The sequence below is a fragment of the Psychroserpens sp. genome (assembly GCF_034670085.1).
GTDB lineage: Bacteria > Bacteroidota > Bacteroidia > Flavobacteriales > Flavobacteriaceae > Psychroserpens.
This window is the reverse complement of the sequence record NZ_JAXMOD010000008.1, coordinates 173,014-230,684: the sequence shown is the minus strand read 5'-3', so window position 1 is coordinate 230,684 and position 57,671 is coordinate 173,014. Positions and strand designations below refer to the sequence as shown.

At 32.6% G+C, this 57,671-nt stretch carries 55 protein-coding genes and 1 other RNA gene (1 of these 56 running past the window's edge); 27 read left to right on the top strand and 29 right to left on the bottom strand.

Translation table 11 applies throughout. The annotated features are described in order from the left end of the window. Positions 1-56: 56 nt before the first annotated feature. The 4 genes from cmk to lon are packed head-to-tail and all read right to left on the bottom strand — an operon-like array spanning position 57 to position 5,059. Complete coding sequence (gene cmk, locus VOI25_RS14180) at positions 57-752, bottom strand: (d)CMP kinase (protein WP_323789740.1); 696 nt, start codon at positions 750-752, stop codon at positions 57-59. Continuing rightward, the gene (gene porQ, locus VOI25_RS14175) at positions 752-1,771 is read right to left on the bottom strand and encodes a type IX secretion system protein PorQ (protein ID WP_323789739.1); all 1,020 of its coding nucleotides are present in this window, start codon (positions 1,769-1,771) and stop codon (positions 752-754) included. Before porQ ends, cmk begins: the two co-directional genes overlap by 1 nt. Before the next feature lie 50 nt (positions 1,772-1,821). Then, complete coding sequence (locus VOI25_RS14170; protein ID WP_323789738.1) at positions 1,822-2,622, bottom strand: LysM peptidoglycan-binding domain-containing protein; 801 nt, start codon at positions 2,620-2,622, stop codon at positions 1,822-1,824. Further along, positions 2,606-5,059: an endopeptidase La gene (lon, locus tag VOI25_RS14165; RefSeq protein ID WP_323789737.1), complete on the bottom strand. Its 2,454-nt coding sequence runs from the start codon at positions 5,057-5,059 to the stop codon at positions 2,606-2,608. The genes VOI25_RS14170 and lon overlap by 17 nt, the downstream gene beginning before the upstream one ends. Positions 5,060-5,289: 230 nt before the next feature. Here lon and VOI25_RS14160 point away from each other — a divergent pair, with 230 nt between their 5' ends. From VOI25_RS14160 to VOI25_RS14145, 4 genes are all read left to right on the top strand, one after another. Then, positions 5,290-5,847 carry an RNA polymerase sigma factor gene (locus tag VOI25_RS14160; RefSeq protein ID WP_323789736.1) on the top strand — a complete coding sequence of 186 codons (558 nt, stop codon included), beginning with the start codon at positions 5,290-5,292 and terminating at the stop codon, positions 5,845-5,847. Positions 5,848-5,857: 10 nt separating this feature from the next. Then, positions 5,858-6,421 carry a hypothetical protein gene (locus VOI25_RS14155; protein ID WP_323789735.1) on the top strand — a complete coding sequence of 188 codons (564 nt, stop codon included), beginning with the start codon at positions 5,858-5,860 and terminating at the stop codon, positions 6,419-6,421. 68 nt (positions 6,422-6,489) lie between these two features. Beyond that, positions 6,490-7,584: a hypothetical protein gene (locus VOI25_RS14150; protein WP_323789734.1), complete on the top strand. Its 1,095-nt coding sequence runs from the start codon at positions 6,490-6,492 to the stop codon at positions 7,582-7,584. 19 nt (positions 7,585-7,603) lie between these two features. Next, positions 7,604-8,320: a head GIN domain-containing protein gene (locus VOI25_RS14145; protein WP_323789733.1), complete on the top strand. Its 717-nt coding sequence runs from the start codon at positions 7,604-7,606 to the stop codon at positions 8,318-8,320. Between the two features lie 77 nt (positions 8,321-8,397). Here the strand turns inward: VOI25_RS14145 and VOI25_RS14140 are convergent, their stop codons facing one another. From VOI25_RS14140 to glgA, 9 genes are all read right to left on the bottom strand, one after another. Then, positions 8,398-9,237 (bottom strand): hypothetical protein, encoded by an 840-nt coding sequence (locus VOI25_RS14140; protein WP_323789732.1) that lies wholly within the window; start codon positions 9,235-9,237, stop codon positions 8,398-8,400. A 34-nt stretch (positions 9,238-9,271) separates the two neighbouring features. Continuing rightward, entirely contained in the window at positions 9,272-10,582 is a 1,311-nt protein-coding gene (locus tag VOI25_RS14135) for an MFS transporter (protein WP_323789731.1), read from the bottom strand. Positions 10,583-10,643: 61 nt separating this feature from the next. Continuing rightward, entirely contained in the window at positions 10,644-11,474 is an 831-nt protein-coding gene (locus tag VOI25_RS14130; protein WP_323789730.1) for a M48 family metallopeptidase, read from the bottom strand. A gap of 97 nt (positions 11,475-11,571) precedes the next feature. Next, positions 11,572-13,977: a glycoside hydrolase family 31 protein gene (locus tag VOI25_RS14125; protein WP_323789729.1), complete on the bottom strand. Its 2,406-nt coding sequence runs from the start codon at positions 13,975-13,977 to the stop codon at positions 11,572-11,574. 169 nt (positions 13,978-14,146) lie between these two features. Then, positions 14,147-16,057 (bottom strand): 1,4-alpha-glucan branching protein GlgB, encoded by a 1,911-nt coding sequence (gene glgB, locus VOI25_RS14120; protein ID WP_323789728.1) that lies wholly within the window; start codon positions 16,055-16,057, stop codon positions 14,147-14,149. A 3-nt stretch (positions 16,058-16,060) separates the two neighbouring features. Next, positions 16,061-17,692: a maltokinase N-terminal cap-like domain-containing protein gene (locus tag VOI25_RS14115; protein WP_323789727.1), complete on the bottom strand. Its 1,632-nt coding sequence runs from the start codon at positions 17,690-17,692 to the stop codon at positions 16,061-16,063. A gap of 3 nt (positions 17,693-17,695) precedes the next feature. Next, positions 17,696-19,633: an alpha-1,4-glucan--maltose-1-phosphate maltosyltransferase gene (locus VOI25_RS14110; protein WP_323789726.1), complete on the bottom strand. Its 1,938-nt coding sequence runs from the start codon at positions 19,631-19,633 to the stop codon at positions 17,696-17,698. A 129-nt stretch (positions 19,634-19,762) separates the two neighbouring features. Beyond that, positions 19,763-21,028 carry a glucose-1-phosphate adenylyltransferase gene (locus VOI25_RS14105; RefSeq protein ID WP_323789725.1) on the bottom strand — a complete coding sequence of 422 codons (1,266 nt, stop codon included), beginning with the start codon at positions 21,026-21,028 and terminating at the stop codon, positions 19,763-19,765. A 2-nt stretch (positions 21,029-21,030) separates the two neighbouring features. Then, a complete protein-coding gene (gene glgA, locus VOI25_RS14100) occupies positions 21,031-22,236 on the bottom strand; it encodes a glycogen synthase (RefSeq protein ID WP_323789724.1) in 1,206 nt (401 codons plus the stop codon). 197 nt (positions 22,237-22,433) lie between these two features. On the opposite strand from glgA, the gene msrB reads away from it, so the two are divergent. The 3 genes from msrB (at position 22,434) to lpdA (ending at position 25,007) form a co-directional block, all read left to right on the top strand. Beyond that, positions 22,434-22,916, top strand: coding sequence for a peptide-methionine (R)-S-oxide reductase MsrB (gene msrB, locus VOI25_RS14095; RefSeq protein WP_323789723.1), 483 nt, complete (start codon positions 22,434-22,436; stop codon positions 22,914-22,916). 103 nt (positions 22,917-23,019) lie between these two features. Continuing rightward, on the top strand, positions 23,020-23,574 hold the full coding sequence (locus VOI25_RS14090) for a DUF1572 family protein (RefSeq protein WP_323789722.1): 555 nt from the start codon (positions 23,020-23,022) through the stop codon (positions 23,572-23,574). A gap of 56 nt (positions 23,575-23,630) precedes the next feature. After that, positions 23,631-25,007: a dihydrolipoyl dehydrogenase gene (gene lpdA / locus VOI25_RS14085; RefSeq protein ID WP_323789721.1), complete on the top strand. Its 1,377-nt coding sequence runs from the start codon at positions 23,631-23,633 to the stop codon at positions 25,005-25,007. A gap of 76 nt (positions 25,008-25,083) precedes the next feature. Here lpdA and aroQ read toward each other — a convergent pair whose 3' ends face one another. The 4 genes from aroQ to VOI25_RS14065 all read right to left on the bottom strand — a co-directional run bounded on the left by aroQ (position 25,084) and on the right by VOI25_RS14065 (position 27,921). Further along, positions 25,084-25,500, bottom strand: a complete 417-nt coding sequence (gene aroQ, locus VOI25_RS14080) for a type II 3-dehydroquinate dehydratase (protein ID WP_323789720.1) — start codon at positions 25,498-25,500, stop codon at positions 25,084-25,086. Between the two features lie 77 nt (positions 25,501-25,577). After that, positions 25,578-26,258, bottom strand: a complete 681-nt coding sequence (locus VOI25_RS14075) for a porin family protein (RefSeq protein ID WP_323789719.1) — start codon at positions 26,256-26,258, stop codon at positions 25,578-25,580. A gap of 167 nt (positions 26,259-26,425) precedes the next feature. Then, positions 26,426-27,127 carry an outer membrane beta-barrel protein gene (locus VOI25_RS14070; RefSeq protein WP_323789718.1) on the bottom strand — a complete coding sequence of 234 codons (702 nt, stop codon included), beginning with the start codon at positions 27,125-27,127 and terminating at the stop codon, positions 26,426-26,428. Between the two features lie 140 nt (positions 27,128-27,267). Further along, on the bottom strand, positions 27,268-27,921 hold the full coding sequence (locus VOI25_RS14065; RefSeq protein WP_323789717.1) for an outer membrane beta-barrel protein: 654 nt from the start codon (positions 27,919-27,921) through the stop codon (positions 27,268-27,270). A gap of 250 nt (positions 27,922-28,171) precedes the next feature. Here VOI25_RS14065 and xerA point away from each other — a divergent pair, with 250 nt between their 5' ends. After that, positions 28,172-29,080, top strand: coding sequence for a site-specific tyrosine recombinase/integron integrase (gene xerA, locus VOI25_RS14060; protein ID WP_323789716.1), 909 nt, complete (start codon positions 28,172-28,174; stop codon positions 29,078-29,080). A gap of 61 nt (positions 29,081-29,141) precedes the next feature. Then, a complete protein-coding gene (locus tag VOI25_RS14055) occupies positions 29,142-30,329 on the top strand; it encodes a PAS domain-containing sensor histidine kinase (protein ID WP_323789715.1) in 1,188 nt (395 codons plus the stop codon). 32 nt (positions 30,330-30,361) lie between these two features. Here the strand turns inward: VOI25_RS14055 and rny are convergent, their stop codons facing one another. The 4 genes from rny to VOI25_RS14035 form a co-directional block, all read right to left on the bottom strand. After that, positions 30,362-31,939: a ribonuclease Y gene (rny, locus tag VOI25_RS14050; RefSeq protein WP_323789714.1), complete on the bottom strand. Its 1,578-nt coding sequence runs from the start codon at positions 31,937-31,939 to the stop codon at positions 30,362-30,364. Between the two features lie 104 nt (positions 31,940-32,043). Next, positions 32,044-32,173: non-coding RNA, 6S RNA (ssrS, locus tag VOI25_RS14045), on the bottom strand. 58 nt (positions 32,174-32,231) lie between these two features. Further along, complete coding sequence (locus VOI25_RS14040) at positions 32,232-32,525, bottom strand: cell division protein ZapA (RefSeq protein ID WP_040250558.1); 294 nt, start codon at positions 32,523-32,525, stop codon at positions 32,232-32,234. Between the two features lie 15 nt (positions 32,526-32,540). Then, positions 32,541-32,831, bottom strand: a complete 291-nt coding sequence (locus VOI25_RS14035; RefSeq protein WP_323789713.1) for a hypothetical protein — start codon at positions 32,829-32,831, stop codon at positions 32,541-32,543. 277 nt (positions 32,832-33,108) lie between these two features. Here VOI25_RS14035 and VOI25_RS14030 point away from each other — a divergent pair, with 277 nt between their 5' ends. Both VOI25_RS14030 and VOI25_RS14025 read left to right on the top strand, forming a co-directional pair. Then, positions 33,109-34,794, top strand: coding sequence for a M23 family metallopeptidase (locus tag VOI25_RS14030; protein WP_323789712.1), 1,686 nt, complete (start codon positions 33,109-33,111; stop codon positions 34,792-34,794). Between the two features lie 11 nt (positions 34,795-34,805). Continuing rightward, positions 34,806-37,283 (top strand): TonB-dependent receptor, encoded by a 2,478-nt coding sequence (locus tag VOI25_RS14025; RefSeq protein ID WP_323789711.1) that lies wholly within the window; start codon positions 34,806-34,808, stop codon positions 37,281-37,283. Here VOI25_RS14025 and VOI25_RS14020 read toward each other — a convergent pair. Continuing rightward, positions 37,280-38,419: a cysteine desulfurase family protein gene (locus VOI25_RS14020; protein ID WP_323789710.1), complete on the bottom strand. Its 1,140-nt coding sequence runs from the start codon at positions 38,417-38,419 to the stop codon at positions 37,280-37,282. The genes VOI25_RS14025 and VOI25_RS14020 overlap by 4 nt on opposite strands. 136 nt (positions 38,420-38,555) lie before the next feature. Between VOI25_RS14020 and VOI25_RS14015 the strand changes: the two genes are divergently transcribed. Then, positions 38,556-39,491: a hypothetical protein gene (locus VOI25_RS14015; protein ID WP_323789709.1), complete on the top strand. Its 936-nt coding sequence runs from the start codon at positions 38,556-38,558 to the stop codon at positions 39,489-39,491. On the opposite strand, the gene VOI25_RS14010 is transcribed toward VOI25_RS14015, so the two are convergent. Beyond that, on the bottom strand, positions 39,481-40,032 hold the full coding sequence (locus VOI25_RS14010; RefSeq protein WP_323789708.1) for a Smr/MutS family protein: 552 nt from the start codon (positions 40,030-40,032) through the stop codon (positions 39,481-39,483). The two genes, VOI25_RS14015 and VOI25_RS14010, sit on opposite strands and share 11 nt — an antisense overlap. Next, a complete protein-coding gene (locus tag VOI25_RS14005; RefSeq protein ID WP_323789707.1) occupies positions 40,032-40,232 on the bottom strand; it encodes a hypothetical protein in 201 nt (66 codons plus the stop codon). The genes VOI25_RS14010 and VOI25_RS14005 overlap by 1 nt, the downstream gene beginning before the upstream one ends. Positions 40,233-40,334: 102 nt before the next feature. On the opposite strand from VOI25_RS14005, the gene VOI25_RS14000 reads away from it, so the two are divergent. The 4 genes from VOI25_RS14000 (at position 40,335) to VOI25_RS13985 (ending at position 44,254) form a co-directional block, all read left to right on the top strand. Next, positions 40,335-41,240 (top strand): hypothetical protein, encoded by a 906-nt coding sequence (locus VOI25_RS14000; RefSeq protein ID WP_323789706.1) that lies wholly within the window; start codon positions 40,335-40,337, stop codon positions 41,238-41,240. A 441-nt stretch (positions 41,241-41,681) separates the two neighbouring features. Further along, on the top strand, positions 41,682-43,553 hold the full coding sequence (locus VOI25_RS13995; RefSeq protein WP_323789705.1) for a hypothetical protein: 1,872 nt from the start codon (positions 41,682-41,684) through the stop codon (positions 43,551-43,553). A gap of 57 nt (positions 43,554-43,610) precedes the next feature. Further along, entirely contained in the window at positions 43,611-43,898 is a 288-nt protein-coding gene (locus VOI25_RS13990) for a DUF2752 domain-containing protein (protein ID WP_323789704.1), read from the top strand. Between the two features lie 11 nt (positions 43,899-43,909). Continuing rightward, positions 43,910-44,254 (top strand): CCC motif membrane protein, encoded by a 345-nt coding sequence (locus tag VOI25_RS13985; RefSeq protein ID WP_323789703.1) that lies wholly within the window; start codon positions 43,910-43,912, stop codon positions 44,252-44,254. A gap of 60 nt (positions 44,255-44,314) precedes the next feature. On the opposite strand, the gene rocD is transcribed toward VOI25_RS13985, so the two are convergent. The 4 genes from rocD to VOI25_RS13965 all read right to left on the bottom strand — a co-directional run bounded on the left by rocD (position 44,315) and on the right by VOI25_RS13965 (position 47,228). Continuing rightward, positions 44,315-45,595: an ornithine--oxo-acid transaminase gene (gene rocD, locus VOI25_RS13980; protein WP_323789702.1), complete on the bottom strand. Its 1,281-nt coding sequence runs from the start codon at positions 45,593-45,595 to the stop codon at positions 44,315-44,317. A 122-nt stretch (positions 45,596-45,717) separates the two neighbouring features. After that, positions 45,718-46,104: a DUF6768 family protein gene (locus VOI25_RS13975; protein ID WP_323789701.1), complete on the bottom strand. Its 387-nt coding sequence runs from the start codon at positions 46,102-46,104 to the stop codon at positions 45,718-45,720. 65 nt (positions 46,105-46,169) lie between these two features. After that, positions 46,170-46,721 carry an RNA polymerase sigma factor gene (locus VOI25_RS13970; protein WP_323789700.1) on the bottom strand — a complete coding sequence of 184 codons (552 nt, stop codon included), beginning with the start codon at positions 46,719-46,721 and terminating at the stop codon, positions 46,170-46,172. Then, a complete protein-coding gene (locus tag VOI25_RS13965) occupies positions 46,722-47,228 on the bottom strand; it encodes a hypothetical protein (protein ID WP_323789699.1) in 507 nt (168 codons plus the stop codon). 107 nt (positions 47,229-47,335) lie between these two features. Between VOI25_RS13965 and rlmD the strand changes: the two genes are divergently transcribed. From rlmD to VOI25_RS13945, 4 genes are all read left to right on the top strand, one after another. Then, on the top strand, positions 47,336-48,751 hold the full coding sequence (gene rlmD, locus VOI25_RS13960; protein WP_323789698.1) for a 23S rRNA (uracil(1939)-C(5))-methyltransferase RlmD: 1,416 nt from the start codon (positions 47,336-47,338) through the stop codon (positions 48,749-48,751). A 27-nt stretch (positions 48,752-48,778) separates the two neighbouring features. Beyond that, positions 48,779-49,330, top strand: a complete 552-nt coding sequence (locus VOI25_RS13955; protein WP_323789697.1) for a DUF6452 family protein — start codon at positions 48,779-48,781, stop codon at positions 49,328-49,330. After that, positions 49,296-50,045, top strand: a complete 750-nt coding sequence (locus VOI25_RS13950; protein WP_323789696.1) for a DUF6048 family protein — start codon at positions 49,296-49,298, stop codon at positions 50,043-50,045. The genes VOI25_RS13955 and VOI25_RS13950 overlap by 35 nt, the downstream gene beginning before the upstream one ends. A 97-nt stretch (positions 50,046-50,142) precedes the next feature. Continuing rightward, entirely contained in the window at positions 50,143-50,667 is a 525-nt protein-coding gene (locus tag VOI25_RS13945; RefSeq protein ID WP_323789695.1) for a DinB family protein, read from the top strand. 23 nt (positions 50,668-50,690) lie between these two features. Here VOI25_RS13945 and VOI25_RS13940 read toward each other — a convergent pair whose 3' ends face one another. Continuing rightward, on the bottom strand, positions 50,691-51,851 hold the full coding sequence (locus VOI25_RS13940; RefSeq protein WP_323789694.1) for a class I SAM-dependent RNA methyltransferase: 1,161 nt from the start codon (positions 51,849-51,851) through the stop codon (positions 50,691-50,693). Between the two features lie 88 nt (positions 51,852-51,939). Between VOI25_RS13940 and VOI25_RS13935 the strand changes: the two genes are divergently transcribed. From VOI25_RS13935 to VOI25_RS13905, 7 genes are all read left to right on the top strand, one after another. Next, positions 51,940-52,671: a class I SAM-dependent methyltransferase gene (locus VOI25_RS13935; protein ID WP_323789693.1), complete on the top strand. Its 732-nt coding sequence runs from the start codon at positions 51,940-51,942 to the stop codon at positions 52,669-52,671. A gap of 35 nt (positions 52,672-52,706) precedes the next feature. Further along, the gene (locus tag VOI25_RS13930; RefSeq protein WP_323789692.1) at positions 52,707-53,381 is read left to right on the top strand and encodes a ZIP family metal transporter; all 675 of its coding nucleotides are present in this window, start codon (positions 52,707-52,709) and stop codon (positions 53,379-53,381) included. Positions 53,382-53,383: 2 nt separating this feature from the next. Then, complete coding sequence (locus VOI25_RS13925; RefSeq protein WP_323789691.1) at positions 53,384-53,812, top strand: DUF4268 domain-containing protein; 429 nt, start codon at positions 53,384-53,386, stop codon at positions 53,810-53,812. 119 nt (positions 53,813-53,931) lie between these two features. Then, positions 53,932-55,002, top strand: a complete 1,071-nt coding sequence (gene gcvT, locus VOI25_RS13920) for a glycine cleavage system aminomethyltransferase GcvT (RefSeq protein ID WP_323789690.1) — start codon at positions 53,932-53,934, stop codon at positions 55,000-55,002. Positions 55,003-55,023: 21 nt separating this feature from the next. Then, positions 55,024-55,857, top strand: a complete 834-nt coding sequence (locus tag VOI25_RS13915) for a sugar nucleotide-binding protein (protein ID WP_323789689.1) — start codon at positions 55,024-55,026, stop codon at positions 55,855-55,857. 114 nt (positions 55,858-55,971) lie between these two features. Continuing rightward, positions 55,972-56,262: a 4a-hydroxytetrahydrobiopterin dehydratase gene (locus VOI25_RS13910; protein WP_323789688.1), complete on the top strand. Its 291-nt coding sequence runs from the start codon at positions 55,972-55,974 to the stop codon at positions 56,260-56,262. Between the two features lie 30 nt (positions 56,263-56,292). After that, positions 56,293-57,671, top strand: the 5' portion of a protein-coding gene (locus VOI25_RS13905) for a S41 family peptidase (RefSeq protein ID WP_323789687.1). It continues 679 nt past the right edge of the window; only the first 1,379 of its 2,058 coding nucleotides appear in the window; it begins with the start codon at positions 56,293-56,295; its stop codon lies beyond the right edge, outside the window.

The following is a 57,671-nucleotide window of genomic DNA, read 5'->3' as shown; positions in this document are numbered from 1 at the left end:
TGAGTAAAATAAAAAGCGACCAATGGTCGCTTTTTATTTTTATATATCCTATCGGTCTAATTACATTCATTAATTTTGTTTAACGCCAACTTATAAATTAATTCAAATTGTTCGTCTAAGGTTAAATTAGAATTATCAACCTTAATAGCATCCTTAGCCATAGATAATGGCGAATCCTCTCTTGTAGAATCTATATGATCTCTAGTTTGAACATTTGTTAAAACATCTTCATAACTCACATCGTCACCTCTTTCTAATAACTCGTCATAGCGACGAAGTGCTCTTTTCTCTGCGGAAGCTGTCATAAATAATTTCAATTCGGCATCAGGAAAAACGACAGTTCCAATATCACGACCGTCCATAACGACACCCTTATGTTTTCCAAAGTTTTGTTGCTGAAGAACTAGCTGCTCTCTAACCTCAGAAACTGTAGCCACTTGACTCACAAATTGTGATACTTGAAGTGTTCTTATATTTTTTTCAACATTTTCACCATTGAGATATACTTCAGCAAAACCCAAATCGTCATTAAATTTAAAGTTTATTTGAATATTATCAAGTTGTTCAATAAGTTGTTCTTTATCAAAACAATTAGTTTCAATCAAACCATTTTGCATAGCATAGAAGGTGACAGCACGATACATTGCACCAGAGTCAACATAAACATAGCCTAGAGCTTTAGCTAATCGCTTTGCTACTGTACTTTTTCCAGTAGAAGAAAATCCGTCTATTGCTATGGTAATTTTATGCATTATCTTAAATCAATTTGTAGTCCAAAGAAACTCGTATTAGATGCGCTTGTAAATCTAGCATGTGTATAGCTAAATCGCATTTTATTCAATTTTATTCCCATTCCAAAAGACAATCCTGAAAAATTACGTTGTTCTTCAATGCGCAATTCTTCTGCTCTTCTAAAGTTATAACCTAATCTTAAACTAAATCCACGATCAGGAAATAATTCTGCTCCAATTACTGTATGACGCATGACTTCACCTAAAAAACCTATTTCCTCTTGAGTTTGATTGCCATCTAAATCTGTGACAGCTCGTGCAGGATTTGCAAAAGACAATGGCCATTTCTGTAAATTTTCAAAGGTTAAGTGCCAACGTAAAGGTACATGCTCTAATGTTTGAGATAAACCTAATGAAATTTCTAGAGGCAACTTTTCATTTAATCCGGCATAAGTTACTATTTGAGTTCCTAAATTTCTAACGCTTAAAGCGGCATGAAAATCTAATTTTTCATCAATATACATCGCTCCAAAATCGGCAGCAATACCAATTGAATTATATTGTTCTAGTTTAGAGGTGATCATTTTGAGGTTGGCTCCTAAATAAAAATCACTAAATGGTATTTGATAAGCATAGCCAGCAGAAAGTGCTGCTTCATTACCTGTAAAAGTTCCTGTAGATACGCCATTTTGATCATATCCATCAAATTCTCCGTAATTGATATAAGTCATACCTATATGCAAAGTTTGCACGTGTCTATCCCAAGTATAAGCATAAGCGGCAGTTCCGTAACTAATACCTCCTAAATAACTCGAATAATTTACAGCTAGTTGATTATCCATTTCCGGGTTTATGCTTGCTGGATTAAACAAACCGCTTGTAACATCATAATCATAATTGGTAATTACCTTTCCGCCAAGTGCAGCTTGCCGAGGAGATGAAACTAAATTTAAAAATTGAAATGTAGACTCACCACCAACTTGAGCATAAAATGCAGAGGTCGTCAAAAGACAAATAAACGTGGTAATTTTCTTTAGCATATAAGTTTGCAAAGTAAATAATTCTATCTTAAAACGACTAGTTGTGCTTTTTATTTTTTTGTAATTGCTGAATTCTGATTTACCTGAAGTTTTTGTCCGATTTTTATTAAATTATTTGACAATGCATTAAGGTCTTTTATCTCTTCAACTGTAGTGTTATTTCGCTTTGCAATATTATATAAGGTATCTCCTTTTGAAACTATCCAGAGCGAATCAGTTGCTTCGACAGACTCAAAGTTTCTTACTCTTAACGTCTCTCCCTCTTTAATAAGTGTAGTTTCCAAGTTGTTTGCTATTTTTAGTTGCCCTAAGCTGGTTTCATATCGTTGTGCTAATTGATATAACGTTTCACCTTTTTTAACCATATGAAAGTCATATGGATTGTTTTTAGCATGCTCTTCTCGATTGGTTTTGGATGGATTAGATACTACTGTTTCATTCGTTAATAAAGTCATTGTAGTCTTATAATCATTAGCTTCTGTAGGGTTTTCAGTAAGCTCAGGTGTTTTAGAATCTGTATCTATTTCAGTATCATCAACGACAGGTTCAATAGCATCTGTAATTACAACATGTTGTGTTGCATTAGAAGTTGCAGACATATCTTTAAGTAGATTTGTCTTAATTTCTGTTCGATTATCTAAAACTGAATCCTTGATTTTTCTAGCTGCTCGAGATTTAGCAATCTCTCCATTAGTGAATGTTATTTCTCCAGTCACTAAATTTAACTTTGCTGGTTTGCCATCTAGAAGGACATCCTTATAATTATCGGTTTCATTGATTTGCGCAATAGTTTCAAAACTAGAAGCCGCAAAAACCAAAACCATAGCTATTAATCTAAAGTTTTTTAGCATTCTTTACTTTTTGATTGGTTAATGCCAATCTCAAAACGTCACTCATATCTTTGACATAATGAAATTTTAATCCTTTCAAATATAAGGGATTTATTTCTTCTATGTCTCTTTTGTTATCTTCACAAAGTAAAATTTCCTTTATTCTAGCGCGTTTTGCTGCCAAAATTTTCTCTTTTATTCCTCCTACTGGCAATACTTTTCCTCTTAAAGTGATCTCACCTGTCATAGCCAAACTATTTTTCACTTTACGTTGGGTAAATAAGGAAACTAAAGACGTTAACATGGTTACACCTGCACTCGGACCGTCTTTTGGAGTAGCACCTTCGGGAACATGAATATGGACATTGTATTTCTCAAAAACATCTGGATTTATTCCAAATTCATCAGCATTTGATTTAATATATTCCATAGCAATGGTAGCAGACTCTTTCATTACTTTACCTAAGTTACCAGTAATAGTGAGATTACCTTTTCCTTTTGATAAAATGGATTCAATAAATAAAATATCACCTCCTACTCTAGTCCAAGCTAAACCAGTAACCACTCCAGCAACATTATTATTTTCATACTTATCACGTTCTAATCTAGGAGCTCCTAATACTTCAATGATGTCATCATTAGTCACTTTAAGATTATATGTCTCTTCCATAGCTATATTTTTGGCAGCATGACGCACCATTTTTGCTATTTGTTTTTCCAAACCACGAACTCCAGACTCTCTAGTGTAACCTTCAACAATTTTTTCTAACTGAGGTTTCGCAATCTTTAAATGTTTGTCTGTAAGGCCGTGTTCTTTTAATTGCTTCGGAAGTAAATGACGCTTACCTATTTCAACTTTTTCTTCAATAGTATAACCAGATACATTAATAATCTCCATACGATCTAACAATGCAGGTTGAATTGTATTTAAACTATTTGATGTAGCAATAAACATTACTTTAGACAAATCGAATCCCATTTCAAGGAAATTGTCATGAAACTCGTTATTTTGTTCTGGATCCAAAACTTCTAACAACGCAGAAGACGGATCGCCTTGATGAGAATTGGTAAGTTTATCAATTTCATCTAAAACAAACACAGGATTTGATGTACCTGCTTTTTTCAAACTCTGAATAATTCGACCTGGCATTGCACCAATATACGTTTTACGATGACCTCGAATTTCGGCTTCATCACGTAAACCGCCTAAGGACATCCGAACATACTCACGACCTAAAGCTTCAGCAATTGACTTTCCTAAAGACGTTTTACCAACACCAGGAGGTCCATATAAACAAAGAATAGGAGATTTCATATCGTTACGCAATTTTAAAACTGCGAGATACTCGATAATTCGTTTTTTAACATCATCCAAACCATAATGATCACGATCTAAAATTTTCATGGCTCGTTTTAAATCGAATTTATCTGTACTAAACTCATCCCATGGCAAGTCTAAGAATAAATCTAGGTAATTGCGTTGAATAGAATACTCAGCTACTTGCGGATTCATACGTTGCATTTTTGACAATTCTTTATCAAAATGCTCAGCAACCGTTTCGTTCCATTTCTTTGTTTTAGCACGTTGACGCATCTCTTCTATCTCTTCACCAGATGATACACCACCTCCAAGTTCTTCCTGAATGGTTTTCATTTGCTGATGTAAGAAATACTCTCGTTGTTGCTGATTCATATCACTTTGAACCTTAGACTGGATATCATTTTTAAGTTCCAGTTTTTGAAATTCAATATTCATGAATTTCAAGGTCGCTAGTGCACGTTGCTTCAAATCATTAATCTCTAATAACTCTTGCTTTTCTTTTACAGAAAGATTCATATTAGAAGACACAAAGTTTACTAAAAACGAATTACTTTCTATATTCTTGATTGCAAAAGAAGCTTCCGTTGGAATATTTGGACTGTCTTTTATTATTTGAAGCGACAATTCTTTAATAGATTCGATAATTGCAGAAAACTCTTCATTATCAACTGCTGGTTTTGCTTCCGGAACATCTTTTACTGTAGCCGTTAAATAAGGGTCTTCAGAAATGATATCTTGAATTTCAAAACGCTTTTTTCCTTGTATGATTATGGTTGTATTACCATCTGGCATTTTGAGTACTTTCAATATGCGAGCAACAGTTCCTTTTTTGAAGACATCTTTTCCGGTAGGATCTTCAATAGTCTCATCCTTTTGAGAAACAACTCCAATAACCTTACTGCCTTTATTGGCATCATTAATTAGTTTGATAGATTTATCTCTACCTGCCGTAATAGGAATTACAACTCCAGGAAACAAAACTGTATTACGCAATGGTAATATTGGTAATGACTCTGGAAGGGTTTCATTATTTATTTCTGCTTCATCTTCTGGAGTCATTAAAGGAATTAATTCTGAATTTTCATCAAAATCCTGAAATGACAAACTGTCAAGCTTTAAGAAATTAGACTTCGCCATATTATTTTTTTAGTCAATCTGTCATTAAAATAACAGAAGTTATAGGTTTATAATTTTTATAATAATCACTCTAAAGCTTGTTTATCAAACGATTACAAAGTAAAAGTAATTATCTACCTTTATGTAATTCCAATAGTTATGCCATTACGCTACATAATATTAAAAACTTTTTTTATTAAAAGTGTAACAATTGGTTTACCCTTTCATCTCTATAATAAAGCAATTGTTTTTTGACACTAACCAATCAAAATATAGAGCAGTTATTGCAGCTTTGTAAATCTGGAGACCAGCATGCACAAATGGAAGTCTACAACAGGTACTACAAAGCGATGTATAACACCGCAATCAGAATTGTAAAAGACAGTTTTGAGGCTGAAGACATCATGCAAGATTCGTTTTTAACTGCATTCACAAAGTTAGATAATCTTAAAGAGATTAAAACTTTTGGATCTTGGTTAAAGCGGATCGTTATCAACAATAGTATTTATCATTATAAAAAGAATACTAAATATAATGATGTATCAATTGATGATGTGCTTTATAAAGTTGAAGATCATTCTGGAATAGTTGAAAATGATGAGTTTACTAGTTTGAAAGCGAATCAAATTTTAGACACGATGAAATCGTTAAAAGATAATTACAGAATGGGATTGACATTACACTTGATAGAGGGTTATGATTATGAAGAAATTTGTGAAATCATGGACATAACGAATGCCAACTGTAGAACATTAATATCTCGAGCTAAAGAAAGCTTGAGGAAAAAATTAGCGCCTTTGGCCTCTTAATACAACGAACATGGAAAAAGATAATATGGATAACCTTTTTGGACGACTTGAAAATGAGTTTGATGTTGATATGCCAAACTCTGGTCATCAAAATCGATTTTTAGAAAAGTTAAAACAGCAGAATACTATTGCTGAGAATACCATTCAACAAAAATCAAATTACTGGAAGCCTTTCTTAGCTGTAGCTGCATCAATAGTATTATGTTTTAGCATTTTTACGTTTATGCAACAACAAGAACCTGAGATAAACGATTTGGCAAGTGTGTCTCCAGAATTATCTCGAACTCAAGACTTTTTTACGTTGGCAATTCAAAATGAATTAGCTACTCTTGAAACTGAACGGTCTCCAGAAACCGAAGAGTTAATCAATGACGCTTTAAAACAATTAATAGTTTTAGAAACTGATTATGAAAAATTAAAAAAAGATTTAACCCAATCTGGAGATGACCAACGTGTTGTTTATGCGATGATTTCAAACTTTCAAAACAGAATTGACGTACTAGAGCATGTCATGAAAAATATTGAAGAGGTTAAACAATTTAAAGCTGACGAATTAAATCAAAATACTTTATAACAATTAAATCAACAAAAAACGTTCCAACACAGTTAAATACTCACATTGGGATATAAATCACAATCATTATGAAAACAAAATTACTATACAGAATACTGTTTGCATTTATTCTAGTGCCTACTATTGCATTGGCAGGCAACACAACAAATTGGTCTGGAAAACACACCAAAGAGAAAACTATAAAAAAAGAATTTCCTGTGTCTAGTGACGCTACATTAAAAGTAAATAATAGCTACGGAAACATTGATATTGTTACTTATGAAGGATCAACAATTAGCATTGAAGTTAAAATTAAAACCAATGGTGATGATCTAGAAAAAGTACAAGAAAAGATTAATGATATCGATGTTGAATTTAGTGCAACATCTAAATCTGTTATGGCGAAAACAATTTTTAGCAAAGAGAAATCTAAGTCTTGGTGGAATTGGGGCAAAAACAATAATGTAAATATGTCTATTAATTATATCATCAAATTACCAATTACGAATAATGTAGACTTAAGCAACGATTACGGAAGCATAACCCTTGATAAGCTAGAAGGTCGTGCAGAACTTAATTGCGATTATGGTAAAATAACCACAAAAGAATTGATGGCAGATAATAATGATATCAAATTTGACTATACAAACAATTCTTATTTTGAATATATAAAAAGCGGAAGTATAAATGCCGATTATAGTGGATTCACAATAGGCAGCGCAAAATCCCTGGACATCAATGCAGATTATACAAAGTCAGAAATTGAGTTAGCAGAAGACATCTCATACAATTGTGATTATGGATCATTAAAAATCAATAATGCAAATAACGTTGAAGGCAATGGCGATTATTTAACGCTTAGAATGGGAACGATCTATAAAAATGTAAATGTAAAAGCCGACTATGGTTCTATAAAAATTGAAAAGATGGCTGCCAATGCTGGTAATATTGAAATAGAATCAGATTATTGCGGCATTACAATTGGCTACGATTCTGCTTATGCATTCAACTTTGATATCGAATTAGAGTATGCCTCTTTGAGAGATGCTGATAACTTTGAGTATACAAAAAAGCGCATTGAATCCTCAGACAAATACTACCTAGGATATTATGGCAATTCAAATAGCAGAAATATGATTAGAATAAAAACTGAATATGGAAGCGTAACATTCAAAAAACATTAATTAATTAAAAAACTTTAAAATGAAAAAATCAATCTTACTTACTGCCCTTTTATTTTGCATCTCATTTAGTTATGCTGGTGGCAAAAAAATTAAAGGCAACGGAAAAATGACAACTACAACAAGATCTACTTCAGATTATGACGGCATAGCATGTGCTGGTTCTTTTGATTATATTTTAGTTGCAGGTACTGAAGGAAAAATAACCATTGAAGGTGAAGAAAATTTATTAGAGTACGTTATAACAGAGGTTAAGGAGAATAAATTAGTTATAAAGACAAAAAAGAATATCAACCTAAACCCTAGTAATAATAAAACCATAAAAATCACCATTCCATTTAAAGATATAAGTTATGTATCATTGTCTGGTTCAGGTGACTTATGGAATGAAGATGTAATTACGTCCTCAGATTTACAGATTGCATTATCAGGATCTGGTGATGTTGTTTTAAATATTGAAGCTTCAAATACTATAGGGAAGTTAGCAGGTTCTGGTGATTTAACTATAAAAGGAAACACTAATAAACTTGAAGCTAAAGTAGCTGGCTCTGGTGATTTTCACGGCTTTGATTTGCAATCCAATCACACTGTAGTTTCTGTAGCAGGATCTGGAGATGCAGAAGTTGTAAGTAATGAAAGCTTAAAAGCAAGGGTTGCTGGTTCTGGAGATATTGAATACAGAGGGAATCCTAAAACTGAAGACACTAAGGTTGCTGGTTCAGGAAGCATTAGTAATTAACTTTAATTCATCAATCAAAACAAAAAAGCCACTCTGTTCAGAGTGGCTTTTTTAGCATTTATACTTCGTTTATTATTTTAATATTCCAAATCTACAATTCCTTGGGCTAAATTTAAATCTGCGCCATCAGTTCTTGTAACTATACCTCCAAAAGTTCCTTGAATTACTCCTCCAGAATTCACGGTAATATTATTCGTGAAATCATCAAACCCATCAGTATTTGGGAAAAATTCACCATCATTTAAGGTTAGTTTAAAGTTTTGCATAACATCTACACCAGTAGTACCTTCAGGTACTTGAAACTCTATAAAATAATTAGCTCCTTGCTCAGTATTACTTCCGTTAACAATTACCATACCTGATTCTAAAACTGCACTATTTGTAATGAACTGAATGTTTAATGTTCCAGCAGTTACACTTAAAGTACCAGAAGACATATTTGTTATTGTACAATCTCCTAACTCATCAATAATTATTTGAAGGCTTCCATCAGTATCACCACAAATAGCTATTTGAGTTTGCAATGCTGCTTTATAAGCACTACATAAGGTCAAATTTGATGTGTCTGCATTATATGCAGTTGCAGCTTGTGCAGAAGCCGCAGTGGCATCATCACAAGGATCTGTATTGGTTTCTCCACAATCTCCTATACTATCAATTTGAGTTTGCAATGATCCATCAGGATCTCCACAAAATTGTATTTGCACTTGTAATGCATTTCTATAAGCGATACACAATTGAGCATAGGTTTCAACAGTTACATCTAAAAATGCTAATGCAGCATTCTGAGTGTTTTGTGTTGCAATATCACAAGACAACTCTGTATCTGAAACAAAATCACCTTCTAGAGGTTCGTTTTCACAAGTAAACGCCGTTAATAATATAAATAAGGAAAAAAGTAAACTTAGCTTTTTCATAATACAATTAATTTATTTTCAGCAAACATACTAATTAATTTGCATTTGGATTTTCTTTTGGAACTCTAAATAGCAAAATTATACCAACTAAAAAGAAGATGAATAAGAATAGAATTGCATTACGCATACTTCCAGTAATTTGATCTATAGTCGCGAAAATAACCATTCCAATTACGATTCCTATTTTTTCAGCAACATCATAAAAACTAAAATAAGAGGTTGTGTCTTCAGTATCATCTGGTAAAAATTTTGAGTAAGTCGATCTTGCTAATGACTGTATGCCACCCATTACTAACCCAACTAACGATGCTGCAGTATAAAACTCTATAGGTGTTTCCATAAAATATGCGTAAACACATAATGACATCCAAATAAAATTAATTACGATTAGTGTTGGTATATTTCCAAACTTTGAAGATGCACGAGAGGTCAAAAAAGCTCCAAGAATGGCTACCAACTGAATTACTAATATACTTACAATTAAACCTTGTGTTTTTGCATCAGAATTACCCCAAGCAATTTCTTCTTCGCCAAAATACACAGCCACTAGCATGATGGTTTGAACTGCCATACTAAACACAAAAAATGCAATGAGATAACGCTTAAGTCTTAAGTTTTGTTTGAGTTGAAGCCAAACGAGTTTTAATTCCTTTAAGCCATTAAACACAACCGCCTTGGTAACCTTATGTCCATTTGAAACACCTTTAGGAAGGATATAAAATGTATATTGACTGAAAATTATCCACCATAACCCAACAGTCACAAAAGAGTAACGCATCATTTGCATTTTCTCTGCTCCTGTTTCTTGGCTCATGACCATAAATAGATTAAGCACTAAAAGTAGGACACTTCCTATATAACCCATACTAAATCCTTTTGCACTGATACTATCTTGTTGCTCAGGAAATGCAATATCTGGTAAGTATGAATTATAGAACACCAAACTTCCCCAATATCCTATTAATCCCATGAAATAAAACAGTAGACTTAAATGTATATTTTCAATACTAAACCAATATAAACCAATACATCCTGCAGCACCTACGTAACAAAAGAATTTCATAAAATTCTTTTTATTTCCGACATAATCTGCAATACCTGAAAGTATTGGTGATGTTATTGAAACTACTAAAAATGTAAATGCGGTGACATAAGTTATTAGTGCTGAACTTTTAAATTCTAATCCGAAGGCATCTACTATTTTATCGGAACCTTCAATAAATAAAAAGGAATAGAATAATGGAAAAATTGAAGACGCAATTGTTAATGTGTAGACTGAGTTTGCCCAATCATAAAATGCCCAAGCATTGAGCAGTTTTTTACTGCCTTTTTGTAAATGTTCCATAAAAAAAAGCTGCTTTTAAGTAAGCAGCTTCTAAAATAAGGTATTTTTTAAGAACTAAATATTAAAACTCTCCTAATGGTCTAAATGATGTTACACCAAACTTTTTAGCTTCTGCTTTAGATTTGGGTGCCCAACTTTGTAAATTAGAAATTCTTGTATCATTTGATGGGTGTGTACTTAAAAATTCTGGTGGTCCTTGTCCTCCACTATTAGCTTTCATACGTTTCCATAATTCAGCAGCTTCATCTGGATTATAACCTGCAATCGCCATTAGTGTTAATCCAAATTCATCAGACTGAGATTCGTGACTTCTACTAAATGGTAACATTCCTAAAACGTTTGAGCCAATACCATAAGATTGATTAAAGATATTTCTTGTTTTCTCGTCCTTAATAGCAAAGTTTCCAGCAACTGCAAGACCTTGTTGAATATAAGCAGCACTCATACGTTGTTGTCCGTGATTAGCAAGTGCGTGAGCAACTTCATGTCCCATAATTGCAGCAACACCTGTTTCATTTTGTGCAATAGGTAAAATTCCTGTGTAAAATACAATCTTTCCACCAGGCATACACCAAGCATTAACCGTATTATCATTTACTAAGTTGTACTCCCATTTATAATCTTTTAAATAACCTTGATGTCCATTTGCATTTAACCAACGTTCTGCCGCAACGGCAATTCGTTGTCCAACACGTTTAATCATTTCAGAATCAGAAGTGCCACTAACGACATTGTTCTCAGATAAAAATTTATCATATTGTGCAAATGCAGAAGGAAATATCTGACTGTTTGATACAAATGCCATTGTTTTTTTTCCTGTAAGAGGATTGGTAGCACAAGACAGAAACAATGCTAGAGTTCCTAATGCTACTATAGTGTTTTTATATTTCATTGTTAATGGTTTTTAATAATATAAGCTAAATTTACAAAATTCGTTCCATAATGTTTGACACAAACAATTATAAAAATGTCACAGGTCATCGTACTTTTTATTTCCCTATGATATGAAGTTCTGAAAAGTCTTTATCAATAATGATATTTGAGTATTTGTCAACCTTTAACCTTTTAATATCAATAATTTCATTATCTACTTGAATCTCTTTAACTTCAAATGGCAAACCATAGATTTTCAAGTTAAAGGTTGTGTACTTAGTTGTATACTTACCTTCTTTATGTTGTTGAATAATTAACTCATTTTCTTTTCCTCTTAATTTAAAGGTTCTTAAACTATACCTGCCTTTGGTATAATCATAACCATCTTCTGCATCATCAAAAAGTGTAGATACTTCCTTTCCTTTCTTAAAATACACCTCTAAAGTTACTTCTTCAATATCAAGTTCATCAACATATTGTTGGATCGGATATTTTGGAATAATTGCACCTTCTTTTATAAAAATAGGCATGCTTTCAATATCAGCATCAACCCATAATTCTTTTCCTCCTTTTACGATTTCGTTAGTCCAATAGTTATACCACATTCCTCGAGGAATATACATACGTCTTCCTCTTGCATTTTGTTCAATAATTGGACATACTAAAATACTTTCTCCAAAAACAAATTCATCAGTTCTATAGTGCGTGTGAACGTCCTCTTGGTCATAAAGAACTAAAGATTTCAATATAGGTGTTCCTTGATCTACATGATGCCAAAAAGCTGTATATAAATACGGTAATAATTGGTATCGCAATTCTATAAATTTTCTTACAATATCGGTCACATCTTCATCAAAAGCCCAAGGTTCTTGATCGCCATGATCTCCTGAAGAATGTACACGGCAGAAGGGATGAAAAACACCCAATTGAATCCATCGCGTGAATAATTCGCCTTGTGGTTGCTCTGCAAATCCACCGATATCACTTCCTGCAAAGCTAAAACCTGACATCGCCATACGTTGCGCTTGTACATTAGCGATCCATAAATGTTCCCAAGTAGCCACATTATCACCTGTCCAAGTAGACGTGTAACGTTGCGTTCCAGAATACGCAGATCTTGTTATGACAAAAGGACGTTTAGGGTAGGCATATTTCTTTAAACCTTGATAGGTTGCTCTAGCCATTTGCATGCCATACACATTATGTGCTTTTCTGTGACTACAATAGTTTCCATCATAATTATGCCTAACATCATCTGGAAAGGTTTTATTTGGAACTTCCATTACTGCAGGCTCGTTCATATCATTCCAAACGCCTTTTATACCAATATCTTCAATTAATTCTTTAAACAGACCTGACCACCATTCCCTTACTTCAGGATTAGTGAAATCTGGAAAATAACATTCTCCAGGCCATACTTTTCCTTTCATATAAGGACCATCAGCTCGTTTACAGAAATAATCATTTTCTAAAGCCTCTTTAAAGACTGAATACTCTTTATCTATTTTTATTCCTGGATCAATAATAGCAACCGTTTTAAAGCCGTCATCTGCCAATTCTTTAACCATTCGCTTTGGGTCTGGAAAGTACTCTTTGTTCCATGTAAAACATCTAAATCCTTCCATATAATCGATGTCTAAATAAATAGCATCACATGGAATTTTTAACCTTCTAAAGGTAGATGTGATTTCTTTCACCTTACTTTCTGGATAATAACTCCATTTACATTGGTGATATCCTAATGCCCAAAGTGGTGGTAATTGGTGTGGTTTTCCTGTAAGATCCGTATAACTTTCAATAACATCTTGCATTTGTGGACCGTAAATGAAGTAATAATTCATTTCACCACCATCTGCCCAAAAACTTGTTACATTTCGTCTTTCATGTGAAAAATCGAAAAAACTTCTAAACGTATTATCAAAGAAAACACCATAAGCTTTTTTATTATGCAAACCTGTATAAAACGGAATGGCCTTATAAATTGGATCAGTATCTTTTCCGTAGGCATATGAATCAGTTACCCAATTTTGGTAACGTTTACCTTTCAAATTTAAATGGTTCGGCTTATCGCCTAAACCATAATAACTTTCACCATCATTAGATGATTTACTCATCTTAACTATATTACCACCAAACTCGTAGCTTTCTTCCCAATGAAAACCGGCTTCATCTTGATTAATCAGTTCATTGTCTTTAGCATCATATAATGATACTCTTAAATCTTCTTTAGCAATGTGACAAATTAATTTTGAAGTTGTTACTTTATAATGGTGTTCATCTTCTTCAATCGTTAGATGATTATATCCTGTGCTTGCATATTTTGTTATGGCATAAGAAAAATCTTTATCAAAAGTTCCGGTTGTTGTATATCTAAATCGCAAAACACTATCTCTTAACACTGTAAGCTGCAAAACAACATCATTATCTGTGGAAAAATATAAGGTATCGACATCCTTTTTGAATGCGATTATTTTTGAAGGAAATAAATTCCCTTTTTGTTCTAATTCTGTATTTACAATCATGTTCTGATTTTAAAATAATAAACGTAAAAAAACGGAAAAGTTAGCACCTAAAAAAGAATGCTTTCGAGTAATTATAAGGAATTATTAACTACAACGATTTCGGCTATTTATTTTATCGAAAATAAGACTTTAGCTTCGTGAAATTGATAATTCGTTAAAAACTCTTCAACTATTTCATATACTTAAAAACCACAACACCTAGAGGTGGTATTTTAACACTTACTGAATGATCTCTAAAATGCCAAGGTTCATCTTTTGTAGCAACAGTCTTATTGGCATAAAGACCAGTTCCGTAATACTTTTTAAGGTCACTATTAAAAATTTCTTTAACCTTACCTGCTTTTGGCGCACCAATTTTGAAATTATCTTTAGGAATTGGTGTCATATTACAAACCACAATTATTGTGTCTTTTTTAAGTTCGCCATGCCTCATATAGACGAATGTAGAATTTTCGGCATCATTATAGTCTATCCATTCAAATCCATCTCCAGAAAATTGTTTTTGATGTAATGCAGGTTCTTTTCTATACAATGTATTTAACCCTTTTATTAATTCTTGAATTCCTTTATGAGGTTCATAATCTAACAGATGCCAATCTAAACTTTGTTCAAAATTCCATTCATTGCTCTGTGCAAATTCAGCACCTTGAAACAATAAATTCGTTCCAGGATGCGTAAACATGTAACTGTAAAGGGTTCGTAAATTTGCAAAACGCTGCCATTCATCTCCTGGCATTCGACCTAATATAGATTTTTTACCATATACGACTTCGTCATGACTTAACGGCAACATGAAATTTTCGGTAAACGCATAGGTCATACTGAATGTTAAATCATTTTGATGATATCTTCTATACACAGGTTCTTTTGCAAAATACTGAAGTGTGTCATGCATCCAACCCATCATCCATTTCATACCAAAACCTAATCCACCCATAAATGTTGGTTTTGACACCATTGGAAATGCTGTTGATTCTTCAGCAATAGTTTGAACATCAGGAAAACTTGAATACACAGCTTCATTCATTTCACGCATAAAAGCCATAGCTTCTAGGTTTTCTCTTCCGCCAAACATATTTGGTTCCCATTGACCATCTTCTCTAGAATAATCTAAAAATAACATAGATGCAACTGCATCAACACGTAAACCATCAGCATGGTATTGATCTAGCCAAAAAATTGCATTACTGATTAGAAAAGACTTGACTTCATTTCTTCCATAATTAAAGATTAAACTTTTCCAATCGTTATGATAGCCTTTTTTCGGATCTGGATGTTCGTATAAATTTGAACCATCAAAAAATCCTAAACCATGGGCATCTTCAGGAAAGTGAGAAGGCACCCAATCTAAAATAATTCCAATATCATTTTGGTGTAATTTATCTACAAGAAGTTTAAATTCCTCAGGATATCCAAAACGTGATGTTGGTGCAAAATAACCTGTTAATTGATAACCCCAACTTGGATCGTAAGGGAATTCCATTATGGGCATTAACTCCACATGTGTAAAGTTCATGTCCTTAACATAACTCACTAATTCATCGGCTAACTCAACATACGACATGAATCGATTGTCTTCTATTTGTTTCTTCCATGAGCCTAAATGGACTTCATAAACTGAAAAAGGCGCATCTAAAGCATTGTGCTTTTTGCGCTTTTTCATCCATTTGCTATCTTTCCAGCTGTAAGGTTCGTCCCAAACGATTGAAGCCGTTTTAGGAGGATGCTCACATCGTCTTGCATAAGGATCAGCTTTTTCGGTTTTTATATCATTATTGTTACTATGGATTTTGTATTTGTAAGTAGATCCTTTACCTGCACCAGGAATAAAACCTTCCCAAATGCCACTTGCATCCCATCTTACATTTAATGAATGAGCACCTTCAACCCAATAATTGAAATCACCCACTACTGAAACATGTTTAGCACTTGGAGCCCAAACCGCAAAGTATGTACCTTCTACTCCATCTAAAGTCATGATATGCGAACCAAATTTTTCGTATAATCGATAATGCTTTCCAGATTTGAATAGGTTTATATCAAATTCTGTGAATAGACTATGTGCTATTACTTCTGCCATAAATTAATTATTAATGATGTTAGATATTCCCTTTAAAGGAATAACAGCCCAACGCGGACGAGAATTAAGTTCATATCCTAATTCGTAAACTGCTTTTTCTAGCAGTGAATATTTTAATAAGAAAATACGTTCTTGATGATACCCAATATTGATGTTTGCATTTTGGATTTCAACGATATAAGTTCCTAAAAACACACCTTTTAAATATTGATATAACACTTCTCCAGCTTCAAATAATTCGGCTTGATCGTGTTTGTACAATTCGATATTATTAAATATAGTGGCATAAATAGCATAATGAAATGAACGAAACATACCAGCAACATCTTTTAAAGGTGGTTGTTTCACTTTTCTATCTCGAATAGTACTTTCTGGTTCACCTTCAAAATCTAGAATATAAAAATCATCATCCTTAACCAAAACTTGACCTAGATGATAATCGCCATGAACCCGTATGCGCTCACCTTTTAATTTTGTCCAATCAAAATTGACGAACTTTTTTCTAATTTCATTTTTGCGTTCAAGAAATTCATTTGCTAATTCTAAGGCTAACCCGTCGAGTTTATGCAAATTATTTTCAATGGCATTTAACCTATTCTGAAACTGATATAATAACCTGTTTTTCAACCACACTGTATAATCACCATTAAAATGCGTTGGTGTAAATGAGGTGTCTTCGAATTCACTTCCTAAAGCAATATGCATTTCTGCGGTTCGTTTAGCTAAGGTTTGAATCTTTAAAAATAAGTTGAGTCCAGCCCAATCTATAATTTGAGGAGGCACATCTGGAATATGCAAGCGACCATAATCTTCTGTTTTTGGAAGCTTCTTAATATTTATGTTTTTATATTCTAGGTTTGAAAAGACTTTATGCAATTCTTTAAGCATATAATCCCAAGCGTCACCTTGGTTTTGAACCATTTCTTGCATAAGTCCAATGGTAATATTTAAACCATCGCTATCCTTAATTTGTACACTTCCTAAATACGCAGGCGTATTTTTGAAATCTTTTTTATCAGACAGAAATCGGCTCATTTCATAATCTGGATTTCTATCGGCATAAATTCTTCTGAAAAACTTGAGCACAAACTTTTCATTATATACAATAGAAGTATTACTTTGTTCTAAACCCATAAAACGGGACGATTCATATTGACAATCTTTAAAAATATCGCTTTTCTGGTATCGCACTTTAGTTTTGTCTTTTGGAAGCGCATTTAAAATACGTTCGAATACTACTTTTCTAAACGCTTCTAAATTAATTGCATCTATAATAAAACCTTTCTGATTTTGAATGCTTATTGGAAGGATTCGGTTTTCTTTTGCAAAATTTTCGTCAGAAACAAATGCAATTGGAAGAAAGTAATGCTGATAGAATGCTTCGTCAAAGTTGACCTCTAGAATTAAGCCATAATATACTTCTTCTTTTTGCTGAATTCTAAAGTATTCTGCTAATTCAATGTATTTGAGTTTGCTCGCTTTTCCACCATACCAACGTTGCTTTTTGATATAGTCTTCTAAAATATCAGATAAAAAAATCTTTACAAAATCTTTATTTTCCAGCAATTCTTCCCATTTATCATTAAAATTGAAAGGTGGTTGTAAGCTTAAATTTTTTGTAGATTTCTTAGACATCTCTTACTTATTTATCTTAAAGATATGAAAAGGAAGTGCTGGATGCAACTCAACGAAGTTCCATTCTTGATGCCAATTATAACTACTTCCAGTAATCAAATCTTGCATATTTAACCTTTCCCCTTCGTGCACTCCTAAATCTTTAAGAGGCAATTGAACGGTGCCTTGTTGTTTATAATATGGGTCTAAACTAATGATTATTAAAAGTTCATTAGTTTTATCTTGATTCCATTTATAAAATGCCAAAAGATTATCATTTTCTATGTGACAAAACTTAATATTATTGGTTTGCTGTAAGGCTTCATTTTGATGTCTTACTTGGTTAATTTTTGAAATTAACATTGTAAGTTTATTTTCTTTAAACCAATCATAATGCTTTACTTCAAACTTTTCAGACATATAATATTCCTCTTTACCAGGAATCGCATCCGTTATCATTTGCTCGAAAACTGGACCATAAATACCAATACTCGAACTTAAGGTTCCTGCTAAGGCGTAACGCAATAAATGCATCGATTCATTAGCTCCTTGCAAATGATAAGGGTTAATATCTGGTGTATTTGGCCAGAAATTAGGTTGCATATACTCTCGTTGATTAGTTTGGGTCAACTCGGTCATATATTCAATAAATTCCTGTTTAGAATTTCTCCAAGTAAAATAGGTATATGACTGTGAATAGCCCTGTTTTGCCAATTGTTGCATTACTTTTGGTCTAGTAAATGCTTCAGCCAAAAAGATTACATCTGGATGTTTTTGTTTGACTTCAGAGATTAGCCAGTTCCAAAAATAATACGGTTTAGTATGTGGATTATCAACTCTAAAAACATGAACACCACAATCTATCCAATAGAGCATGGTATCAAGGCACTCTTTCCAAAGGTTTTTGTAATCTTTACTTTCCCAAAAAATTGGAAGAATATCTTGGTATTTTTTTGGTGGGTTTTCTGCATATTGAACTGTCCCATCTGGTCTCCATTTGAACCAATCTGGATGTGATGATACCCAAGGATGGTCTGGAGCAGCTTGCAAGGCATAATCCATGGCTATTTCAATATTTAAATCTTTTCCTTTCTTTACAAGTCTTTTAAAATCTGTAATAGTTCCTAATTGCGGATGAATAGATTTATGACCTCCATCTTTTGAACCAATTCCCCAAGCTGATCCAACATCAGCATCTTTAGCTTCTGTGGTGTTATTTTTTCCCTTTCTATTGACTTCTCCTATTGGATGAACAGGCGGAAAATACAAGGTGTCGAATCCCATTTGAGCAACTCTAGGCAGCAAACGTTCGCAATCTTTGAATGTGCCATGAACGCCTTCCTTTTCTGAAGTAGAGCGCGGAAAAAACTCGTACCAAGTGCTAAACCTAGCTTTAGGCCTATCAACATACACTTGTAAATCGCGAGTAGTATTTGCTAGAATTTTTTCAGGATATTTTACAAAAATGGAATGCAATTTTTCACTGGTTGCTTCCACAACAGCTTTATCATAATGCTTTTCATTTTCAAAAACTTCTATGCAGGTTTTAATGTAATCTTTTTCAGTTTTAGTCGCCTTTTTAAGAAGTGGTTTTAAATATAAAAAACCTTCCAAAAGTTCCGACTTTACAAGCTGGTTATCGTCTATTTTTCGTTCAATTCCATGTTGCCAATTAAGAGCGTAATCTACCCAAGCTTCAACTTTATATGTGTAAAACCCTTGTTTTTCAACAACAAATGAAGCTTTCCATTCATCATTTTCAATCAGTTGCATTCTCACCTCATTCCATGTTTTCGCTTTCTCGTGTTTGTAAAGCACTGAAGCTGCTATAATATCATGTCCATCAACCAAAACATGGGCATCGATATTTACAATTTCATTGACGACTCTTTTAATAAAAAATTCGCCTCCATTAATTTGTGGCGAAACATAATCGATGACTACTCGTTTTTGATTTTGCATTTTTACTGACTAATTAGGTATTAGAAATGTGAAATTAATAAAATTAGATACAAATTTCATTACTATAATAGGAATAAACATGTAATAATTTACTACAACGATTGAAAAGAAGAATCTTTTATAATTTTTCTAAATTATGGTCCCTTTTGGTATGACTGCATCTTTCTTGATCACTACAATTCCTTCTTTAATTAAATAGTTTTCGGTTTCGATATCTTCAAGATGTTTTCCTCCATTTATTCTCACATCATCTCCTATTCTGCAGTTTTTATCTAGAATAACGTTTTTTATAAAGCAACGCTCTCCTATTCCCATAAATACTTTAATTTTTTGATTTTGAACTTCCTCTAAAGATTCATAATAGTCATTACCCATCATGTAACAATTTATGACTGTTGATTCTGTCCCAATTCTGGAACGAATACCAATTACAGAACGTTCAATTTTAGCCGCATGAATTAGACAACCATCCGCAATTACAGTTCTATCTAAAAGGGTTCCTGAGATTTTTGAAGTTGGTAATATTCGTGCATTGGTATAAACACGCTTATGATTATCATACAGGTTAAATTGTGGAATATCGTCGGTCAATCCTAAATTGGCTTCAAAGAAAGAATCAATGTTTCCAATGTCTGTCCAATAACCTTCATATTGATAACTTAACGTTTTATGTTTTTTAATTGCTCCTGGAATAATCTCTTTACCGAAATCTACAGTACCAGGTTGCTTCATTAGTTCAACTAATAAGTCTTTATTAAAAATATAAATACCCATAGACGCCAAATAATGTCGTCCTTCACTTTTCATCTCATCACTTACTTGAGATGTCCAATCTGGTAGTAATGAAGCATCAGGTTTTTCAATAAAAGATTGGATAATATTGTCATCATCGGTTTTTAAAATCCCAAATGACGTTGCATCTTTTGCATCAACAGGATATGTTGCAATAGATATTTCTGCTCCACTGGCTTCATGAGCTTCAATCATATCATTAAAATCCATTTGATACAATTGATCTCCAGAGAGAATTAAAGCATATTCAAAATCATGAGACAAAAAATGATGCATACTTTGCCTTACAGCATCTGCAGTTCCTTGGAACCACTCTCCACTATTTATGGTTTGTTCAGCCGCTAAAACATCTACAAAAGCCGAACTAAAAAAACTAAAATGATAAGTGTTTTTTATATGCTTATTTAATGAGGCAGAGTTAAACTGAGTTAAAACAAACATTCGTTTAATATTTGAATTAATACAGTTTGAAATTGGAATATCTACCAATCTATATTTACCCGCAATTGGTACGGCTGGTTTAGATCTGTTTTCTGTTAAAGGGTATAGTCTTGAGCCTTGACCACCTCCCAAAATAATACTTAAAACCTTGTCGTTTATCATTTCTACTTTATTAAATTTTTATAAATCGATTCTGTTTGTTTTGCGATGGCTGTCCAATCGAAAAACGCTTCAACACGTGCTCGTCCATTTTTTGCCATTTTATCTCGTAATTCTTTATTGGCAATTACTGTATTGACACCTTCAGCTAAATCTCTTGAAAACTGATCTGGATTTACAGGCTCAAAAGGTGCAGAATTTTGTTGTTCAAGAGGTATTAATAATCCCGTTTCACCTTCTACTACAACTTCTTTAATTCCTCCAACTGCACTTGCTACAACTGCAGTTTGACAAGCCATAGCTTCGATATTTATGATTCCAAAAGGTTCATAAATTGAAGGACAACAAAAGACATCTGCATGAGAATATAATTGAATAATAGATTTTTTATCTAACATTTTATCAATCCATACAATATTACCCCTAGTTTTAGACGCCTCTTTTACACTAGCTTCCATTTCTTTACCAATTTCTGGTGTATCTGGAGCTCCAGCACATAATACTATTTGAGTGTCTTTATGAATATATTTTATGGCATTAACCAAATGTATGATGCCCTTTTGCCTAGTAATTCTACCAACAAACAGAACATAGGGCTTTGTTTTGTCAATCCCATATTCATCTAGAACTGAGGTTTCATTTACTACAACATATTCCTTTAAGTCTATCCCGTTATAAACGACTTCTATTTTACGTTCATCAACATCAAAATGTTTTAATACATCTTCTTTTGTTTCTTCCGAAACTGCTATTAAAACATCTGCCATTTCTATGGCTGTTTTTTCTATCCATGATGAGGCATCATAACCTCGTCCTAATTGTTCTCGTTTCCAAGGCCTTAAAGGCTCAAGAGAATGCGTTGTGATAACCAAAGGGATGCCGTAACATAGTTTTGCCATTATCCCAGCAAAATGAGAATACCAAGTATGACAATGCACAATGTCTGCATCGATATTTTCAGCATTCATGTGCAAGCCTGTACTTAAGGTTTGAAATATCGCTTTTAACTTATCATTTGAATCTTCAAAAAGTGGGTTATCATAAGGGTATCCCTTTACCTTCAAACTTCCTTTAGTCAAATCTTGATCGCCAAAGGCTCTAACTTCAATCTCCATTAATTTCGACAATTCGGATGCTAAATATTCTACATGCACACCAGCACCTCCATAAACATACGGTGGAAACTCTCTGGTTAAAAATAATGCTTTCATTAAGGCTTTTTTGTAAGTTATTAATTAAGTTAAAGACCAATAGTAAAATTATAATATAGAATTTAAAGTTAACAATTAATTAGACAAAGACAGCTATGATTTACATAATGTTAACCTAATAAAATTACTAAACCGTTTTCGTAATGGATTAATATTCCTTTCGACTTATAAAAAGTAAAAAACACTAAATTTATAACATGAAAAAAATAATATCAGTATTGGTTTTAAGCCTTTTTTTTAGCTGCAATGGTTCTGCGCAAAAAAAAGAAGCAAAAGAGAAAGAAACATTTAAAGTAGTAAAAACAGAAGCCGAATGGAAAAAAGAACTTTCTGAACAAGAATATTACGTGTTAAGACAAGCAGGTACTGAACGTCCATTTTCAAGTCCACTTAATAAAGAATATAGAAAAGGAACATTTCACTGTGCAGCATGTGATACACCATTATTTAAAAGTGAACATAAATTTGATTCAGGTACTGGATGGCCAAGTTTTGATCGAGAAATTGAAGGCAATGTAGCTTACGGAACAGACAACAATTTAGGCTATAGTAGAAACGAAGAACATTGTGCAACTTGCGGTGGACATTTAGGACATGTTTTCAATGATGGTCCAAGAAACACAACTGGAAAAAGGCATTGTATTAATGGCGTTGCATTAAAGTTTGTACCTGTGAATTAAAACCTGAAGATATTCTATATATAGCGATATAAAATCTAACTATGGTAAATCATAGCTTTTAAGATTTTGTATCGCTATTTTTATTTCACTTAAATTAGATATTATGGACCATTCTTATGTAACGAGTATCATAAAACAATTTGAATATTACAAATCATTAGGAGATAAAACCATAAATCAATTATCGATAGAGGAACTCAAACAAGAATTTATTGCTGAATCTAACTCTATTTCGATAATTGTAAAGCATATTGTTGGCAATATGTTGAGTCGATGGATCAATTTTTTAACAGAAGATGGCGAAAAAGAATGGAGAGATCGAGATAATGAATTTAAAGACACATTTAAATCTAAAGAAGAGGTACTAAACTACTGGAATAAAGGATGGAATTGTTTATTTGAAGCCATAAAACCTTTAACTCATAAAGATCTTGAACGAATTATTTATATACGAAACCAAGGTCATACCGTCACTGAAGCTATAAATAGACAATTAGCGCATTACTCCTATCACATTGGTCAACTTGTTTTTTTAGGAAAGCTACTAAAAGGAAACGATTGGGTTTCTTTATCAATTCCCAAAGGAAAATCGAGTTCGTATAACCAAGAAAAATTCAGCAAAGAAAAAGGACGTAGACATTTTACAGATGACCTTTAATATTACAATTTGGTTTTGTAACTTCGTAACCTTAAAAATTAGACAAAAATAGACTCATGAGTAAATACGATGTTATAGTACTTGGAAGTGGTCCTGGAGGCTACGTAACTGCAATTAGAGCTTCTCAATTAGGCTTAAAGACTGCTGTTGTAGAAAAAGAAAGCTTAGGCGGAGTTTGCCTAAATTGGGGTTGTATTCCAACAAAAGCTTTGTTGAAGTCTGCTCAAGTTTTTGAATATTTAAAACACGCAGAAGATTACGGACTAAAAGTAAAGGATGCTCAACATGATTTTGACGCTGTTGTAAAACGAAGTCGTGGTGTTGCAGATGGTATGAGTAAAGGCGTTCAGTTTTTAATGAAAAAGAACAAGATTGATGTCATTGAAGGTTTCGGTACACTTAAAACTGGTAAAAAAGTTGAAGTTGATGGGAAAGAATATAGTGCAGATCATATTATTATAGCAACTGGAGCTCGTTCTCGTGAATTGCCTAGTTTGCCTCAAGACGGTAAAAAAGTAATAGGATATAGAGAAGCAATGACCTTACCAAGCCAACCAAAAAAGATGATTGTTGTTGGTTCTGGAGCCATTGGTGTAGAATTTGCTTATTTCTATAACTCTATGGGAACCGAAGTAACCATTGTTGAATATTTACCTAATATTGTTCCTGTTGAAGATGAAGATGTTTCTAAGCAATTAGAGCGTTCGTTTAAGAAAAGTGGTATTAAAATTATGACCTCTTCTGAAGTCACTAAAGTGGATACGTCTGGAAAAGGTGTTAAAGCGACAGTTAAAACTAAAAAAGGAGAAGAAGTTCTTGAAGCAGATTTAGTATTATCTGCAGTGGGAATTAAATCTAATATTGAAAATATAGGATTAGAAAATGTAGGAATTGCTGTTGATAGAGATAAAATCTTAGTCAACGATTATTACCAAACTAATATTCCTGGATATTATGCCATTGGAGATGTTACTCCTGGACAAGCCTTAGCTCATGTCGCTTCTGCGGAAGGCATTTTGTGTGTAGAAAAAATTGCTGGACAACATGTTGAAGCTTTAGACTACGGAAACATTCCTGGTTGTACATACTGCTCACCTGAAATTGCAAGCGTTGGTTTAACCGAAAAGCAAGCTAAAGATCAAGGTATCGATATTAAAGTTGGAAAATTCCCGTTCTCTGCTTCTGGTAAAGCAAGTGCTTCCGGAGCTAAAGATGGTTTTGTAAAAGTGATTTTTGATGCTAAATATGGCGAATGGTTAGGATGCCACATGATTGGCGCAGGAGTTACTGATATGATTGCTGAAGCCGTTTTAGGTAGAAAACTGGAAACTACAGGTCATGAAGTCTTGAAGGCCGTACATCCTCACCCAACCATGAGTGAAGCGGTTATGGAAGCTGTAGCGGATGCTTATGGTGAAGTAATTCATTTATAATTTAGACACAATAGCATAAAAAATTAATTTAAATAAAAAAGCTCCAGTAGTACTGGAGCTTTTTTATTTGTGAAATTTATAAGAAACTTTGAATAGCCAATTCATAACTTTGTAAACCAAATCCTAAAATGACGCCCTTAGCATTTGAAGAGATGTATGACTTATGTCTAAACTCTTCTCTAGAGAAGGTATTAGATATGTGAACTTCAATTACAGGTGTCTCAATTGCTTTAACGGCATCTCCAATACCAATTGATGTATGTGTATAGGCAGCAGCATTTAAAATAATGCCATCATAACTATAACCAACCTCCTGAATCTTATCTATCAACTCTCCTTCTATATTAGATTGATAATGTTCTAGTTCTATATTAGGATACTTATTACTAATAGAATCGAAAAATTCGGTAAACGATAAATCCCCATAAATATTAGTTTCTCGTTTACCCAATAAATTTATGTTAGGTCCATTGATTATAATTAGTTTCTTCATATAGTAAAGATATTAAAATTTGGGTATAAAAAAACCGAAGCAAATTGCTTCGGTTTTTTATTTAAACTAATTTATCCTTATTGAAAAAAATATCCAACAGAGACCTGAATTACACTATTTTTATATGATGAATTACCTAAGTATTCAGTATCATCATTAGCGTCTGTTAAACCAAGGTTATATCGAGCACCAAAGTTTAAACCATTGTCCAATTTATAACCAACTCCAAAGTTAACTCCAAAGTCGATATCTTTAATACTATGCTTAATATCCTCTTCACCTGATTCAGAATCTGTAAAAGACCCTTCTGTATACATTTCTGTATACGTATAACTATAGTCATTTTTGGCAGATAATAACAATCCAATCTGTGGTCCTGCCTCAATGCTGAAACCTTCGGCTACGTAATATTTTGCCATTAATGGAACGTTTAAATAACCGAGTTTAATATCCCCTTTAGCCGATTCTGTAAAGGTAAACCCATCGACAGACTCAGAAGTTATATCCTCATAAGCCGATCCTTGGTCAGAGTACAAAAGTTCTGGTTGAAAAGAGAATTTTTCAGAAATTGGAATTTCAACTACGGCACCAAAGTGAAAAGATGTTCGTCCATCAAAACTATCGGCTTCGTCTCCTGTAATATCAGCGAAGTTAACACCTGCTTTTGCTCCAAAAATTAACGTCTTATCAGCACCTTGTGCATTTAATATGCCAACTCCAAATACTGAAATCATAATACATGTTAGTAATTTTTTCATAATTTATAGTTTTATTGTTAAATTAACTTAGTCACAAAACTAGGACTGAAAAAACGCTTAAAAAATGACCTGTATCAGTTTTGAAAGATTTGTTAGGTGTCGTTGAACTTTTAAAACAAAAAAAGCCGAAGCATAATGCTTCGGCTTTTAATCTGTAACAGTTCTATTTAGAACTTATATGTCAAACCAAACTGTGCAGTTTGGAAAAAGTTATTAAATACATTCAAGTTACCGTTAAAGCTTGAAACTTTCACTTCCTCACCTGTTGTGCTTAAGTTATCTTTTTCAGTACCTGAGTTGTAAGATAAGATGTCAGATAAAGCAAAGTTAATCGCGAAACATTCAGTAATAAAGTAGTTGATTCCTAATCCAACACCAGCTCCTAAACCACTAAATTCAGTATCACTTAATAAAGTTGTAGCACCAGTTTGGCTTATTTCATTTTTAGAAGAACCAAAACCTACACCAAATTCACCGTAAGTTTTAAAACGCTTTCCTAGATCTAGGAAGTAGTAACGTGCAAATACACCTGCACCAAAAGCATTTCCTTTATCTTCAGTAACGCTATTTGTTGTACCGAAAGCAGTTTGTTCGATTGTAGAACTTCCAACGCTCAATGCTAAACCAATTGCAAGATTTTCATTAATGAAATATCCAGCTTTTGGGTTAAAGCTAACAGATGATGTTCTTTCTTCATATACATCTCCACTGTTATTAGATCCAGTTTCTTTAGCAGAAGAGAATCCTAAGTTACCTTCTACAATAATGTTTCCTTTTTCAAAACCAAATGATTGTTCTCCTTCTTCTTGAGCATTAACATTTGATAGGCCAAATACTGCTACTGCAGCAAATAATAATAAATTTTTCATAATAGATTTAAGTTTAAATTTTAAATTGTCGGCAAAAGTATGTTATGACTTATTACTGTGCAAGAAAAATCGTATAAAATATAAGCACAAAAAAAAGGGTAGCAAAATGCTACCCTTTTTTTTATATAAGAAAACTGAAATTAGTCAATCTTTATTGATAAACCAGCCATAAATGAAATACCACCTACACCTCTTTTTACATTAGTAGTTTCAGTATCAACACCATCAGAGTATGTGTAATCTCCCGAAAGAGAAGCTCTGTCATAACCTAATTGTACTAGGCCACCAACATTACCCCAAATGTAGTAATTCAAACCTACATTTAAACCGTAAGTTAAACCAGAAGCTTTAAACTCATCAGTTGATATATCAAATCCACCAAATTTATCATTAGCAAATCCAAAACCTAAATTAGCTCCACCATACACATTTAAATCGTCATTATTAACGAAGTAGTATCTACCTTGTGCACTAACGTTAGTCATTGACATTGTTGTAGCTCCGATATCAAAACTATCCATTAAGTTATCAACCGTTAAAAGGTATGATCCAGTTGATAATCCTAAACCAACACTCATGTTCTCGTTTAAACCATAATGAACATTAAGTGCGTAAGTTCCAGATGCAAAACTATAATCTTGATCTTCACACCCTTCACAATCTGGTTTATCAGTTACGCTTCCAGCAAAAGTGAAACCACCTAATAAGTTAATGTGAATTGTTCCTTCGTTATTAGATTGGGCAAAACCTAATGAACTTGCCGCTAAAGCAACGACTACTAGTAATTTTTTCATAATTTATAAGTTTTTAAAATTGATTAGTACAAACTAAATACTTTTTTTTGAAATAATAAACAATATTTATTGACTTATTAACAATTTTGTAAACACGTGATTTTAAATACATGATAATGAGGAAATTACAAAATAGTTTATTAACAAAATAAATAATAAATACGACAAATGACGTATAAATACAGACCAAAAAACCCTATTTTTACTATTATTTACAATAATTTAACGTGAATTATAGAGAAAAAACGCTATGAAATGGCAAAACGCTATTAAAGATTACAAACATTACCTAAAAATAGAGCGTGGTTTATCACAAAACTCTATTGATGGGTATGTGCGTGATGTTCAAAAATTAGTTGTGTATCTAGCAGAACACAGTTTAACTGTTTCTCCAATAAAAATTGATAAAAACACTATTCAGTCTTTTGTTTATGATGTTTCTAAAAGCATTAATGCAAGATCACAATCACGATTAATATCAGGATTACGAAGTTTTTTTTCTTATTTAGTCTTTGAAGATTATAGACAAACGAATCCTTTGGATCATATTGAATCACCAAAAACAGGTAGAAAGCTTCCAGACACACTTAGTATAGAAGAGATTGATTCGTTAATACAGGCTATAGATTTATCTAAAAGTTACAATACTATATATATAGGAGAAAGAAATAGAGCCATTTTAGAAACCTTATATAGTTGCGGACTTCGGGTAAGTGAACTAATTAATTTAAAAATATCTGATCTATTTTTTGAAGAAGGCTTTATTAAAGTGACTGGTAAAGGAGATAAGCAACGTTTTGTTCCTATAGGATTGAATACTCAAAACTATATCAATATATGGAAACAAGAACGAACAAAAATTAATGTTATACAAGAATACAAAGACACCTTATTCTTAAATCATAGAGGTGCTCAATTAACTAGAGCTATGATTTTTACCATAATAAAAGATCTAGCTAAAACTATCAACCTGAATAAAGTTATTTCACCTCATACATTTAGGCATTCATTTGCAACCCATTTGTTAGAAAACGGTGCAGACTTAAGAGCTATTCAACTTATGCTAGGACATGAAAGTATTACAACTACAGAAATCTATATGCATGTTGATCGTTCTCACCTTAAAGACATCTTATTACAACATCACCCACGAAATTAAATTTTTGTCAGATTATGGTGACATTTTTCTTTTTTTAGTGTCTTAATAAAAAAGGAGCACCATGAAAAGATTAGTCAAAAAACTAACTTATTCAAAATCAAAAAACCCAGACCTTTCACTTGAGAACAACTTAGATTTAGATGAGTTCAAATGGCAGATAGCATTAGAGAACTCTAATGTTGGACTATGGGACTGGAATGCAGCAACTAATGATGTTTTTTATTCGAGTAAATCAAAACAGCTAATTGGCTATAAAGATTCAGAAATAAAAAACTCAGACATAAAATGGGATCAACGAATTCATCCAGAAGATAGAGACGCTTATTTCAAAGCTTACAATTCACATATAAACAATGACATAGATCATTTTAAAAACGAACATCGTATTCGTTGTAAAGATGGCTCCTACAAATGGATTTTAGATCGTGGCAAAATTGTACTCAGAGATGAAAATGATAAACCATTAAGAATTATTGGGACTCATGCTGATATATCTCAAAAAAAGAAAAATGAAGAATTACTAAATAAAAATTTAGAACTCATCACTAATCAAAATAAGCGACTTCATAATTTTACTCATATAGTATCTCATAATTTAAAAACTCACATTGGTAATTTTAAAAATATATTAGAATTCTATGACGATGCTTCTAATGAGCATGAAAAAGCAGAATTGGTTGAACATTTAAAAACTATTTCTGGAGCATTAACCAACACCATTGTTGATTTAAATGATATCATAAACATTAAGTCCAAATCTAATATTGATCAAATAAATGAAACAATAAACATTTATTCCTGTGCAAATAAGATTATAAAAAGCCTAGAATTAGAAAGTCAACAAAAAGGAATACAGATTCATAATGCTATTAGAGAGATTGATCAATTAAAAACAAATGTGTCTTATTTTGAAAGCATTCTACATAACTTAATTTCAAATGGAATTAAATATAGCGATCCCAAACGAAATTCTAAAATTATGCTTCAAACCATTCATACGAATAAAGAGATTAAAATCTTGATTTCGGATAATGGTATTGGGATTGACATTGAAAAATATAAAGATCAATTATTTGAAATATACCAAACGTTTCATGGCACTAATAGAGAAGATTCTAGAGGTATTGGTTTATACATTACTAAAACTCAAGTTGAAGCTCTTGGTGGACAAATAGAATTAAGTAGTAAACTCAATGAAGGCTCTACTTTTACATTAGCATTTAAAAAACAAAAGCATTCTAAAATTTAGAATGCTTTAATAAAACTATATGTTGTGAGTTTCTACTTGGCAATATTAACAGCTCTTGTTTCTCTAATTACAGTCACTTTAACTTGTCCTGGATAGGTCATATCTGTTTGGATTTTTTGAGAAATTTCAAACGATAAGTTAGCTGCTTGTTCATCTGTTACTTTTTCGCTTTCAACCATCACACGTAATTCTCTACCTGCTTGAATTGCATAAGCTTTATTTACGCCAGTAAATCCAAAGGCTACATCTTCTAAATCTTTTAAACGTTGGATGTAAGAATCTAATACTTGTCGTCTTGCGCCTGGACGTGCACCAGAAATTGCATCACAAACCTGAACAATTGGAGATAACAATGTAGTCATCTCAATTTCGTCGTGGTGAGCTCCAATAGCATTACAAACTTCAGCTTTTTCACCATGCTTTTCAGCCCATTGCATTCCTAAGATTGCGTGCGGTGTTTCCATATCTGCTTCCGAAGATGGTACTTTACCAATATCATGTAATAAACCAGCTCGTTTTGCCAGTTTTGGATTTAATCCTAATTCTGCAGCCATTACACCACACAATTTTGCAACTTCACGTGAATGCTGTAAAAGGTTTTGACCGTAAGACGAACGGTATTTCATTCGACCTACTAACTTTATAAGTTCTGGATGCAAACCATGAATTCCTAAATCAATTACAGTACGTTTACCTACTTCAATGATTTCTTGTTCAATTTGTTTTTCTGTTTTCTTAACGATTTCTTCAATTCGAGCTGGATGAATTCTTCCATCGGTCACTAATTTATGTAATGACAAGCGCGCAATTTCTCTTCTTACGGAATCAAAACAAGATAAAATTATTGCTTCAGGTGTATCATCAACAATAATCTCAACTCCTGTTGCAGCTTCAATTGCTCTAATGTTTCGCCCTTCTCTACCAATTATTCGACCTTTAACATCATCAGATTCAATATTAAAAACAGACACACAATTATCTATTGCTTCTTCTGTTCCTATGCGTTGAATAGAATTAATAATAATTTTCTTAGCCTCTTGTTGTGCAGTAAGTTTAGCTTCTTCAAGAGTATCTTGCAAATAACTCATGGCATCAGTTTTTGCTTCACTCTTAAGCGATTCTACTAATTGTGATTTCGCATCTTCAGCAGATAATCCAGAAATAACTTCTAATTGTTTAATCTGACTCTTGTGTGCTTTTTCCACTTCATCCTTTTTCTTTTCAAGGAATTCAAGTCTGAAATCATAATCCTTAATTTTATCTTCGAGACTTTGACTAGACTTTTTAGCTTTAGCTAATTCACTAGAGATTTGAGACTCTTTATCTCTTGTACGTTTTTCGGCTTCAGCCATTTTTTTATCACGAGAAAGTATTACTTTTTCATGTTCTGATTTAAGCTCAATAAATTTTTCTTTCGCCTGAAGCATTTTGTCTTTTTTAATAGACTCACCTTCATTATTAGCTTGCTTTAAAATTGAATTTGCTTCGTTTTTAGCGTCTTTAATCAGTTTTGAAGCATTGTTCTTTTCAAGAGACTTTGCAATAATATATCCTAGTACTATTCCTAATACTACTCCTCCAACAATCATTAAAATTGTGTTCGTATCCATGTTTTAATTAGTTTAAAATGTTTTTGATCATATCAAAATTTCTCAAATCAACTACTATTGAATTGAGTTCAAAAAAAAGCCTACATCAGTTTCAGATTTTGTATAAACTCCTTAAAAACAAGTTTAGGGCTAACAAACTGATCAAAAATCTGCCCAAAATACTGAAACAAGTTCAGTACTAGCAGCTCGATTTTACAGTTTAAACTCACCCTTTTTAAAGAATTAACGTTGAGTTTATCAAAAATAAAATAACTAATGTAGGCAGTAACCTAATGTTGTATTTAAAAGAACGTTAAGCACTTAAATGTTCGTGTAATAATTGATTTAAAGCATTTAACTTTGTTTCAACTTCTTCACTTACTTCTGCTTTATCTATTGTCTTCTGTTCTACTTGAGAAGCAAATTGTAGAGCACACATGGCTAATACATCTTGCTTATCTCGAACAGAATAATTTTGTTCAAACTGGCTTATCATGGCTTCAATTTTCTTAGCTGCTTTACGTAATCCTTCCTCTTGACTAGGTGCAATAGTTAAAGGATATACTCGGTTTGCTATAGATAGCTTTATTTTAAGCTGTTCTGCCATTAAATTTTGTTTACATTATTCAGATAATTGTGCAATACAATGATCAATATCTCTAATTAATGTATTTATTTTAAGCTTAGTTTCTCTATTATTCTCGTCACTGCCCAATAATGAATTTGCCATTTTGAGTGCTTCATACTTATCAGCCCAAGAACTAATTTCTTCTTGTTGACTCATATTTTTTTTCTGTTGAATTGCTAACTCCTCCGAGATTTTAACGTTGGTTTGCTTCAAAACTTCTAGTTTGTGCAAAACTTTGCTGATTTTATTCTCTAACGAGTCTACAATATCTTCAATTTTACTCATTTACAAAATTCAATACTGATGTAACAAAGTTAACATACCAAATGAAAAATAGCAATAGTTTTAGAATAAATTTTGAATTTATATCTTAACATCAGTCATACAGTAGCTTAGCGATTAATTTAATTTTTAGAGTTACTTGCTTTTTGAAGTTTAACTTTATTATTTTTGAATCTTAGCAACACAAATTATTATTTTAATCTATATATAGAATATTTTCTATATTTAAAATATTTTAATATTTTTACGTTATAGAAATCTGGTATTGCACTTAATAAACATGAAATATATTTATTTTCTCCTACTTATCTCTCAATTTGGTTTTAGCCAATCTCCTTATCCTCAAGACTATTTTAGAAACCCATTGGACGTTACTTTAGTATTATCAGGTACTTTCGCCGAACTAAGGTCGAATCACTTTCATTCTGGTTTAGATATTAAAACCCAACAACGTACAGGTTTAAATGTATATGCTGCAGCTGAAGGTTATGTGAGTCGGATAAAAATTTCTCACTTTGGTTACGGAAAAGCACTTTACATTACGCATCCAAATGGCTATGTTTCAGTGTATGCCCATTTAAAAAAGTTTTCTCCTACAATCGAAGCCTATATCAAAAAGTTACAATACGAAAAAGAGTCTTATGAAATTGAAGTCTTTCCTTCACCTGAAGACTTGCCAATTAAAACCGATGAGATTGTTGCATTTTCTGGTAATTCTGGAAGTTCTGGTGGTCCTCACCTACATTTTGAAATTAGAGACAACGCAGAACGACCAATCAACCCTATGCTTTTCGGAATTGCCATTAAAGACACCAAACGTCCAGTAGTTTTAGCAATTTACGCCTATCCAAAAGATAGAAAATCACATGTTAATGACATTAAAACTAAAAATGAATTGCGTCTCATTCCTAGTAAAAATGGAGATTACAGTGTAGAAGGCATTGAAGCCTTTGGTGAAATTGGTTTTGGTGTGGTTAGTTATGACCAACAAGATTTAGCACATAATAAAAATGGCGTGAGCAATATTCAAACTTTTTTTAATGGCAATAAAAATTTTGAAATGGATTTCAAGCGTTTCAGTTTTGATGAAACAAAACACCTTAATCGATACATTGATTTCGAAATTTTCAAAACCAAAAAATCCCGAGTTCAAAAACTATTTGTCCAATCTGGAAACACGTTAAGCATGCTCAAAGATGTTGAAGATCATGGATACATTCGTGTTGAAGACAGTACATCTTCAGTTTATAAAATTAGAATTCAAGATTTTGAAGGCAATGAAACATGGGTTAATATTCCTATAAAAGGGAAGAAAGCAAAAGAAAAACTAGAAGGTTACGATCTTCAACCAGCCTATTATGTTCAGGCCAATGAATCATTAAGACTTGAGGATAAGAATATATCTGTTTATTTTCCAGCAGATACGTTTTATGACAATTTTCATATTGATTTTGCCGTTAGTAGTGACACTCTAACCTTACATAAGGACGTTGTCCCACTGATGAAAAACTGTACAATTAGCTATAATATTGAGAACTATTCCGAAGAAGATAAAAGTAAGCTTTTCATAGCAAAACTTTATGGCTACTACAAAAAACCATATTACGTTAGCACAAGTAGACAAGGAAATTATTTGACAGCAAGAACAAAATCATTAGGCACTTTTACCTTAGCAACAGATTCTATCAGCCCAACTATAAAACCTGTAAATTTTCAAGATGGTAAATGGTTAAGCAAATTAGAACACCTAAAAATTAAGATTGAAGATGACCTTTCTGGAATTAGTAATTACAGAGCTACAATTAATGGAAAATGGATTTTAATGGAGTACGATTACAAAAAAGACACACTCACTTATCATTTTGATGACAATGTGATTTCTAATACTGAAAATAATTTGAAAGTAATTGTTATAGATAATATTGGAAATAGTTCTACATTTGAAGCAACGTTTTTTAGAAAATAAAAAGAAGCCTTTTGAAAATAAATAGTCTACTCCTATTACTCTTATTAAGTTTACCTCTTATTGGTATCTCCCAAAATGCAACAGTTAAAGGTGTAATTCTTGATGATCAGCAACAACCTATTTATAATGTAAGCATTAAAGCTGGTGATTCGGGAACTACAACGAATGAAAACGGGTTTTATGAACTTAAAATCCCAGCAAATACAGACGTTACAATCGTATTCACACATTTATCGCACAAACGTGTTGAAGCTAAATTTAACTTGAAAAATGGCGAGGAAATAGAATTCAATCCGGTCATGAAAGTTGAAGTAGAGCAAATTACGACTGTTGTCATAAATAGCAACACTAAACAATCTGTTGAAGGCATTGTTTCCATTCCACCAGCAGTTTTAAGAACCATTAAAGGCGCGCAGCCTGGTGTTGAAAACATTTTAAAAACCTTACCTGGTGTAAATATCTCTAATGAATTGAGCACACAATATTCTGTTCGTGGAGGAAATTTTGATGAAAACCTTGTCTATGTGAATGAAATAGAAGTTTATCGTCCTTTTTTAATCCGCTCTGGACAACAAGAAGGCTTGAGTTTTGTAAATACTGATTTGGTTCAAAATGTGGATTTTTCGGCAGGTGGATTTCAGGCTAAATATGGTGATAAATTGTCTTCTGTTTTAGATATTACCTACAGAACACCGCTTAAATTTGGGGTAAGAGCTGAAGCAAGTCTTCTAGGTGGAAGTATGGCTGTCGAAACCGTGAGTAAAGATTCTAAGTTTTCAGGAATTGTAGGACTGCGCTATAGAGATAATAGTTTATTCATTAATTCTTTAGAAACTGAAACCAATGTTGTTCCTGTTTTTGCAGATGCACAAACGTATTTAACATATAAGTTTTCAGATAAATTTCATTTAAACTTCCTTGGAAACATATCGCTTAATAAGTATAATTTCGAACCACAAAATAGACAAACCAACTTTGGTACTTTAGATCAACCTGTTGCATTGTTAGTCTTTTATGATGGTCAAGAAAAAGATCAATACTTAACTACTTTTGGTGCTTTTAAAGCCAATTATTTTCCTTCTGAAGATCTTACCTTGAAATTGATCGCTTCTGCTTATCATACCACTGAAGAAGAATACTTTGATATATTGGCTCAGTACAGATTGGGTGAAGTTAATAGTAATATTGGAGATGAAAATTTAGGTGAAGTTGAGTTTAGCGAAGGTATTGGTTCGCAATTGACACATGCAAGAAATGATTTAGATGCATTAATCTTTAATGTAGAACACAAAGGTGATTACAAATTAGATGAAGAAAGCACCTTTGAATGGTCTCTAAAATACACACATGAAGATATTAGAGATCGTTTGGTAGAATGGGAAGTTATAGATAGTGCAGGTTTTTCAGTGAGACCTCCAATTTTCGATATTCCAAATAACCAACCTTACGAACCATTTGAAGGACCTTTAGTTGCCTTTGAAAATGTTAGGGCGACTAACGAAGTACAAATAGACAGATTGCAAGCTTATGCGCAATGGAGCAAACGTTCAATGCTTGGCAATCACGACGTATTTTATAATGCTGGTGTTAGAGTTCATAATTGGACCGTAAATAGCAAAATTCCAAATCAAGACGGCATAACTAGTTCTACTCAAACAGTTTTTAGTCCGAGAGCACAATTTGCAATTAAACCAGATTGGGACAAGGATATGCTGTTTAGGATTGCAGGCGGAATGTATTACCAACCTCCTTTTTATCGTGAATTAAGAGATTCTTCAGGAACAGTTCAGCCTAATGTTAAAGCTCAAAAATCTATTCATATGGTTTTAGGTAATGAATACAGTTTCAAAATTTGGGATCGACCTTTTAAATTGGTTACCGAAGCCTATTACAAACATATAACTGATGTAAATCCTTATACTCTAGAAAACGTAAGGATACGTTACAGAGCTAAAAATAATGCAAAAGCCTATTCCTACGGACTTGATATGCGCCTTAATGGAGAGTTTATTCCGGGTACTGAAAGCTGGTTCAGTTTTGGGTATTTGAAAACAGAAGAAAATATAGATGACAGAGGTTTTATTGCAAGGCCTACAGATCAACGTTTAAAATTTGGAGCCTTATTTCAGGATTATATGAAAGCCATTCCTGATTTAAAAATGTATTTAAATCTTGTATACAATACAGGTGTTCCAGGAGGTTCTCCGAGTTATGCAGATCCTTATCAGTTTCAAAATCGTTTACCTGCTTATAAACGAGCAGATGTAGGGATTTCCTATCTTTTGGTAGATTCTAACAAAACATACGATCAAAAGTGGAAGCAACGTTTTGAAGAGCTCTCTATAGGCTTTGAAATTTTCAATATTTTCAATGCTCAAAACTCAATTACTAATACTTGGGTGCGTGATGTCTACAGTAAACGTCAATTTGCAGTGCCTAACTTTTTAACGCCTCGTGTATTTAATGTACGTTTAAGTACTCGATTTTAAACAAACTCTTTTAGAACCTCAATAACATAATCAATATCAGCTTTGGTATTGAATGTGCTAAACGAAAACCGCACAGAAGGACGTTTTAAATGTTCCTCGTCTAAAATCTGACTAAGTACATGTGAGTTTTGCGAACTACCACTTTGACAAGCGCTTCCTTTAGAACATGCAATTCCTTTTAAATCTAGTTGAAACTGCAACAGTGAAGCCTTTTCTTGAGCAATTGGCAGGCATACATTTATTAATGTATACGTGCTGTTTTCAATATCTGAACAACTACCATTAAAAAAAACATTGGGAAACATCGCTTCTAATTTTTCAATGAAGTACGTTTTAATACCTAAAATATAATCGCGTTCCGTTTCTAGATTATTATACGATAGTTTCAATGCTTCATCCAAACCTACGATATTATGAATAGCTTCAGTTCCCGCTCTAAAGCCTCTCTCCTGTTCACCTCCCAATATTGAGCCTTTAATTCCCGAATTCTTTCGTATAAACGCAAAACCAACACCTTTAGGTCCATGAAATTTATGCGCACTAGCCGCTAAGAAATCTATAGGGATATTTTCTAAATCCAATTGGTAATGCCCAACAGATTGTACAGTATCACTATGAAATAATACATTATTGCGCTTACATAAATTTGCAACCAATGCTATATCTAATTTGTTTCCGATTTCGTTGTTAATATGCATTAAACTAACTAATTGCTTCGTATTAGAATTTAATAATTGCTCTAATTGAACATAATCGATATGTCCATTAGCATTTAAGTTAACATAGGTTACTTGAATTCCAAACTCGACTTCTAGAGCTTCAACGGTATGCAAAATGGCATGGTGCTCAATTTTGGATGTTATTATTTCTTTTACACCAAGATCTCTAACTGCGCTTCGCAAAATTAAATTATCAGCCTCAGTGCCACCAGAAGTGAATACAATTTCAGAAGCAGACACCTTAAAATGAGAAGCAATTGATTTTCTGCAATTTTCAATTATAGATTTAGATTGCCTTCCATAACTATGTGTAGATGAAGGGTTTCCAAAATAATTTTTCATATTTTCACTCATGCGATTAATAACCTCATCTCGCAATTGAGTCGTAGCAGCATTATCTAAATAAACAGTAGTCATAAACAATTAAAATAGGTCTACAAAGATGCAACATTCTTGTGGTAATTAAAACCATTAGTATCCAATCAAAATTATTTGTTAATCCTATCGTTATAAATTTACAAATCTCTATTTTTGTTTTTTAATGAATTACAGCATGCGAAAACTTATTTATATACTTTGTTTTGGATTTTTATTCACTACCTGTGATGATGGTGATATTGTTGAAGTTACTTTAGATTTTGAAGATGAATTTAAGCAATGTGGTAGCCTTGTATTCTTCAAAACAAATGCAAGTACTTCAGAGTCTTTATCGATTCAATTTGGAAGCTTAACCATTGAAGACATTCTAGAAGTTGATGAGAACTTTTTGTATGAAGACACATTACCATTAGGTGGCTCAAACGTATTAAATTATAGAAGTTATGCTAATTTACCAGCTGACAATCTTTTATTCTGTAATGATATTCCACCTTCTAATATTGGTATTGAAAGAGATGAAGTAAGTATTGGTGGTGAAGTTTTTATTAGAACTGTTTTAGTTGAAGACGATAATGACGGCATCCCTTCAATCCTTGAAGATCTTAATGGAAATGGAGATTTAGAAGATGATGACTTTGATAACGATGGTATACCGAATTATTTGGATGCCGATGATGATGGAGATAATGTGCTGACCATAACTGAACTTACAGATTTCGATAATAATGATGATGATGGAGATCCTCTTACAAATCCAGAAGATACCGATGGTGATGGAAATCCGAATTATCTAGATACCGATGATGATGACGATGGTGTGCTTACTCGCGATGAAGATTTGAATTCGAATCTAAATCCAACAGATGACAATACAAATACGCCAACAGATGGTTCTATTGACCTTGTAGATTATCTTGATAATACAACTGCAAACCCAGTAATAGCAACTGAATTTAGACCTCATATCATTAGAATGATCTATACAATTACCGCAACAGTTTCAAATATTTCTCTACCTTCAATTACACAACAGACGCTTGAATTTGGAACGCTAAACGATTCTAGTATCACTAATGATGAACGATTAGGAGAACCTGTATTTATTGATTAATATTCTGATAGATATAGACTTCTGTAGCACCATTTCCATACTTTTGTAAATCAGCATCATAATATTTGATGTTTTCATAACGCCTGAAAAGAGTTTCTAATTCCATTTTTAGTACGCCTTCACCAACGCCATGAATAAAAACGATTTTTTGAATTCGTTTACGCATCGCAAATTCCAATTGCCGTTTAGCCGTATCCATTTGAAGCGTGAGCATGTCGTAATTTGACATTCGTTTATTCGAATCTGTTAGCTTATGAATATGCAAATCAACCTCCATGGTTGGTAGATTACGCTCTTTTGGCTTCTTTCGAACAGAAAGTTTCTTTACATGTTGTTCTTTTTGCTTGATAACCTCTTCCAAGCCCTCATTAGAGAAGATGTCTTTAGTAAATGATTTGCTTTTAATCAGTTCGCTAGATTTAAATTCTAAAACAAACCCATCACTTGTTTCAATACCTATTATATCGTTGTTAACTTGAACTATAACACCAAAAATATCATCATCTAAAACGGAAACTTTATCGCCAATTTGGAATTTCATCAATTGTTATCATTTTGATTATTTTCTTCTTCATCTTTTTTACTTGGAATATTTCTAGAAATTCTATAAATACCCATCATTAAAACCATAATTCCTCCTATGAGGATATACTGATTTTGATCTTCGTCAGCTTGAGCGTAAATAGCTACAAATGCGCCAGTTACGATTAAAATATAGCTTATTATTCTTGATATTTCCATAGTTTATCGGTGAAAATTTACAATTTATCGAAATTACACTTTTATCACTAATTATCAAGCAGTTATTTCCTATATTAATGTTGGGATTTAAATTTATTTGCTATGACAAAAATTACTTTTTTACTAATTTTATGCATTGGAATATCATTAAACGCTCAAGTAGGTATTAATAATGCAGACCCAAAAACAGAACTAGATGTTGAAGGTGCTATTTCACTAAGAGAAGGTAATGTATTAACTCTAAGTAATGGTAATACAAATAACAATATCAATCTAGGCGCTACACCCTATTCTTTTTATAGAATCACTGGCCCAACTGCAAGCTTTACAATAAGTAGTATTGCACCAGCAATTGCTACAGCAGATGGTCAAATTGTAACCTTCGAAAACACAACAGACCAACCTATGGTCATTAGACATAATGGTGGAGGAACAACTGAAAACAGAATTTTATGTCCTGGTGCCCAAAATTACACCTTGTATGGACAGTATGCTACCATTACATTCCAGTATAATAATACACAAAACAGATGGGTAATTGTTAATCGAGTGGATGCTCGTTATGGTGATAATATTAGAAGTGTAATTGGAACATCAAATATTGGTATCAATACTAACACGTTTACTGACATGACAAATATGTCTATTACTTTTACTCCAAAACACAGCACTGTTTATCTAAATTTCAGTGCTGCTGGTCATTCAGATATTGGAAGTGGTATCCAACAGTATGTAGATTTTAGATTGGTCAATGTTACTGCAGGTAATGCTGTTTTAGCTGGAACCTCTTCCTTATGTACAGATTTCGACTTCGATGATATTTTAGGTTCAATTTCTATTACATCATGGAATGCACATTTTACAATGTTTCCAGTTTCGGTAACTCCTGGAGTTTCAACAACATTAAAAATACAATGGAGTCGAGATGGTAATTTTCCTGCTTCAGTTTATAACTGGGTTACTGCACTACCCGATTCTGCACATAGAAGCTTAACTATTTTAGATTAATATTTATGAAGACTCCAATTAAAACTTTTATACTCTGTTTATTTCTATTATCTTACAGCGTTTTAGCATTTGGTCAGGAATCGAAAAAGAACTTAGATTCATTAGAAACAAAAAAAATAGCGAAATCTAATTTTAATTCTAGGCAATCAACAACGCTTAATACTAAAAAATCAAAAGTATTAACTAAAAAATCAAGGGTATTAACTAAAAAAAAAGCTACGTCTACTAGAAAAGATTATGTAATTAAAAAGGATTCGGTACATTCAAAAAAACATATCCAAACTAATAAATTTTCGAATAGAAAAGGTGTGATCAAAAACAATGACTCTTTAAGTCGCAATCACATTATAAACACGAGTAAAACTCAAAAAAAGAAAACATTAAAAAAAACTGATTCGTTACGTAAGAAACAAATTATTAAGACTCAATAACTAACCCATCATGAAGAATAAACTTTTACTTATAATCATCGCTTTAATTACGAGTTTTACTTTTGCTCAACCAGATTTATACGTTGATAACAATAGTTTTATTTACGCAAGAGACGTTGTTGTTTTTGTAAATGATGATATAAGACTTGAAACACCAACTTCAAATTTCTACTTAAGAGGTGATTCACAGTTATTACAAAATAATGATATAAAAAATTCTGATGCTGGAGAGCTTTCCGTTTATCAAGAACAAACTAAAGGAATATATGAGTACAATTACTGGTGTAGTCCTGTTGGTGTTAGTATTGATGGTACTGTACGAGCTAATCTTTCTTTTAATGGATCAAATATCCATGACCCACAAGATCATACAGATTTAACTAATGTAAATTCTATTGCTTATGCGTTTACAAGCGCTTATAATGGTACAGCCACTGAACTATCAAATTATTGGATGTGGTCTTTAGAATCTGCTGGAGGCTATAATGGCTGGAACCAAATTTTCAATTCAGGAAATGTAAGTACTGGTTATGGTTTTACAACCAAAGGAAGTCCAAATGCCAATAACACTTTAGATTTTAGAGGACGTCCTAATAATGGAGACATTACGTTTAATTGTTTTTTTAATGGCACAGATGCCGATCCAAATTCTGGATTAGATGACCAAGTTTCTACATTAACAGGAAATCCTTATCCATCTGCACTTGACCTTAAGTTGATTTATGTAAATGTTGCTAATAACCAAGCTCGATTAGATGGCAATATATACTTTTGGGAACAAAAAGCCGTTGGCACGCATTATTTACAAACCTATGAAGGTGGTTATGCCGTTTATGCTCCAGGAAATTTAGCCGATCTTAATGATAATGGCACGTACACTAGAGCCACATTTGGAAACTTTGACGGTAATGGTGGAGATGTAGGAGCAACATCAGGATTAAGTCCTAATTACACTCCAAACAATGCTAGACGTTTCGCAGCTATTGGACAAGGATTTGTCGTTAATAGTGTTGATAATTCAGGTGCTCCTGGAGGTGGTGTGATTACCCTTAATAATTCCATGAGGCTTTATCTTGCTGAAGATTCTGTTCCAACTGGTAATGGTTCTATTTTTGGGAGATTAAATTCTGAAGGAGAAGAAGCTATAGCAATGTCACATAATGGACTTGATTATATGGATATCATCAATAATCCAACAATTATTCCAGAGATTAGAATTCATACCAAAGTGAATGATTTGTATTACAGAGAAAGTGTAATTGCTTTTAGAGACAATACAAATTTGAGTTATAATAAGTTTTGTGATGGTAGAAATATTTCTGAATTAAGTGATGATGTCTATTTTTTAGCAGACAACCATAAGCTGGTAATTAAATCATTGACTTATGACCAGGAAGCAAGAATCCCTTTAGTACTTAAGGCTTCTGGTCAAACTACATTTAGTCTTACTATTAATCAATTAACTCATGTTGATGATGAAGTTAATGTATATCTCTACGATGGAGAGAATAATACATATACTAATATAATAGACGGAAGTTTTGATATTTCACTAGGAGAAGGTCAGTATGAAAACCGTTTTGAGATAACATTTAGTAATGAAGATACTTTAAGTACCAAAGACATTACTATTTCAGATTTTATAGTTTTTCAAGACAACAACAATTCACTATTAACAATTAAAAATCCTAATAGCCTAGATATTAATAGCATTGCTCTCTTTGATGTTTCAGGAAAACAGGTCATTAATACAATTGATATAGAAAACAAACAGTCTTACAGTTTTTCTACTAAAAACTTTAGTGATGGTGTTTATGTAACTGTGATTGGCCTAGAAAATAGTGAACCTCTTTCCAAAAAATTGATCATAAAAAATAACTAAGTATTAGAAAAATTACTTTTTTAGTTTTAGTACTTTTGTATGATGCTTTTTAAATTTATGCTTTCTCCAGAAGAATACATGCTACCTTGTTTAAACAAAACTCTTTTAGGAGTAGAATGTATGGGTTGTGGTATTCAACGTTCAGTAGCGTTAATATTTCAGGGTGAATTGGTTGCAGCATTCAAAATGTATCCTGCAATTTTCACACTTATATTATTGTTTGCATTTATTGGACTTAATTACTTCAAAAATTATAAATTTGCTGGTAAGATTATTATTTCCTTAGCTATTATCAATGTTATTATAATAGTTGGGAACTTTGTATTAAAAACTTTTATTAACTAACATCAACTTTTATGGACGACCAAGTACAACAAAAATTACCTAACGCAACTACTGCCTTAGTTTTAGGAATCATTTCATTTATTGCATGCTGTTGTAGTATGGGAATAGGTGGATTTATTTTTTCAGGTATTGCATTCTATCTTGTAAAAAAAGACACTAAGTTATATACTGAAAATCCTAGTGCATATTCAAATTACAGTCAATTGAATACTGCAAAAATTATAGCAATTATTGGTTTAGCATTAGCGGCTTTGTCGTTTATATATTCAATTTACAGTATTTGGTCTATGGGAGGCTGGGATGCATATATGGAACAGATGCAAGACGCAATGAAGCAATTTCAAAATGCAGGATAATTTATTTCTGAATACAAAAAAAGCGACCAATTGGTCGCTTTTTTTATTCTTTAAATAGTTCTAATCTTCAAAATCTTGAAGTGTCTTTTTTATAATTGAAACACAATCTAGTAATTGTTCTTCAGTCATTACTAAAGGAGGTGCAAATCGAATAATATTTCCATGTGTTGGCTTAGCAAGTAAACCATTATCACGTAGAGCTAAGCAAATATTCCAAGCTGTATCACTTTCTTCATCATCATTAATGAGAATAGCGTTTAATAAGCCTTTTCCTCTTACTTCGTTTACAATAGAACTTGTTTTTATAAATGAATTCATTTCTCTTCTAAACAACTCACCTAAATGAAATGCGTTTTCAGCTAGTTTTTCATCTTTGACAACTTCTAGAGCTGCAATTGCAACAGCAGCAGCAATTGGATTACCTCCAAAAGTACTTCCATGGTTTCCAGGTCGAATGACATTCATAATATCATTATTAGCCATAACAGCAGATACTGGATATAAACCTCCACTTAATGCTTTACCTAAAACCAAAACATCTGGCTTTACATCAGGTGTTCCCGAACAATTTTTGTCTGGACAACTACAGTTACCACAACTAGCTAATAATCTACCTGTACGAGCAATTCCGGTTTGAACTTCATCGGCAATAAATAATACATTGTATTTTTCACATAAAGCTTTAGCTTCTTTCAAGTAATTTTCGCTAGGCACAAAAACTCCAGCTTCCCCTTGAATAGGCTCAACCATAAAACCTGCAACATTAGGATTACTCTCTAAAATAGTTTCTAATGCTTTAATATTATTGTATTCAACTTTAATAAAACCATCTGTATATGGTCCGAAATTCTTACGAGCTACAGGATCATTAGAAAAGGAAATAATAGTAGTTGTACGTCCGTGAAAGTTATTTTCACACACAATAATTTCAGCTTTGTTTAAATCGATTCCCTTTACTTCATAAGCCCATTTACGACAAAGCTTCAAAGCAGTTTCAACAGCTTCAGCTCCTGAATTCATAGGAAGCATTTTATCGAATTTAAAAAACTCAGTCGCAAACTTCTCATACTTCCCTAGCATATCATTATAAAATGCTCTCGAAGTTAGTGTTAGTCGTTGCGCTTGTTCTGTCATAGCATTGACAATCTTTGGATGACAATGCCCTTGGTTTAAAGAAGAATACGCAGATAAAAAATCGTAATATTTTTTTCCTTCTACGTCCCAAACAAAGACACCTTCGCCTTTAGTTAATACTACTGGTAATGGATGGTAATTTTGCGCTCCATACTTGTTTTCTAGTGCCATCGCTTCTTGCGATGAAATGTGGTCTAAAACAGCCATTTTAATTTGTTTTAAATTAATAAATAACCATTCCTTATCTACCTTTATCCTTTCGAAGAGTCCGAAAATTCAGCGTGGGAAAGAAATCATCCCTAAGGCTTGCAAATTAATACTTTAAAATCTTATTCGGAAATTTTTCCAGACAATGATGATACTTGCAACTCTAAACGCTTCATTTCTCTAAGAATCGCATTTTTATCCATTTGCATCCAAGCGAAAACTTTGAGCATACTTACACCGAGTAAAAATACAAGTCCACCTATTCCCCATTTTATAAGTTCATTCGTTTCAGTAGTCTCAAAGAAATTAACTGTACAGTAAATAAATAATCCAAAGAAGATTAAAGTCATAATATTCATTACTATTATAATCCATTTATTTTTACCTGTAAATAAGCCACCTACCATTCCCAGAACATTCTGTTCTTCTAGTGAATCATAGAATTTAGATTCTTCTTGAGTTAACGTCTCTTTAATTAATTGATCGATATCTTCCATATTTGTTTTCATAGTAATAAATTTATAGAACATGGTGTTTAGCTTGTTTGTATTTATAAACACTCTATTCTTGGTTTTTATGTCTTGCCAATTATTGGCTTTAATATTAATTTTAGTTTTTCTCTTGCGTGAAACAATCTTGATTTTGTTGTACCAACAGATATACTTAAAAGTTCACTTATTTCTTTTAACGAGTAATCTTCTGTATAAAATAATCTTAAAACAATTTGTTGTTGTTCAGGTAAGCGTTTTATCGCTTTTAACAGTGACGCTTTAAGGTCTATGTTTTCTTTATCATCCTCTACAAATGAAAGATGTGACTTATCAAATTCTGTTTCTTTTGAATGTTTCCTGCTTCGTTCTCTCAAAGCATCCAACGATTTAGAATACACAATACGCAATGACCAACTTTTAAAACTCGATGGATTTTGCAAGGTATGTAGTTTATCCATTATCGTTTGCCAGCAATCTTGCGCTATATCTTTAGATAAACTAGTGTCTTTCACCAACCAATATGCTTTTTTGCAGTATATCAAATGCCATCGCTGAACCAATTTAGCCATTGCTTTTTGATCACCAGCTTGATAAGCTATAACCAGTTCAGTATCTATATGACTATCTTTTTTCAATTATGCATGTTTGGTTTGAATCGATTTTCGCTTATAAAAGTCTCTCAATATAATCACCCAAAGATTGTATGTTGTTGCTTTCTTTTCTTTTGAAAAATAATTCTCTACATTATCAAAAGCTTCTTCAATTAATGCATCGTGTAACCAACGAATCACAAATATCCATAAAAAGCTAGCTTTAAAAGTTGTATTCATTGTTATAGTATGACTAATTTCAGACGTATCTTGAGAAAGAGACCTCATATGTAATTCATGAGTTCCATTAAATCCATCTGGTTTTGTGAATTCAAATTTTATATGGCTTCCAGCTTCAAACGCAGTGATCGTATAACGAATTTGACCATGTCCTCCTCGACTTCCTATCTTTAACCCATCTTTAAATCGCATTGCTGGCCATTGTTTAGAAGGCCAAATTAGATCTTCATTTGTTGCTAAGGTTTTAAATAATTCAGATACCTCTTCTTTAGGTTGATGAATTATTCGTGCATGACTGTTAATGACTCTCATATTCTAAAGACGTAGAAAAAATAAAAAGGTTCATTTTATTTTGAAGTTTTTTAAAGATAATCCTAATTACTTACATTTTTATTTATGGCTATTGTTATTTTTGCTTTATGGCTAGACGTAAAAGTAAAAGACAAGTTTTTGAACACATTGAAGTGATTGATGCTGGTGCAAAAGGTAAAACAGTTGCAAAAGCTCCTGATGGTCGTGTTGTGTTTCTCCCAAACGCCGTTCCTGGTGATGTAATTGATGTGCAAACATTTAAAAAACGTAAGTCATATTACGAAGGAAAGGCAATCAAATTTCATACCTTATCTGATAAACGAACTGAACCTAAATGTGAACATTTTGGAGTTTGCGGTGGTTGCAAATGGCAACACATGGATTATAAGTATCAATTGGAATTTAAACAAAAAGAAGTGACCAATAACCTAGTTCGCATTGGTCATTTAGAATTGCCTGAAGTCTCTCCTATTTTAGGATCTGCAGAACACTATTTTTATAGAAATAAAATGGAATTTTCCTTTAGTGATTCTAGATGGCTTACTCAAGAGGAGGTTGAATCTGATAAAGATTTAGGTGATCGAAATGCCTTAGGATTTCACATTCCTGGCATGTGGGACAAAATTCTCAATATCAACAAATGCTGGCTTCAAGCTGATCCTTCAAATGACATTAGAAATGCAGTACGGGATTTTTCTATTAAAAATAATTTAGAATTTTTTAATACGCGTCAACAAACTGGCCTGCTTCGTACGATGATGGTGAGAACATCAACTACAGGAGATCTAATGATAGTCATTCAGTTTTTTAAGGAAGATAAAGACAAACGAATTTTGCTTTTAGATTTCATAGCTGAAACATTTCCACAGATTACTTCTTTACAATATATCATTAATAGTAAAGCCAATGATACTATTTATGATCAAGATGTGATATGTTATAAAGGCAATGATCACATTTTTGAAGAGATGGAAGGTTTACGTTTTAAAATAAATGCTAAATCGTTTTATCAAACCAATTCTGATCAGGCGTTCGAATTGTATAAAATTACACGTGATTTTGCGGGTCTCAAGGGCGATGAACTCGTATATGATTTATATACAGGAACTGGAACCATAGCTCAATTTGTTGCTAAGCAAGCCAAATTTGTAGTTGGTGTTGAAGCTGTTCCAGATGCCATAAAAGCCGCAAAAGACAATGCACAATTAAATGGGATTGATAACGTTGACTTTTATGTTGGTGATATGAAGAATGTATTTAATTCAGAATTCATAAATAAAAATGGTCAACCTGACGTTATTATTACAGATCCACCACGAGATGGCATGCATAAAGATGTAGTTCAACAAATACTGAATATAGCTCCAGAGAAAATAGTATATGTAAGTTGTAATAGTGCCACCCAAGCCAGAGATTTGGCTTTAATGAATGATATTTATAAGATAACAAAAACACAAGCAGTAGATATGTTTCCCCAAACACATCATGTTGAAAATGTTGTACTTTTAGAACGTAGAAGCTAATCTAGATACTGAACAAATACAATTAAATTGAAACTAAAGACCATACAATATTTCCTAATTATTATTTTCACAGTTAGTTTTATAAGTTGTGAACGTGATGATATTTGTCCTGAAGATGTGCCTACAACACCTCGATTAATCTTAGAATTTTTTGACATTTCTAATCAGGACAACAAAAAAAATGTCACAAAACTATTTATTCAAGGCGTTGATAATATTGCGCCTCTTTCAGGATATCTTGGCGACACTAATGAAAACACTGTTGAGTTACCATTAAAAACAGATGATAATACCACAAGTTTTCGTTTCATTCGCGATTATGCCATTAATGATAATGGAACTCCAGATGATACAAGTGATGATTTTCAAACTGGTAATGAAGATATTATTATAATTAATTATACAGCTGAAAACGTTTACGTATCTCGAGCATGTGGCTACAAAACCATTTATAAAGCAGTGAGTGTCCAATTTGGAGAAGTAAATGTTACAGACAGATGGATTGTTCTGGCACAACCCTTAACCGATAATCAATCAATTGAAGATGAAACAACGATACATTTCAAATTTTTTCATTAGTAGTTGCCTCTTTCTCTTCTGTTGTGCATTAAATGCTCAAAACACTATTGATGGAGAAACGAAAACGGATACCTTAATTTTCAAACAAAAATATGGGTTACGACTTGGTGCCGATTTAGGCAAACTAGTTAAAACATTTATTGATGACGATTACACTGGTTTCGAACTAAATGGAGATTATAGATTAACGAAAAAAATATATTTGGCTGGTGAATTAGGAACTGAAGAAAAAACAATTTCAACAGATTTCTTGAGCGTAACGGCTTCTGGTAGTTATTTTAAAGCTGGTATTGACTACAATTCTTATCAAAACTGGTTGGATATGCAAAACATGATTTATTTTGGTTTTCGTGTTGGTGCAAGCACATTCAATCAAAATCTAAATAACTATACCGTTTATAATCCCAACCAATATTGGCCGACTCAATTTTCTTCTAGTGAAGCTAGAAAAGTAAATGGTTTAACGGCAATTTGGGGAGAAATCATCGTGGGAATTAAAGCAGAATTATTTAATAATTTGTTCTTAGGACTTAATGTTCAAATAAAAAGCTTGATTAGTGAAGATATTCCTGATGATTTTGAAAATTTATTTATACCTGGTTTCAATAGAACGTATGATAGTGGTCGTTTTGGAATTGGCCTAGGTTATAATTTATCCTATCTCATTCCTATTATTAAAAAGGACAAAAAAGTGGTTACCGAAAAGGAAGAATAAATTTAGCTGACGCCTATTTAGTCATAGACCTAATCTACAATACTGAAAAATTCATAAATATTTTATATCTTTTCCATTATACTAATGTATAGATATTATGGATAAAGATTCAATTGCCAATCTTATAGACGATAAAAACCAAGCCTTAATTAATTGGATTTCAAAACAAGACGATGAAAAATGGCTTGAAGGTCCAAACGGTAAATGGACTACAGGACAACATGCACTGCATTTGCTCCAAAGTTTCAAACCTCTTAATGCTGCTTTAAGCATGCCCAAATTTGTATTGCGCTATAAATTTGGTAAGGCAAATAGACCTGTTAGAGATTATCAAACGGTTGTTAATCGTTATCAAGAACGTCTTAAAGGTGTTGAAGGTAAAACTTTTGGACCTTCAAAAAACATGGGAGTTCCTGCGATTTCAGAAAAGCAATACTTATTAGATCGTTTGCAAGTGGAAAGCAAAAAACTTCAGTATAAAACAAGGAAAATTTCAGATAAAAATTTAGACAGTTTAATCCTTCCGCATCCTTTAATGGGAAAGATGCCGATTAGAGAAATCATAATGTGGACAGCTTATCATATTGAACACCATACCAACACACTTAAAGAAAAGTATTAATCCATCAAAATGGCAAACAACATTTAGTTATTCATATACTTACCTTTCTTGCTGCCTTCATACATCACATATTTCACAAAACGTGCTTCTAGCTTAGCATTTACAAGATGTATTTTACGTGAAGGACGCAAGCCAACATGTTTCAAAGCATCTAAATTAGATGTAATAAACCAAGCATCAGTTCCAGGATAACCTTGTTTTAACGTGTCTCCAATATCTTTATAGAATTCTTCCATATCAATATCTAATCGCTCTCCATAAGGTGGATTAAACACCATGTGCAGTTTTTCATCACCACCTTTTTGAGTCTTAAAGAAATCTTCATGTTGTATATGCACAAACTCTTCTAAATGCGCATTTTTTATATTCTCTTTTGCCTTAGTTACAGCACTTGGTGATTTATCATAACCAATTATTTTATGATGAAAATCTCTAGTCTTATTAAGAAGCGATTCTTCAATTTTTTCAAATAAATCAACGTCCCAATCTGGCCAACGTTCAAAAGCAAATTCTTTGCGCATCAAGTTTGGTGGAATATTACACGCAATCATAGCCGCTTCAGCCAAAATAGTTCCACTACCACACATTGGATCCATGAAATCCGATTGTCCGTCCCAACCCGAAAGCATAACTAAACCTGCAGCAAGAACTTCATTAATTGGCGCAATATTAGTTGCTGTTTTATACCCTCTTTTATGTAATGAATCTCCTGAAGCATCTAAAGAAATATTACACGTATTTCTATCGATATGAACATTTATTTTTACATCTGGAAATTTTAAATCTACATTTGGTCGCTGTCCATCAGTATCTCTAAATTTATCAACAATAGCATCTTTTGTTTTTTGGGCTATATAAAGGGAATGCGTAAATACCTGAGAATTTACTGTGGCATCAACTGCCAATGTACCAGTAGGCTTTAGATAATCTTCCCATGGCATTTTGTAAATATTGTCGTAAAGGTCTTGCTCGTTTCTTACTTTAAAGGTGTGAATAGGTTTAAGAATCTTAATCGCAGTGCGCAAAGCAAGATTACATTTATACATAAAACCTTTATCACCTGTAAAACTAACGTTTCTTACGCCTTTTTTTACATGCATAGCTCCTAGTTGAATAAGTTCACGCTCTAATAAATCTTCAAAACCAAATAAGGTTTTGGCCACCATTTTATAATTATTCTCCATAAGATACGACTAATAGATAGCAAAAATAAAGTATTTTTGTGGCTTAAAAGAAGAATTAAATAGATTCCCATAGCTATGGGAAATAAACATGGCAGAAGACACACAGCAATGGTACGCATCTTGGTTTGACACACCTTTTTATCATATTCTTTACAAGGATAGAGATCATAGCGAAGCACAATTGTTTATGGACAACCTAACGGAATATTTAAACATTCCTGAGCATGGTAAAATTCTCGATCTTGCTTGTGGAAAAGGTCGTCATTCGATGTACTTAAATTCTTTAGGCTATGATGTTACAGGTGTAGACTTATCTGAAAATAGCATTTCTTACGCTAAGCAATTTGAAAATGAGACTCTACATTTTGATGTACACGATATGTGTAAGCCTTACGGAAAAAAATTTGATGCTGTATTTAATTTATTTACCAGTTTTGGATATTTTGAAAATGAAGACGACAATCTCAAAACAATCAAATCAATAAAAGCCAACTTAAACGACTTTGGGTTTGGGGTTATTGACTTTATGAATAGTGATTTTGTAATCAATAATCTTGTTCCTGAAGATGTTAAAACGGTTGATGGCATCGATTTCATGCAAAAACGACACGTCGAAGATGGTTACATAATTAAAACCATTACATTTAGCGCTAATAATGAAAATTATAGTTTTCAAGAACGTGTAAAAGCGCTTACATTAAAAGATTTTGAAATTCTTTTTGAAAAAGCAGGTGTTTATTTATTAGATGTTTTTGGAGATTACAAACTAAATACGTTTCATAAAAACAGTTCAGAACGTCTAGTTATGGTTTTTAAATAGCCAATAGTATTATTTAAGATGAGTATTATTAAAAAATGAATACATATTTATTACCCATATTTGCCGTAGTTTTTGGAGTAGGTTTAGCGTTTCTTAGCAAACATAAAAAAACTATAAACACGAAGCTCCTACTCTCCTTTAGTGGTGCTTTTTTATTAGCATTAACACTTTTTGATTTATTACCAGAGGTGTACGAACATTTAGACGTTAAACTTACTGGTCTTTTCATCATGTGTGGTATATTGCTTCAGATTATTTTGGAGTTTTTCTCAAAAGGTGCAGAACATGGACATGTTCATATTCATAAAAACGAAACGGCATTTCCGTGGTTATTATTTATAAGTTTATGCATTCATAGTTTCCTAGAAGGTTTTCCTATTCATGAACACAATGATATGGTGTATGGTGTTTTGATTCATAAAATTCCAATTGCAACTTTAATTACTGCGTTTCTATTACAATCAAATTTTAGTAAGTTGCATATTATTTTCTTTTTACTAGTGTTTACAGTCATGACGCCTTTAGGAACTTTAATATCTAATACTTCAGAAATTGCAACGAACTACATTTATACTATTAATGCGATTGTAATTGGCATCTTTTTTCATATTTCTACTACCATTTTATTCGAAAGTGGTGAAGGTCATAAATTCAACCTTTCAAAACTTATTGCCATAATTTTAGGTGTCGGAATTGCCTATTTTATTTAATTATGTTTTCTAAAGAAGAATCACGACAGTTACGAGAAGAATTTTGGACGAGCTTCGGAAAGTCATTTCCAAGAAAATGGATTTTATATGATACAAAAATTAAAGGCTTTTCTTTTAAATTTCATTTTGATACAAAATCGGCATTGATAGCCTTAGACCTTGAAGATGATTTAGAAAAACGGATTAATTCTTGGGAAAAGCTACTAAGTCTTAAAAGCATCCTTAAAGCAGATTACTTACCAGACGTTATTTTTGAAGAAGAATACTACCTAGAAAACGGAAAGGAAATCTCTAGAATTTATCTTCCACTGGAGCAAAAAGTATCCATTCATAATAAAAACTCATGGCGAGAAGTTATGGTGTTTTTTAATACTACTATGGATAAATTCGAAAGCTTCTTTACAGATTTTGAAGACATCTTAAAAGATTGAATTTTATAAAAAAACAGATAATTTTCGATACATTTGCAGTGAAAATTCAATAGATAGAATTACATCATTTTTAAGAAAAACAATAGTACATCCATAACGGAAACCCAAAACCTTTTGTAATGAAAAATACAGCCTTAACAGAAACACATCAAGCACTTGGAGCAAAAATGGTTCCTTTTGCTGGGTATAATATGCCAGTACAATATGATGGTGTAAATATTGAACATGAAGCGGTAAGAACTGGTGTTGGTGTATTTGATGTCTCTCACATGGGAGAATTTTTAATCGAAGGTCCACATGCTCTTGATTTAATTCAAAAAACATGCAGCAATGATGCTTCAAAATTAACAGTTGGTAAAGCACAGTATAGTTGCTTACCAAATGATGATGGTGGTATTGTAGATGACTTAATTATTTATAGAATTAAAGAGGACACATATTTATTGGTTGTTAATGCTAGTAATATTGAAAAGGATTGGAACTGGATTTCATCTAAAAATGATGTTGGAGCAGACATGAAAGATATCAGTGAAAATTATTCGCTATTAGCAATTCAAGGTCCAAAAGCGGTTGAAGCTATGCAAGCATTGTCTAGCCATGATCTTTCAGAAATAAAATTTTACAACTTTGTTGTTGGTGATTTTGCAGGTGTTGAGCATGTTATTATTTCTGCAACAGGTTATACTGGAAGTGGTGGATTTGAAATTTATTGCAAAAATTCTGAAGTAAAACAGGTTTGGGACAAAGTAGTCGAAGCTGGAGCAAAGCCTATTGGTTTAGCTGCGCGTGACACCTTACGTTTAGAAATGGGTTATTGTCTTTACGGAAATGACATTGACGATACAACATCTCCTATTGAAGCAGGTTTAGGTTGGATTACAAAATTCTCAAAAACATTTACCAATTCTGAAGCCTTAGAAGATGAAAAACGTCGCGGACCAAAGCGTAAATTGGTTGCTTTTGAACTCGATGACAGAGGTATTCCACGTCATGGATACGATATTGTTGATTCTAGCGGAAAAAAGATTGGTGTGGTGACTTCTGGAACCATGTCTCCTAGCCTAGGAAAAGGGATTGGCTTAGGTTATGTACCGACCATTTTTTCTGAAGTTGGAAGTAAAATAAATGTACAAATTCGTAAAAATGCAATACCTGCAACTATAGTAAAATTACCTTTTTACAAGGGATAATTGATGTATTGAGATTGATTAATGAAGGAGAAAGACAATAAACATCGAATATTAATTTTAGGCGCTAGCGGTTTTATCGGTAACGCTATTTATAAGGAGTTGTGTTCTTATTTTAAAACCTTTGGCACCTATCGTATTCCAAATAAAATCTTTACAGAAAACAAGCACTTTTTACAATATAATGTTGAGTCTGATGATGTTTACGAAGTCTTAGAAGTTACCAAACCTACGATTATTATTTCAGCACTTCGAGGAGATTTTCATGCACAAACTATAGCACATCGACACATTTCTGAATATGTATTAGCGCACGACTGCAAAATCATTTTTCTGTCTTCTGCTAATGTATTTGATGCCTACAGTAAATATCCAAGTTACGAATTAGACAAAACTTTCAGCGGAAGTATATATGGCCATTTCAAAATAAAAATTGAAAATATGCTATTACGCCTTCCGAAGAAAAAAGTAGCCATTGTAAGACTTCCAATGGTTTTAGGCGCTCAATCTCCAAGGATAAAGGAGTTAAAACAACATCTCGCAGAGAAAACTGCCATTGAAATTTTTCCAAATATTATTATGAATGTGACTACCGATTCAAAGGTCACACAACAAATTCATTATATCATAAACAGGAATAAATCGGGAGTGTTTCATTTAGGAAGTACAGATCTAGTGCATCACGATGAATACATCAAAGATATTGTTAATCAAATTACATCAAAAAATGGTGTGCTTTTTAAGCACGTATTTACGACCAATGAAGATCGCTATTTAGCAGTACTTCCCAAGTTTAACAAACTTCCTAAACATCTTCAGGTTACAAGTGCTGAAGTGCTTCAAGAACTGAAAAAATAGCAAAAAACAACCATTTAAAGTTTATTTTGCCTGTTTATCTCATTTTATATTCTCAATAGGTATAAGTTCTTATTTTACCATAAAATTTCATACTTTTAATAGAAACAGTTATCTATGAGTTTACTTTCAGAGGACATAATTGAAAAAAAATTATTACGGTTTCCAGATTGGGACTATCATAAAAATGCTATTCATGCCGAATTTGAATTTGATAATTTCAAAGATTGCTTTAGTGCCATGAGTCGAATTGCTTTTGAATGTGAAGCACAAAACCATCATCCTAATTGGAGAAATGTGTATAATGTTTTAAAAATTTCATTGTCAACTCATAGTGTCAATGGCGTAACTGATAAAGATTTTAAATTAGCAGAAGCCATCGAAGCTATTGTTGAAGTCCAAGAATAATAACCTATTGTTTACCTACTAAATCCCTCTATGTTTAATCGACTTATTTTACTTTTCATTCTATGTTGCTTTTTTACGGCGAAATCTCAGGAGGTACCAGAGTTTTGTGATCAATTGGAAGCAATTAAAATACTGGTAAAAAAGGAACATTTCAAACCTAAACCAGTAGATGATAGCTTGTCAGTAGGAGTTTATCAATTGTTTTTAGCTCAATTAGATAATGACAAGCGTTTTTTCACCCAAAACGATATTGACTTGTTTTCAAATGATCGTTTGCAATTAGATGATTATATTCTAAATAAAGATTGTGGATTTATAGGTAAATACAGCACTATACTTGCTGAACGCATTGCAAAAACAAAACAAATAATACAAAACCTTTCAAAAGAAAAATTTGATTATTCCGGAAAAGACACTTTACGTTTTGCTCCAGATGCAACTTATAAATTCTTTGAAGATGATTCTAAAGCAATTAGTTATTGGAGTAAGCGATTACGCTATAATATTCTCTTTGAACTTATTGAAAAAGATTCCTTGATTGATAACCTTCAATCAAATTTCAAAAAACAAGAGGAAGACGTTCGGCCTAAAATCATTCAAAAAGAATTATGCAAACTCGAAGAATTACAAAACCAAAACGGCGGACTACCTCAATTTGTAAAAGAAGCCTTCTTGAACGCTTTTGTAGCCTTTCACGATCCTAATTCGATATTTTTTAATGCTACTGATAAAACAACCTACGTAAACTCCCTTTCAAACGACCAACTTTCTTTTGGAATTGTAACGAGTAAAAATGATAATGGTGATATCATAATTGCACACATCACACCAGGAAGCCCAGCCTATATTAATGGTAATTTTGAAACTAATGATGTTATAAAATCATTACAAGCAAATACTGTTGTTTTAGAAACGTATTGCGTCTCAAATGAAGATATTGTTGCATTTACTGATGACGAAAACAATACAACAATCACGTTTAAAATTAAAAAGCAAGATGGCACTCTTAAGGATATCGAACTGACTAAAACTAAAACCAAAACTGAAGATAATACAGTTACTGGATACCTATTAAAAGACAAGGCTAGTGTTGGTTATATAAGTATTAATAACTTTTATTCAGATTTTGAATCTCCAAACGGGCTAGGTGTCGCCAACGATGTTGCTAAAGAACTATATAAACTTCAGAAAGAAAATATTGATGCACTCATTTTAGATTTAAGGTTTAATGGAGGCGGTTCGATGAAGGAAGCCGCAGATCTTTCAGGCATGTTTATTAATAGAGGTCCATTATCTATTTTAAAATACGCAAACGGTGAAACATTTACGGTAAAAGATTTAAATAGAGGTTCTTTATTTACAAAGCCAATCGTAATTCTTATTAATGGCTTTAGCGCATCAGCTTCAGA

Bases quoted from the DNA above. Each gene is read 5' to 3' on its own strand.
- porQ (WP_323789739.1), bottom strand. From the start codon at position 1,771: ATGCTAAAGAAAATTACCACGTTTATTTGTCTTTTGACGACCTCTGCA.
- VOI25_RS13910 (WP_323789688.1), top strand. From the start codon at position 55,972: ATGAGTTTACTTTCAGAGGACATAATTGAAAAAAAATTATTACGGTTT.
- VOI25_RS13915 (WP_323789689.1), top strand. From the start codon at position 55,024: ATGAAGGAGAAAGACAATAAACATCGAATATTAATTTTAGGCGCTAGC.
- gcvT (WP_323789690.1), top strand. From the start codon at position 53,932: ATGAAAAATACAGCCTTAACAGAAACACATCAAGCACTTGGAGCAAAA.
- VOI25_RS13940 (WP_323789694.1), bottom strand. From the start codon at position 51,851: ATGGAGAATAATTATAAAATGGTGGCCAAAACCTTATTTGGTTTTGAA.
- VOI25_RS14030 (WP_323789712.1), top strand. From the start codon at position 33,109: ATGAAATATATTTATTTTCTCCTACTTATCTCTCAATTTGGTTTTAGC.
- VOI25_RS14020 (WP_323789710.1), bottom strand. From the start codon at position 38,419: ATGACTACTGTTTATTTAGATAATGCTGCTACGACTCAATTGCGAGAT.
- VOI25_RS14010 (WP_323789708.1), bottom strand. From the start codon at position 40,032: ATGAAATTCCAAATTGGCGATAAAGTTTCCGTTTTAGATGATGATATT.
- glgB (WP_323789728.1), bottom strand. From the start codon at position 16,057: ATGGCAGAAGTAATAGCACATAGTCTATTCACAGAATTTGATATAAAC.
- lon (WP_323789737.1), bottom strand. From the start codon at position 5,059: ATGGCGAAGTCTAATTTCTTAAAGCTTGACAGTTTGTCATTTCAGGAT.
- VOI25_RS14065 (WP_323789717.1), bottom strand. From the start codon at position 27,921: ATGAAAAAATTACTAGTAGTCGTTGCTTTAGCGGCAAGTTCATTAGGT.
- VOI25_RS13950 (WP_323789696.1), top strand. From the start codon at position 49,296: ATGAAACAACGATACATTTCAAATTTTTTCATTAGTAGTTGCCTCTTT.
- VOI25_RS14155 (WP_323789735.1), top strand. From the start codon at position 5,858: ATGGAAAAAGATAATATGGATAACCTTTTTGGACGACTTGAAAATGAG.
- xerA (WP_323789716.1), top strand. From the start codon at position 28,172: ATGAAATGGCAAAACGCTATTAAAGATTACAAACATTACCTAAAAATA.
- VOI25_RS14170 (WP_323789738.1), bottom strand. From the start codon at position 2,622: ATGCTAAAAAACTTTAGATTAATAGCTATGGTTTTGGTTTTTGCGGCT.
- aroQ (WP_323789720.1), bottom strand. From the start codon at position 25,500: ATGAAGAAACTAATTATAATCAATGGACCTAACATAAATTTATTGGGT.
- VOI25_RS14000 (WP_323789706.1), top strand. From the start codon at position 40,335: ATGACAAAAATTACTTTTTTACTAATTTTATGCATTGGAATATCATTA.
- VOI25_RS14070 (WP_323789718.1), bottom strand. From the start codon at position 27,127: ATGAAAAATTTATTATTATTTGCTGCAGTAGCAGTATTTGGCCTATCA.
- VOI25_RS14005 (WP_323789707.1), bottom strand. From the start codon at position 40,232: ATGGAAATATCAAGAATAATAAGCTATATTTTAATCGTAACTGGCGCA.
- cmk (WP_323789740.1), bottom strand. From the start codon at position 752: ATGCATAAAATTACCATAGCAATAGACGGATTTTCTTCTACTGGAAAA.
- VOI25_RS14140 (WP_323789732.1), bottom strand. From the start codon at position 9,237: ATGAAAAAGCTAAGTTTACTTTTTTCCTTATTTATATTATTAACGGCG.
- VOI25_RS13990 (WP_323789704.1), top strand. From the start codon at position 43,611: ATGCTTTCTCCAGAAGAATACATGCTACCTTGTTTAAACAAAACTCTT.
- glgA (WP_323789724.1), bottom strand. From the start codon at position 22,236: ATGAAAGCATTATTTTTAACCAGAGAGTTTCCACCGTATGTTTATGGA.
- VOI25_RS14150 (WP_323789734.1), top strand. From the start codon at position 6,490: ATGAAAACAAAATTACTATACAGAATACTGTTTGCATTTATTCTAGTG.
- VOI25_RS13930 (WP_323789692.1), top strand. From the start codon at position 52,707: ATGAATACATATTTATTACCCATATTTGCCGTAGTTTTTGGAGTAGGT.
- VOI25_RS13965 (WP_323789699.1), bottom strand. From the start codon at position 47,228: ATGAGAGTCATTAACAGTCATGCACGAATAATTCATCAACCTAAAGAA.
- VOI25_RS13995 (WP_323789705.1), top strand. From the start codon at position 41,682: ATGAAGAATAAACTTTTACTTATAATCATCGCTTTAATTACGAGTTTT.
- VOI25_RS14130 (WP_323789730.1), bottom strand. From the start codon at position 11,474: ATGAAATATAAAAACACTATAGTAGCATTAGGAACTCTAGCATTGTTT.
- VOI25_RS13985 (WP_323789703.1), top strand. From the start codon at position 43,910: ATGGACGACCAAGTACAACAAAAATTACCTAACGCAACTACTGCCTTA.
- VOI25_RS14040 (WP_040250558.1), bottom strand. From the start codon at position 32,525: ATGGCAGAACAGCTTAAAATAAAGCTATCTATAGCAAACCGAGTATAT.
- VOI25_RS14035 (WP_323789713.1), bottom strand. From the start codon at position 32,831: ATGAGTAAAATTGAAGATATTGTAGACTCGTTAGAGAATAAAATCAGC.
- msrB (WP_323789723.1), top strand. From the start codon at position 22,434: ATGAAAAAAATAATATCAGTATTGGTTTTAAGCCTTTTTTTTAGCTGC.
- lpdA (WP_323789721.1), top strand. From the start codon at position 23,631: ATGAGTAAATACGATGTTATAGTACTTGGAAGTGGTCCTGGAGGCTAC.
- VOI25_RS13945 (WP_323789695.1), top strand. From the start codon at position 50,143: ATGGATAAAGATTCAATTGCCAATCTTATAGACGATAAAAACCAAGCC.
- VOI25_RS14125 (WP_323789729.1), bottom strand. From the start codon at position 13,977: ATGATTGTAAATACAGAATTAGAACAAAAAGGGAATTTATTTCCTTCA.
- VOI25_RS14015 (WP_323789709.1), top strand. From the start codon at position 38,556: ATGCGAAAACTTATTTATATACTTTGTTTTGGATTTTTATTCACTACC.
- VOI25_RS14145 (WP_323789733.1), top strand. From the start codon at position 7,604: ATGAAAAAATCAATCTTACTTACTGCCCTTTTATTTTGCATCTCATTT.
- rocD (WP_323789702.1), bottom strand. From the start codon at position 45,595: ATGGCTGTTTTAGACCACATTTCATCGCAAGAAGCGATGGCACTAGAA.
- VOI25_RS14075 (WP_323789719.1), bottom strand. From the start codon at position 26,258: ATGAAAAAATTACTAACATGTATTATGATTTCAGTATTTGGAGTTGGC.
- VOI25_RS13935 (WP_323789693.1), top strand. From the start codon at position 51,940: ATGGCAGAAGACACACAGCAATGGTACGCATCTTGGTTTGACACACCT.
- VOI25_RS14110 (WP_323789726.1), bottom strand. From the start codon at position 19,633: ATGCAAAATCAAAAACGAGTAGTCATCGATTATGTTTCGCCACAAATT.
- VOI25_RS14115 (WP_323789727.1), bottom strand. From the start codon at position 17,692: ATGTCTAAGAAATCTACAAAAAATTTAAGCTTACAACCACCTTTCAAT.
- rlmD (WP_323789698.1), top strand. From the start codon at position 47,336: ATGGCTAGACGTAAAAGTAAAAGACAAGTTTTTGAACACATTGAAGTG.
- VOI25_RS14105 (WP_323789725.1), bottom strand. From the start codon at position 21,028: ATGATAAACGACAAGGTTTTAAGTATTATTTTGGGAGGTGGTCAAGGC.
- VOI25_RS14090 (WP_323789722.1), top strand. From the start codon at position 23,020: ATGGACCATTCTTATGTAACGAGTATCATAAAACAATTTGAATATTAC.
- VOI25_RS14135 (WP_323789731.1), bottom strand. From the start codon at position 10,582: ATGGAACATTTACAAAAAGGCAGTAAAAAACTGCTCAATGCTTGGGCA.
- VOI25_RS13975 (WP_323789701.1), bottom strand. From the start codon at position 46,104: ATGAAAACAAATATGGAAGATATCGATCAATTAATTAAAGAGACGTTA.
- rny (WP_323789714.1), bottom strand. From the start codon at position 31,939: ATGGATACGAACACAATTTTAATGATTGTTGGAGGAGTAGTATTAGGA.
- VOI25_RS13925 (WP_323789691.1), top strand. From the start codon at position 53,384: ATGTTTTCTAAAGAAGAATCACGACAGTTACGAGAAGAATTTTGGACG.
- VOI25_RS14055 (WP_323789715.1), top strand. From the start codon at position 29,142: ATGAAAAGATTAGTCAAAAAACTAACTTATTCAAAATCAAAAAACCCA.